Source organism: Streptomyces millisiae, from assembly GCF_031845425.1.
Lineage (GTDB): Bacteria > Actinomycetota > Actinomycetes > Streptomycetales > Streptomycetaceae > Streptomyces > Streptomyces millisiae.
The window spans coordinates 1-43,887 of the sequence record NZ_JAVREM010000055.1 but is presented as its reverse complement, the minus strand read 5'-3'; the positions used below and the strand labels follow the sequence as shown (position 1 = coordinate 43,887).

The 43,887-nt window shown below is 73.3% G+C and carries 46 protein-coding genes and 2 pseudogenes; 28 read left to right on the top strand and 20 right to left on the bottom strand.

From position 1 onward, the window contains the following. From RNC47_RS27880 to RNC47_RS27855, 6 genes and pseudogenes are all read left to right on the top strand, one after another. Window positions 1-124, top strand: a pseudogene (locus tag RNC47_RS27880) (IS481 family transposase); the annotation flags it as partial. 441 nt (window positions 125-565) lie between these two features. After that, window positions 566-1,345: a TetR/AcrR family transcriptional regulator gene (locus RNC47_RS27875; protein WP_311602633.1), complete on the top strand. Its 780-nt coding sequence runs from the start codon at window positions 566-568 to the stop codon at window positions 1,343-1,345. Continuing rightward, window positions 1,311-2,255, top strand: a complete 945-nt coding sequence (locus RNC47_RS27870; RefSeq protein ID WP_311602631.1) for an alpha/beta hydrolase family protein — start codon at window positions 1,311-1,313, stop codon at window positions 2,253-2,255. The genes RNC47_RS27875 and RNC47_RS27870 overlap by 35 nt, the downstream gene beginning before the upstream one ends. A 309-nt stretch (window positions 2,256-2,564) precedes the next feature. Then, window positions 2,565-3,473, top strand: coding sequence for an SDR family NAD(P)-dependent oxidoreductase (locus tag RNC47_RS27865; RefSeq protein WP_311602629.1), 909 nt, complete (start codon window positions 2,565-2,567; stop codon window positions 3,471-3,473). A gap of 123 nt (window positions 3,474-3,596) precedes the next feature. Continuing rightward, window positions 3,597-3,794: pseudogene (locus RNC47_RS27860) on the top strand (IS701 family transposase); the annotation flags it as partial. Window positions 3,795-4,005: 211 nt separating this feature from the next. Further along, window positions 4,006-5,238, top strand: a complete 1,233-nt coding sequence (locus tag RNC47_RS27855) for a DUF418 domain-containing protein (RefSeq protein WP_311602628.1) — start codon at window positions 4,006-4,008, stop codon at window positions 5,236-5,238. Window positions 5,239-5,260: 22 nt separating this feature from the next. On the opposite strand, the gene RNC47_RS27850 is transcribed toward RNC47_RS27855, so the two are convergent. Continuing rightward, a complete protein-coding gene (locus RNC47_RS27850; RefSeq protein ID WP_311602626.1) occupies window positions 5,261-5,677 on the bottom strand; it encodes an ankyrin repeat domain-containing protein in 417 nt (138 codons plus the stop codon). Window positions 5,678-5,755: 78 nt separating this feature from the next. Here RNC47_RS27850 and RNC47_RS27845 point away from each other — a divergent pair, with 78 nt between their 5' ends. Then, window positions 5,756-6,985 (top strand): sensor histidine kinase, encoded by a 1,230-nt coding sequence (locus tag RNC47_RS27845; protein ID WP_311602624.1) that lies wholly within the window; start codon window positions 5,756-5,758, stop codon window positions 6,983-6,985. A gap of 32 nt (window positions 6,986-7,017) precedes the next feature. On the opposite strand, the gene RNC47_RS27840 is transcribed toward RNC47_RS27845, so the two are convergent. Continuing rightward, a complete protein-coding gene (locus tag RNC47_RS27840) occupies window positions 7,018-7,983 on the bottom strand; it encodes a LysR family transcriptional regulator (protein ID WP_311602622.1) in 966 nt (321 codons plus the stop codon). A 94-nt stretch (window positions 7,984-8,077) separates the two neighbouring features. Here RNC47_RS27840 and RNC47_RS27835 point away from each other — a divergent pair, with 94 nt between their 5' ends. Continuing rightward, complete coding sequence (locus tag RNC47_RS27835; protein WP_311602620.1) at window positions 8,078-9,256, top strand: aminotransferase class V-fold PLP-dependent enzyme; 1,179 nt, start codon at window positions 8,078-8,080, stop codon at window positions 9,254-9,256. 24 nt (window positions 9,257-9,280) lie between these two features. Next, complete coding sequence (locus RNC47_RS27830) at window positions 9,281-9,997, top strand: maleylpyruvate isomerase family mycothiol-dependent enzyme (RefSeq protein WP_311602619.1); 717 nt, start codon at window positions 9,281-9,283, stop codon at window positions 9,995-9,997. A 2,121-nt stretch (window positions 9,998-12,118) separates the two neighbouring features. Here the strand turns inward: RNC47_RS27830 and RNC47_RS27825 are convergent. From RNC47_RS27825 to RNC47_RS27815, 3 genes are all read right to left on the bottom strand, one after another. After that, window positions 12,119-14,560: an SCO7613 C-terminal domain-containing membrane protein gene (locus RNC47_RS27825; RefSeq protein ID WP_311602617.1), complete on the bottom strand. Its 2,442-nt coding sequence runs from the start codon at window positions 14,558-14,560 to the stop codon at window positions 12,119-12,121. 86 nt (window positions 14,561-14,646) lie between these two features. Next, window positions 14,647-15,162: a pyridoxamine 5'-phosphate oxidase family protein gene (locus RNC47_RS27820; protein WP_311602615.1), complete on the bottom strand. Its 516-nt coding sequence runs from the start codon at window positions 15,160-15,162 to the stop codon at window positions 14,647-14,649. Then, a complete protein-coding gene (locus RNC47_RS27815) occupies window positions 15,110-16,060 on the bottom strand; it encodes a DMT family transporter (protein ID WP_311602613.1) in 951 nt (316 codons plus the stop codon). Before RNC47_RS27815 ends, RNC47_RS27820 begins: the two co-directional genes overlap by 53 nt. A gap of 108 nt (window positions 16,061-16,168) precedes the next feature. Here RNC47_RS27815 and RNC47_RS27810 point away from each other — a divergent pair, with 108 nt between their 5' ends. Beyond that, complete coding sequence (locus RNC47_RS27810) at window positions 16,169-17,038, top strand: LysR family transcriptional regulator (protein ID WP_311602611.1); 870 nt, start codon at window positions 16,169-16,171, stop codon at window positions 17,036-17,038. Between the two features lie 10 nt (window positions 17,039-17,048). Beyond that, a complete protein-coding gene (locus RNC47_RS27805; RefSeq protein WP_311602609.1) occupies window positions 17,049-17,474 on the top strand; it encodes a P-loop NTPase family protein in 426 nt (141 codons plus the stop codon). Here RNC47_RS27805 and RNC47_RS27800 read toward each other — a convergent pair. After that, window positions 17,458-18,801: a tetratricopeptide repeat protein gene (locus tag RNC47_RS27800; RefSeq protein WP_311602608.1), complete on the bottom strand. Its 1,344-nt coding sequence runs from the start codon at window positions 18,799-18,801 to the stop codon at window positions 17,458-17,460. The genes RNC47_RS27805 and RNC47_RS27800 overlap by 17 nt on opposite strands. A gap of 157 nt (window positions 18,802-18,958) precedes the next feature. Here RNC47_RS27800 and RNC47_RS27795 point away from each other — a divergent pair, with 157 nt between their 5' ends. The 4 genes from RNC47_RS27795 to RNC47_RS27780 all read left to right on the top strand — a co-directional run bounded on the left by RNC47_RS27795 (window position 18,959) and on the right by RNC47_RS27780 (window position 20,803). Next, window positions 18,959-19,147 carry a hypothetical protein gene (locus tag RNC47_RS27795; RefSeq protein ID WP_311602606.1) on the top strand — a complete coding sequence of 63 codons (189 nt, stop codon included), beginning with the start codon at window positions 18,959-18,961 and terminating at the stop codon, window positions 19,145-19,147. Continuing rightward, the gene (locus RNC47_RS27790; protein ID WP_311602604.1) at window positions 19,140-19,340 is read left to right on the top strand and encodes a hypothetical protein; all 201 of its coding nucleotides are present in this window, start codon (window positions 19,140-19,142) and stop codon (window positions 19,338-19,340) included. The genes RNC47_RS27795 and RNC47_RS27790 overlap by 8 nt, the downstream gene beginning before the upstream one ends. Window positions 19,341-19,584: 244 nt before the next feature. Continuing rightward, the gene (locus tag RNC47_RS27785; protein WP_311602602.1) at window positions 19,585-20,055 is read left to right on the top strand and encodes a GNAT family N-acetyltransferase; all 471 of its coding nucleotides are present in this window, start codon (window positions 19,585-19,587) and stop codon (window positions 20,053-20,055) included. Window positions 20,056-20,119: 64 nt separating this feature from the next. Next, window positions 20,120-20,803: a response regulator transcription factor gene (locus tag RNC47_RS27780; protein WP_311602600.1), complete on the top strand. Its 684-nt coding sequence runs from the start codon at window positions 20,120-20,122 to the stop codon at window positions 20,801-20,803. A 13-nt stretch (window positions 20,804-20,816) separates the two neighbouring features. Here RNC47_RS27780 and RNC47_RS27775 read toward each other — a convergent pair whose 3' ends face one another. Both RNC47_RS27775 and RNC47_RS27770 read right to left on the bottom strand, forming a co-directional pair. Continuing rightward, the gene (locus RNC47_RS27775) at window positions 20,817-21,263 is read right to left on the bottom strand and encodes a PIN domain-containing protein (RefSeq protein WP_311602598.1); all 447 of its coding nucleotides are present in this window, start codon (window positions 21,261-21,263) and stop codon (window positions 20,817-20,819) included. Beyond that, window positions 21,260-21,502: a type II toxin-antitoxin system Phd/YefM family antitoxin gene (locus RNC47_RS27770; protein ID WP_311602596.1), complete on the bottom strand. Its 243-nt coding sequence runs from the start codon at window positions 21,500-21,502 to the stop codon at window positions 21,260-21,262. Before RNC47_RS27770 ends, RNC47_RS27775 begins: the two co-directional genes overlap by 4 nt. A gap of 179 nt (window positions 21,503-21,681) precedes the next feature. Here RNC47_RS27770 and RNC47_RS27765 point away from each other — a divergent pair, with 179 nt between their 5' ends. The 4 genes from RNC47_RS27765 to RNC47_RS27750 are packed head-to-tail and all read left to right on the top strand — an operon-like array spanning window position 21,682 to window position 26,101. Beyond that, window positions 21,682-22,923 (top strand): cytochrome ubiquinol oxidase subunit I, encoded by a 1,242-nt coding sequence (locus RNC47_RS27765; RefSeq protein WP_311602594.1) that lies wholly within the window; start codon window positions 21,682-21,684, stop codon window positions 22,921-22,923. A gap of 9 nt (window positions 22,924-22,932) precedes the next feature. Continuing rightward, complete coding sequence (locus RNC47_RS27760) at window positions 22,933-23,709, top strand: cytochrome d ubiquinol oxidase subunit II (protein ID WP_311602593.1); 777 nt, start codon at window positions 22,933-22,935, stop codon at window positions 23,707-23,709. A gap of 1 nt (window position 23,710) precedes the next feature. Further along, complete coding sequence (locus tag RNC47_RS27755) at window positions 23,711-23,911, top strand: DUF5957 family protein (protein ID WP_311602592.1); 201 nt, start codon at window positions 23,711-23,713, stop codon at window positions 23,909-23,911. 24 nt (window positions 23,912-23,935) lie between these two features. Continuing rightward, the gene (locus tag RNC47_RS27750) at window positions 23,936-26,101 is read left to right on the top strand and encodes an MMPL family transporter (RefSeq protein WP_311602590.1); all 2,166 of its coding nucleotides are present in this window, start codon (window positions 23,936-23,938) and stop codon (window positions 26,099-26,101) included. Here RNC47_RS27750 and RNC47_RS27745 read toward each other — a convergent pair. From RNC47_RS27745 to RNC47_RS27735, 3 genes are all read right to left on the bottom strand, one after another. Continuing rightward, a complete protein-coding gene (locus RNC47_RS27745) occupies window positions 26,025-27,134 on the bottom strand; it encodes a phosphotransferase family protein (protein ID WP_311602588.1) in 1,110 nt (369 codons plus the stop codon). The genes RNC47_RS27750 and RNC47_RS27745 overlap by 77 nt on opposite strands. An 87-nt stretch (window positions 27,135-27,221) precedes the next feature. Continuing rightward, the gene (locus RNC47_RS27740; protein ID WP_311602587.1) at window positions 27,222-27,914 is read right to left on the bottom strand and encodes an HAD family hydrolase; all 693 of its coding nucleotides are present in this window, start codon (window positions 27,912-27,914) and stop codon (window positions 27,222-27,224) included. Then, complete coding sequence (locus RNC47_RS27735; protein ID WP_311602585.1) at window positions 27,915-28,781, bottom strand: GntR family transcriptional regulator; 867 nt, start codon at window positions 28,779-28,781, stop codon at window positions 27,915-27,917. A 154-nt stretch (window positions 28,782-28,935) separates the two neighbouring features. Between RNC47_RS27735 and RNC47_RS27730 the strand changes: the two genes are divergently transcribed. Continuing rightward, complete coding sequence (locus tag RNC47_RS27730) at window positions 28,936-29,121, top strand: hypothetical protein (protein WP_311602584.1); 186 nt, start codon at window positions 28,936-28,938, stop codon at window positions 29,119-29,121. 24 nt (window positions 29,122-29,145) lie between these two features. Here RNC47_RS27730 and RNC47_RS27725 read toward each other — a convergent pair whose 3' ends face one another. After that, window positions 29,146-30,396 (bottom strand): GNAT family N-acetyltransferase, encoded by a 1,251-nt coding sequence (locus RNC47_RS27725; protein WP_311602581.1) that lies wholly within the window; start codon window positions 30,394-30,396, stop codon window positions 29,146-29,148. A 369-nt stretch (window positions 30,397-30,765) separates the two neighbouring features. Here RNC47_RS27725 and RNC47_RS27720 point away from each other — a divergent pair, with 369 nt between their 5' ends. The 3 genes from RNC47_RS27720 to ygfZ all read left to right on the top strand — a co-directional run bounded on the left by RNC47_RS27720 (window position 30,766) and on the right by ygfZ (window position 34,959). Further along, window positions 30,766-33,228 carry a TPR repeat region-containing protein gene (locus RNC47_RS27720; protein ID WP_311602579.1) on the top strand — a complete coding sequence of 821 codons (2,463 nt, stop codon included), beginning with the start codon at window positions 30,766-30,768 and terminating at the stop codon, window positions 33,226-33,228. 309 nt (window positions 33,229-33,537) lie between these two features. Next, window positions 33,538-33,963 carry a Fur family transcriptional regulator gene (locus RNC47_RS27715; protein WP_311602577.1) on the top strand — a complete coding sequence of 142 codons (426 nt, stop codon included), beginning with the start codon at window positions 33,538-33,540 and terminating at the stop codon, window positions 33,961-33,963. 21 nt (window positions 33,964-33,984) lie between these two features. Then, window positions 33,985-34,959: a CAF17-like 4Fe-4S cluster assembly/insertion protein YgfZ gene (ygfZ, locus tag RNC47_RS27710; protein ID WP_311602575.1), complete on the top strand. Its 975-nt coding sequence runs from the start codon at window positions 33,985-33,987 to the stop codon at window positions 34,957-34,959. A 3-nt stretch (window positions 34,960-34,962) separates the two neighbouring features. Here ygfZ and dtd read toward each other — a convergent pair whose 3' ends face one another. Beyond that, window positions 34,963-35,388 carry a D-aminoacyl-tRNA deacylase gene (gene dtd, locus RNC47_RS27705; protein ID WP_311602573.1) on the bottom strand — a complete coding sequence of 142 codons (426 nt, stop codon included), beginning with the start codon at window positions 35,386-35,388 and terminating at the stop codon, window positions 34,963-34,965. Window positions 35,389-35,535: 147 nt separating this feature from the next. Between dtd and RNC47_RS27700 the strand changes: the two genes are divergently transcribed. From RNC47_RS27700 to RNC47_RS27690, 3 genes are all read left to right on the top strand, one after another. After that, the gene (locus RNC47_RS27700) at window positions 35,536-36,063 is read left to right on the top strand and encodes an RsiG family protein (RefSeq protein ID WP_394814897.1); all 528 of its coding nucleotides are present in this window, start codon (window positions 35,536-35,538) and stop codon (window positions 36,061-36,063) included. A 47-nt stretch (window positions 36,064-36,110) separates the two neighbouring features. Continuing rightward, a complete protein-coding gene (locus RNC47_RS27695; RefSeq protein ID WP_311602570.1) occupies window positions 36,111-37,016 on the top strand; it encodes an asparaginase in 906 nt (301 codons plus the stop codon). 62 nt (window positions 37,017-37,078) lie between these two features. Continuing rightward, window positions 37,079-37,840 (top strand): SDR family oxidoreductase, encoded by a 762-nt coding sequence (locus tag RNC47_RS27690; RefSeq protein WP_311602567.1) that lies wholly within the window; start codon window positions 37,079-37,081, stop codon window positions 37,838-37,840. A gap of 10 nt (window positions 37,841-37,850) precedes the next feature. Here RNC47_RS27690 and RNC47_RS27685 read toward each other — a convergent pair whose 3' ends face one another. Then, window positions 37,851-38,429, bottom strand: coding sequence for an FABP family protein (locus tag RNC47_RS27685; protein WP_311602564.1), 579 nt, complete (start codon window positions 38,427-38,429; stop codon window positions 37,851-37,853). Between the two features lie 397 nt (window positions 38,430-38,826). Here RNC47_RS27685 and RNC47_RS27680 point away from each other — a divergent pair, with 397 nt between their 5' ends. Next, a complete protein-coding gene (locus tag RNC47_RS27680) occupies window positions 38,827-39,189 on the top strand; it encodes a DsrE family protein (protein ID WP_311602563.1) in 363 nt (120 codons plus the stop codon). Between the two features lie 125 nt (window positions 39,190-39,314). Here RNC47_RS27680 and RNC47_RS27675 read toward each other — a convergent pair whose 3' ends face one another. The 6 genes from RNC47_RS27675 to RNC47_RS27650 all read right to left on the bottom strand — a co-directional run bounded on the left by RNC47_RS27675 (window position 39,315) and on the right by RNC47_RS27650 (window position 42,754). Next, a complete protein-coding gene (locus RNC47_RS27675) occupies window positions 39,315-39,602 on the bottom strand; it encodes a DUF1416 domain-containing protein (RefSeq protein WP_311602561.1) in 288 nt (95 codons plus the stop codon). Between the two features lie 39 nt (window positions 39,603-39,641). After that, on the bottom strand, window positions 39,642-40,481 hold the full coding sequence (locus RNC47_RS27670; RefSeq protein WP_311602560.1) for a sulfurtransferase: 840 nt from the start codon (window positions 40,479-40,481) through the stop codon (window positions 39,642-39,644). A 120-nt stretch (window positions 40,482-40,601) separates the two neighbouring features. Then, entirely contained in the window at window positions 40,602-40,703 is a 102-nt protein-coding gene (locus RNC47_RS27665; protein WP_311602559.1) for a putative leader peptide, read from the bottom strand. Between the two features lie 108 nt (window positions 40,704-40,811). Next, a complete protein-coding gene (locus tag RNC47_RS27660) occupies window positions 40,812-41,495 on the bottom strand; it encodes an LmeA family phospholipid-binding protein (RefSeq protein ID WP_311602558.1) in 684 nt (227 codons plus the stop codon). Window positions 41,496-41,678: 183 nt separating this feature from the next. Beyond that, entirely contained in the window at window positions 41,679-42,464 is a 786-nt protein-coding gene (locus RNC47_RS27655) for a hypothetical protein (RefSeq protein ID WP_394814898.1), read from the bottom strand. A 23-nt stretch (window positions 42,465-42,487) separates the two neighbouring features. After that, window positions 42,488-42,754, bottom strand: a complete 267-nt coding sequence (locus RNC47_RS27650; protein ID WP_311602556.1) for a MoaD/ThiS family protein — start codon at window positions 42,752-42,754, stop codon at window positions 42,488-42,490. A gap of 301 nt (window positions 42,755-43,055) precedes the next feature. On the opposite strand from RNC47_RS27650, the gene RNC47_RS27645 reads away from it, so the two are divergent. Next, window positions 43,056-43,799, top strand: coding sequence for a winged helix-turn-helix transcriptional regulator (locus RNC47_RS27645; protein WP_311602554.1), 744 nt, complete (start codon window positions 43,056-43,058; stop codon window positions 43,797-43,799). Window positions 43,800-43,887 lie beyond the last annotated feature (88 nt).

Sequence of the window (43,887 nt, the reverse complement as noted above, 5' to 3'; positions counted from 1 at the left end):
CAGCAACAGCGAACGAACCGCCGCCCTCAACGACTACCTCCACACCTACAACTACCATCGCTGCCACACCGCACTCGAAGGCCAACCCCCGATCACCCGCGTTAACAACGCCGCGAGTCAATACACCCAGGCCCGAGCCGATCCAGAACCCGGGTGGCGGGCCCGCCTCGGCGTAGTAGCGGGTCAGCGGTGTGCTGAGACTCCGGTCGCCGTCGCCCGCGGCGACCGACTTCAACAGGTACTTGTAGCCATCGCCGGCCGACATCACACGCATCGAAACCGTCACAGTCGCGCCCCTTCCTCTGGCGCCAGGTAGGCGTGAGCACGACCGGCCAACGTCGCTCCATCACGCCGCCCTCGGGCGGCGTCGGCCTCGTCTGAAAGACGTGTGATGGCTCCGTGGTCGAGGGTCGGACGCTCGGTCGAGGGCGACGGACGGACCTGATGGAGCGGTCCACGGCTGGTTCGGTCGGAGACATTGATCGGGAGCAGGACATCACCAGCATGATCTTCTAGAATAGCAGTGATACCCATAACAGTTCAAGTTAGTGTATCGTCGCTACCCATGAACACGAACGAGTCGTCGGAAGCGATCGAGGGCGATGTCCCCACCAGGCTGATGCGTGCCGCGGAGCGCCTGCTGGCCTCGTCCGTCGACGGTCGAATCTCCACGCGTGAGATCTGCGCGGGTGCGCAGGTGACGGCCCCGACGCTCTACCACCACTTCAAGGACAAGGACGCCCTACTGGACGCGGTGGTACTCGAAGGGTTCAGCGCGTATCTGGACCGGAAGCGTGCCGTGCAGTGGAGTGGCGATGTGTTCGAAGATTTCCGAGCGGGTTGGGACATGCACGTGTCCTTCGGCTGCGAGCATCCTGCCCACTACCGGTTGATGTTCGGGAATCCCCAGGTCGATCGCATCGCTCCCGCGGCGTTGGTCGCGCAGGACGAAGTCGCCCGCCAGGTCGCCGAGTGGGCGGCCAAAGGTCATCTGAAAGTCCCCGTCGACGCGGCGACGCAGACGATGTCCACCGCCGCGGTCGGCGTGACGCTGCAGCTGATCGCCGCGCGGGCCGACAACACCCACCCGATCTCGACGAACGTGCGAGACACCGTCGCCGAGGCACTGTTTCACCCCGTGAGCAACGACGACGCACTCGCGACAGGTGTCATCCGCCCGGCCCGACAGCTCCTGGACGCCCTGCAACACGGTCCGACCGGTCCGTTGCGCCCGGCCGAGGTCGCGCTGCTGCGCGAATGGCTCGTGTCCCTCGCAGACCAGTCCAGACAGCAGAACGAAGGGGAAGCGCATGACCGATGCAGCCGAACACACCCTCACGCATGACGCGGTGACGGAGACGATCAAGGCTTTGGCCGCAGGATACGGAAACATCCTGCGGTCACCGCTGCTGAAGAACCCCGGCGACTACGACCTCGACTACGAGAACATCACGTTTCCCTCCACGGACGGCACGCCACTGGAGGCCTGGTGGATCCCCCGGGCAGGGTCCCACAAGCTCATCATCGCCAATCACCCGCTGTGGTTCAGCCGTTACGGGTTCCCCGGCCACCTCGAACCGTGGACGTCGATCGGCGGCGCGACCGGCAACGACTTCGAGGTGGACTACGTGCCCGACTACCGCATCCTGCACGACGCCGGCTACAACGTCCTGACCTACGACTTCCGCAACCTCGGACACAGCGGCAGCGCCAACTCCGGCGGAGGGAGCGGAGGTCGCTTCGAGGCCCGCGACGTCCTCGGCTCCCTGCACTTCGCGCGCGCCGACGACCGCACCAGCGGAATGACCATCGGTCTGTTCAGCCGCTGCCAGGGCATGAACGCCACGATGTTCGCGATGCAGGAGCATCCCGACGAGTTCGCCGACGTCCGCTGCGTCCTCGCGCCCCAGCCGCTGTCGGTCGGCGTCACCATGAAGCGGAGCCTCGAAATGCTTGGCTCCCCTGAGCGCATCGACGAACTCGAGCGAGAGATCCAGCTTCAGGTCGGATTCACCTTCGCGGAGATGACGCCCGTCACCTGGGCCAAGGCGGTCCGGACACCCACTTATCTCTATCAGGTGAGGGACGATCTGATGACCGATCCCAGTGATGTACAAGCCATGTACGACAACATCCCCATCGGGGACAAGGAACTGCACTGGATCGAGGGCACGACCGCCCGCTGGGACGGTTACCTCGACTTCCAGCGCAACCCGCAGCCGAAGCTCGACTTCCTCGCGCGCCATATGGCATGACGACTTCCGACAGCGGGATCGCGTCCAGCGCTTCACATCGGTGGCAACGCACACGACATCTCCCACCGCGGTAGGTGGGAAGGTGCGAGCTGATCACCACACGGCGATAGCGCGCACCCGTCTCCACGACCATGCGCGACACCGTCGCCTCAGCACTTCTTCACCCTTCCCGGCCGGCACAACAAGCTCCAAGACGCGGCGCCGAACGGCGCACTGGAGCCCTCAAGTCCGGCCGAGGTCGCGTTGCTGCGCGAATGGCTCACGTCCCTCACAGATCGATCCACATGACAAGACGTTGAGGAGAAGCACATGACCGAGAATGCCCAAGGCGCGGAATCACGAACACTCAAGGGCAAGCAGGCGATCGTCACCGGAGCGACGCGCGGCATCGGGGAGGCCATCGTCCGTCGGCTCACCGCCCAAGGGATGAGCGTGGTCATGATCGGCCGCAGCGACACGACACTACGACAGGCCGCCGACCGGATACGTGCGGCGGTCCCAGGGGCTGAACTGCGCCTGGAGAGCGCGGACCTGTCGCTGATCCGGGATGTCCGCTCACTGGCCGACCGACTCGCCGACAGCACGTCTCCCAGCGTGGTGATCAACAACGCTGCGGTCACAGCCGACACCGGCACGCGCACCGACGAAGGCGTCCAGCTCACCTTAGCCACCAACCACCTGGCGCCGTACGTGCTGATGCGCACCCTCGCCGAGTCGGTCAAGGCTCCAGCCAGGTTCGTCGTGGTCGGCGCAAGCCCCACCGTGCTGAGGTCCTACCCCGTGGATCTCGACGACCTCCACGCGCAGGAGGCCCGGGCGCTCAGTCGCTTCGCCAGCTTTCGACCCTTCGCCGCCTACGCACGCACCAAGAACATGAACACCATGTTCGTTTACAGCCTGGCACGTCGGCTGGCGGATAGCGGGATCACCATCAACGGGGCCCACCCCGGGATCATCGCCCAGACCGGTCTGTCCCGCGACGCGCGCGGACTTGAAAAGGCGCTGGCCAGGATGGTGAACCTCAACCCCTTCAGAAAGTCGCCCGACCAAGGGGCCGACAACCCCGTGTGGGTGGCGACCGACCCCAGCCTCGACGGCGTGAACGGACGCTTCTTCGTGGACCGTAAGGACGTCACCACCCCCGACCACACGCTTTCCTTCGAACGGTGCGAGGCCCTCTGGGAGCGCAGCGCGGAACTGGTCGGCATGGAGCCCTAGTACTCCAGTCGCAGTTCGCTATTTGCGCTGGTCGGCAGGGTGTTTCTGAGTGTACTCACGTGATGGCCCGTCAGGTTGGCGCGGGTTCGTGACCTCGGGTGCGGCGGCGCCGTTGTGCTGGTCATGCACGATGATGTGCGCCCTGATGTCTGGTCGGCGGAGCTGGAAGAGGTGCTCGTCCGGGTAGGGCACCGGTTCGGGCGGGTGGACCTGTGACGGCGGATGCGGGCCTACGTGCGTGGCTTGCCGGGGCCGGTAGCTCGAAAGAACGGCTGGCAGCTGGCCGAGTACGCGGGCCACAGCACTCCGTCCGGGTTGCAGCGCGGGGTGCCTGGGCGGCGCTGCCGACCGGCCGGCGAGCACGCCGCCGTGCCACCCGCGGCGGTTGACCGCGCGGCTGCGCGCCGTTGGCGCGGCCCTCGACCGTCAACCTTCGGCCGACAACAGCCCCGCCGCGCGGCGACTTCGGTCGTCGAAGGCCGAGACCCCTGACCGACGCGGCCGCCGCCCCGCCGCTCCTAGCGTCCCGCGCATGGGAAGTCACTCGGTGGCCCGTGGGCCCGTGCGGGCGGCGGAACGGGCGCTGGCGCCCGATCTGGCGCGCGGCGTCATGCTGTTGCTCATCTGCCTCTCCAACACGGGTTTCCACCTGTACGCCGCCCACCACGGCGCGTCCGGCTGGCACCCGGACGAGGGCTCCACGGCGGACCGGGTGACGCAGTTCGTGATGATCACCTGCCTCGACCTGCGGGTGTACCCGCTGTTCGCCTTCCTCTTCGGCTACGGCATGACGCAGCTCTACCTCCGGCAGACGGCCCGCGGCGCCACCCCGCGTGACGCCGTGCGGCTGCTGCGGCGGCGCGGCCTGTGGCTGATCGTGTTCGGCTTCGCGCACGCGGCGTTCCTGATGGCCGGCGACATCACCGGCGCCTACGGGGTGGCGAGCCTGCTGCTCGGCTGGCTGTTCGTCCGCCGCGGCGACCGGACCGTGCTGGTCGGCGCCGCCGTGGCCCTCGCCCTCGTGCTGCTTTCGGCGTGGCCGGCGGTGACGGCCGTCGCGGCCGGCGACCTCGGGCGGCTCGGGGACGCGCCGACCGAGCCCACGACCGTGGTGTACGCCGCCGGCGAGGACGACCCGCTGGCCGCGGCCGGCACCCGGCTGACGACCTGGGCGTTCGTCACGCTGGCCGGCGGCTTCCTCGCGGCGCCGATGTTCCTGGTGATGCTGCTGGGGTTCTGGGCGGCACGCCGACGCGTGTTGGAGGAGCCGGCGCGGCACCTGCGGCTGCTGCGGTGGACGGCGGTCGTCGGCATCACCGTCGGCTGGCTCGGCGGCCTGCCGGCGGCGCTGGCCCACGTCGGCGCCCTGCGGGTCCCGGCGGACGCGGTCTCGGAGGCCGGCGCGCTCCGGCTGATATCCGAGGCCACGGGCCCGTTCGCCGGCCTCGGCTACGTGGCGGTCTTCGCGCTCCTCGCCGGGCGCCCGCGGCGGCCCGGCCGGGCGACGCGGGCCGTGGCCGCGCTCGGCAGCCGCTCGCTCTCCGGCTACCTCGCCCACTCCCTGCTCTTCGCGCCCCTCCTCGCCGCCTGGGGCCTCGGCCTCGGCGCGCACCTGTCGAGCGCGACGATGGCGCTCCTCGCCTGCGCCGTCTGGCTGACCACGGTCCTCGCTGCGGCCCTCCAGGAACGCCACGCCCCCGACCACCCGGGCCCGGCCGAGTCCCTCCTCCGCCGCCGCACCTACGGCCACCGCGCCGCGCCGTAGGCGCGGAGAGGCGGCGCGTCGGCTACCGCGCTCCGAAGAGTTCCAGCAGCTCCGTGCGGCCGAACATGCGGGCCGTGTCGATGGCGGAGGGCTGGCCGGCCGAGGGGTCGGCGCCGGCGTCCAGGAGGGTGCGGACGACGTCGATCTCGCCCTTGAAGACGGCGCCGGCGATCGGGGTCTGGCCGCGGTCGTTGACCCGGGTCGCGTCGGCGCCGCGTTCGAGCAGGGCCCGCACCGTGTCGGCGTGGCCGTGGTACGCGGCGAGCATCAGCAGCGTGTCGCCCCTGTCGTTGCTGAGGTTCGCCGGCACCCCCGCGTCCACGTAGGCGGCGACGGTGTCGGTGTCGCCCTGCCGGGCCAGGTCGAAGACCTTGGCGGCGAGCTGGAGCACCTCGGGGTCGTGCGCGGGCTCGTTGCTCTCCGGTGCGGGGCCGGTCATGGGGACGCCTCCTCGGTCGAAACCGCAGGCGGGAGCGGAACCGCGCTGCTTGCACCAAGCCTACGTACTCTGGCCGGCATGGCCCTCACATTCCCCCGCAGGTCCCCCGGCGCGGCCGAGCCGTGGTTCCGGGTGGACGTGCTCATGGCGTTGCTCGGCGTGGTGCTGCTGGTGGAGACCGGCGCGCTGTTCCTCCGGGACCTGGACCTGGGCCCGCTCGCGCTGGCCGGCGACATCGCGGTGCGCACCGCCTGCTGGGCCGCGTTCGGGGTGCGGCACCGGTGGCCGGTGGCGGTGGCCACCGGCGCCCTGCTGGCCTGCCTCGGCTACTACCCGCTGTCCTCCGCCGACGGCGCGACGCCGATGATCGCCCTGGTCGCCGCCCTGTACACGGTGGCCAGGGCCGGCCAGCTGGCCGCCGCCGTCACGCTGGCCGCGCTCGCCGTGCTGTTCGTCACCTACGGCGAGACGCTGGCGGAGGACGGGGTGCGGCACGTGGACAACGTGGCCCTGCTGATGCTCAGCGGCTGGGTGGTGAGCCTGATCGCGCTGGGGCACGCGATGCGGGTGCGCTCCGCCTACCAGCAGGAGGTCGAGCAGCGGATGCTGGCCGCCGAGCGGGAGCGGGACGGCCGGGCGCGGCAGTCGGCGACCGAGGAGCGGCTGCGGATAGCCCGCGAGCTGCACGACGTGCTGGGCCACAACATCTCGCTGATCAACGTCCAGTCGGCCGCCGCCCTGCACCGCAGCGCCAAACGACCGGGGCAGACGGCCGAGTTGGTGACGGCGCTGGAGTTCGTGCGGGACACCAGCAAGGAGGCGCTGCGCGAACTGCGGGCCACACTCGGGGTGTTGCGGCAGGTCGACGAGGCCGCGCCGACCGAGCCGGCGCCCGCGGGGCTGGAACGGATCGCGGAGCTCGCCGAGCGGGCCTCGGTGGGGGGCCTGCGGGTGCGGGTCACGACGGAGGGCGAGCCGCCGGTGGTGCCGGCGCAGATCTCGCTGGCCGCCTACCGGATCGTCCAGGAGTCGCTGACCAACGTGACCCGGCACGCCGGGGCCAACACGGCCGAGGTGCATCTCGCGTACGGTCCTGGCGAGTTGCGGCTGCGCGTCGAGGACGACGGCGCCGGCGCGTCCGACGCGGGCGCGCTCGGCAGCGGCATCGCGGGGATGGCCGCCCGGGCCCGCGCGCTCGGCGGCGAGCTCACCGCCGCCAACCGCGAGGCGGCTCCCGGCTTCCGCGTCAGCGCGCGGCTGCCGCTGCCAGGCGCCCGACTCGCGGACGGCCGCCCCACCGCCGGCTGATTCGGCCGCGGCGCCCGGTCCGCCCGGCCCGGTCACCGCCCCGCGTCCGGTGCGGGGCGGCGGGTGTCCTGGGCGTCGCAGGGCGGCGACCCGCCCTGCCCCAGGTGCTGGCGCACGGCCGCCCGCGCGGCGTCCGCCGCGGCCGTCAGCGCGGCCAACACGGCCTGGACGAGGGGGTGTTCGGCCGCGCCGGAGCGCACGGTGACCAGCACGTCCCGGTGGTGGTCGGCCGCCAGGTGGCGCAGCGCGACCGGCGGCCGGCGGTCGTACCAGAGCAGGTCCGGCAGGAACGCCGCCGCGTGCCCGGCCGCCACCAGCTCCGCGTGCACCAGCATGTCGGCGCTCTCGAACGCGACGTCCGGCTCGAAGCCGGCCTCCCGGCACACCGCCGTCGTCCACTCCCGCGCCGGCGTGCCCACCGGCTCCATCGCCCACGGCCGCCCGGCGAGCGCCGCGAGCTCCGCCGGTTCCCGGGTGGCGAGACGCATCGGGTCGCGCCACAGCGTCCGGTGCTCGACCTCCGCGGCCCGGGCCTGCGGCCGGCCCGGGAAGACCTCGTCGACGACCAGGTCGCAGTCCCTGGCGAGCAGCGCGGGCAGCGCGGTGTCCGGCTCGGCCTGGGTGAACGTCAGCCGCACGCCCGGGTGGGTCTCGCGCAGCCAGCTCAGGGCGGGCGGCAGCAGCGCCAGCGCGGCCGTCTGGAAGCCGGCGATCCGCAGCGAGCCCGTCACCTCGGCGAGCGAGGCGGCGATGTCGGCCGCCGCCCGGTCGAGACGCCGCAGCACCGCCTCGGTGTGGGCGACCAGGATCTCGGCCTGGGGCGTCAGCCGCACCCGGCGGCCGTGCGGCTCCAGCAGCGGCGCGCCGACCTCCCGCTCCAGCTGGGACAGCTGCTGGGAGACGGCCGACGGGCTGTAGGAGAGGGCGGCGGCGACGGCCGCCAGCGTGCCGCGGTGCCGCAGCTCCCGCAGGATCTCCAGCCGGCGCAGGTTGTACACGGACGCGCCCTCCCCCATTCATCAGTTTCTCTGACGGGTGAGACCCGGAAAGATTCACTTTACTGTCGACAGCGGGGCGGGCAGCGTGGAGGCCATGGACATCGAGGCACTGCGGCAGGCGACCCCCGGCGTCGGGCGCCGGACCCATCTGAACAACGCGGGCGCCGGCCTGCTCTCCACGTGGACGCTGCGGACCATGACGGCGCACCTGGAGCTGGAGGCGGAGATCGGCGGCTACGAGGCCGCCGACCAGGAGCGGGACCGGATCGAGCGGGTGCACGCCGACGTCGCCGAGCTGGTGGGCGGCCGGCCGGCGGAGATCGCCCTGTTCGACAACTCGACGCGCGCCTGGCAGGCCGCCTTCTACTCCCTCGCCCTCTCCTTCCGACCCGGCGACCGGATCCTGACCGGCCGGGCCGAGTACGGCAGCAACGTGCTGGCGTACCTCCAGCTCGCGCGCCGCGCCGGCGTGGAGGTCGTGGTGGTGCCCAACGACGCCAGCGGGCAGCTGGACGTGGCGGCGCTCGCCGCGCTGATGGACGAGCGCGTCCGGCTGGTCGGCCTCAGCCATGTGCCCACCGGCGGCGGCCTGGTCAACCCGGTCGCCGAGGTCGGCCGGATCACCCGGGCCGCCGGCGTGCCGTTCCTGCTGGACGCCACCCAGTCGGTCGGCCAGTTCCCGGTCGACGTCGCCGAGATCGGCTGCGACCTGCTCACCGGCACCGGCCGCAAGTTCCTGCGCGGCCCGCGCGGCACGGGCTTCCTGTGGGTGCGCCCCGAGACGATGGAGCGCCTCGAACCCTTCGTCGTCGAGATCGCCTCCGCCACCTGGGACGGCGGCCGCGGCTTCACCTGGCACGAGGGCGCCGCCCGCTTCGAGACCTGGGAGAAGAACTACGCCGCCGTCCTCGGCCTCGGCTCGGCCGTGCGGCAGGCCCTCGACCTCGGCCTCGACGCCATCGGCGAGCGCGCGCTGGCGCTCGGCGCCACGCTCCGCGATCGGCTGGCCGAACTGCCGGGCGTCAGCGTGCACGACCAGGGCGAGCGCCGCTGCGCCATCGTCACGGCCAGGGTCGACGGCGTGCCGACGGCCGAGGTGGCCGCCGCCCTCGCCGCACGGGGCGTCAACGTCACCACCACGCACCCGGAGCAGACCCAGTTCGACACCGAGGACCGGGGCGTGCACCCGCTGGTGCGGCTCTCCCCGCACTACTACAACACCGAGGCCGAACTCGACCTGGCCGTCGAGACGATCGCCGCCCTGCGGCGGTAGCGGCGTGCTCCAGGCTGAAGACCCATGCGACGCCCTCCTCTCACCGCGGTGCGCGAAGGCCACCGCGCCCTGGAAACGCTCGTCGTCGGACTCACCGACGCGCAGGTCCGGGCGCCGTCCCCGTTGCCCGGCTGGTCGCGCGGCCACGTGCTCGCGCACCTCACCGACAACGCGCGGATGTTCGCCCGCCTCGCCGAGCACGCGCTGCGCGGCGAACTCGTTCCGACCTACGACGGCGGCACGGCCGAGCGTGACGCGATCATCGAGGCCACGGCCGGCCGCTCCGCCGCCGAGCACCGGACCGAACTCGCCCGCCAGACCGTCGAGTTGGAGACGGTGTGGGACCGTTTCCGCGAGGCGGACTGGGCCCGCCCCGTCACCTTCCGCAACGGCTCCATCGGCACCACGGTCCTCGCCCGCTGGCGCGAGACCTGGATCCACGCCGTCGACCTGGACCTCGGCCTGCGGCCCGACGACTGGCCCGAGGAGTTGGCCGCGCACGCCGTCGACTTCCTGCTCGGCCGGCTGCCGGCGGGCACCCGGCTCCGCGCCGACGACATGCCGCGCGAGTGGTCAGTCGGGGACGACGACCCGACCACGCTGGTCAGCGGGCGGGTGCGCGACCTGGCGGCCTGGCTGGCCGGGCGCACCCCCACCGTCCCGCCCACGGCGGCGCGTGGCCTGCCCGCCCTCGGCCCCTGGCCGCCCCACCCCACGCCGACGCCCCGCGCCAGCCGGTGAGCCGGGCGCGACGGCCACCCGCCAGCCGGAGTTGTAGGTGTCGGGCACCTCGGCCACCGTCCAGTCGCGCGCCCGGCGCGGCGGCTCCTCGTCCCTGAGCACCAGCGCGTCCGGCGTCTCGCCACGGTCCGCCGTGCGGCAGCCGAGCGCGTGCGCGACCGGGATGGCCTGCCCGCCGCCGAGCACGCACGGCGGCCCCACGCCCTGCCCGCGCAGTACCGCCGCGACGCGCGCGAAGTCCGCGCGGGCCTGGCGCTGCACGCCGGCGTGCGCGCGCAGCGCGGCGAACTGCGGCGCGAGGTGCGCCAGCACGAGTACGCCGACGGTGGCGGTCCGCCACGGCAACCGGGCGGCCACGGCCCGGGCGCCCACCACGACGGGGATCGCGAGCAGCGCGTAGGCGGGCAGCAGGAAGCGGGTGGCCGCGTAGTCGATGAGGAAGAGGTAGGTGAAGGAGAGCGAACCGGCGGTGACCACCGCGAGCCACAGCGCCGGCAGCCGCCGGCGGGCGTAGAGCCCGGCGGCGGTGAGCGGCGGCAGCACCAGCCACCAGGCCACCAGCGGCCACGCCACGGGATCCCCCTCGCACGGCCGACACAACAACGGCCCGTCGAGCGCGGCGGCGTGCGCCGGCAACGAGAACGTCAACCCCGCCCCGCCCTGGATCTCACTCGCCTCCCGCAACCGCTCCCACACCCCACCGAACCGCGCCTCCGCCTCCACCACCCACGGCCCCACACCGGCCACGAGCCCCCCGACGACGGCGAGGACGCTGACCGCGCCGGGCTTCGCCACCACGGCCTTATGCCTGCGGCGCGGCGGCGCTGGCGGGGTGTCTTCGGTGCCGTCCGGCGTGGTCGCCACACGGACGCTGCCGGCGTCAGCACGGCCGTCCGTGGTCACCCGCCTGCGGCGCGACCACGCGCCGCCCCACCCAGCGCGAACGCGGGCCACGAGGCCACGGCCCCGGCGGTTCGCTGCCTCGGGGCGGGGGTCTGTGGTGGCTGCGGCTTCGCCGGTGGGCGGTGCGGCCACCGGGTCCGTCGGGGGCGGGCCGGCCTCGGCCGAGCCGCTGCTGCGGGTTGGCTCGTCCGCCCGGGCCGCGAGGCCGCGGTCTCGGCTGCTTGCCGTGTTGGGGTGGGGGTTTGTGGTGGCCGTGGCTTCGCCGGTGGGCGGTGCGGCCGCCGGGTTCGTCGGGGGTGGGTTGCCGTCGTTCCGGTCTCGGCCGTTCGCTGGCGCCGCCGGGTGTGGGCCGGCCACGGCCCAGCTCCTGCCGCTGGCTCGGCCCTGCGCTGGCGCCGCCTCCAGGTCGGCCGGGTGTGGGCCGGCGTCGGCCCAGCCGCTGCGGCGGGTTGGCTCGTCCGCCGGGGCCGCCGCGCAGCGGCCCCGCAGGCGGGCCGCCAGGCGGCTCCGAACGCCGGCCGCCAGGCTCGCCGTGCGGCCCACCGGCCGGGTAGATGCCACGCGGGCCGCCAGGCCCGCGGTGGCTGGCCAGAGAAGCAGCGGCACGGCGAGCCAGACCGCGTCAGCGGCCCGCATCAGGCCCGCGGCCGTCACCGCCGCCGCCACCGCCGGCCAGTGGCCGTGGGCGAAGGCGCCCACCGCGCCGACCGCCGCCATCGCCACGTAGTGGTTCGGCATCGCCGAGCCGCCGTAGAACAGTGCGAACCACAGCGTGCCGTACGCCGCCGCCGCGACCGGCACCACCGCGCGCCGATCGGGGAAGAACGCGAGCCACGGCCGGTACCCCAGGTAGAGCGCGAGACCGGCCGCCGCCGCGAGCCAGCAGCGGAGCGCGACCACCGAGTCCGTGACCGCCGCCACCGGCGCCACCAGCAGCGGCACGCCGCGCGAGCGCGGCGCGCTGAACGGCGCGGTCGGCCCGAAGGACGGCCACTGGCTGACGTACACGATCTCGTCCCAGCCGAGCGCCAGCGTCGGCGGCACCAGCAGCACGGACAGCGCCGCGAAGCCGGCCGCCGCCGTGGCCAGCGGCCACCGGACGGGTGCCGGTTTCGCCCCGGTATGCGTGGTCGTCGTCATGGCACGCGCATATCACGGCCGGGCGTCACCGTCCCCGTAGGGCAGGCGCGCGGTCGGCCACCCGGGCGACGGCCCGTGTCAACCGAGCCGCTGCCAGGCGGTCCTGAGCGAGCGGGCGTCACGCAGTCGCCGTTCGTAGGTGGCGCCCACCGCCAGCAGCAGCGTCCCGGCCAGCGCCAGCGGCACCCAGCGCGGCACCACACCGGCCACCTGGACCACGTAGGGCGCCAGTTCGCGGCCGGCGACCAGCGCCAGCGTGCTGCCGCCCAGCAGCAGCGGCGCCCGGAGCCGCCACCGCGCGCCCGCCAGCGTCACCGCCAGCGCCCAGCCGCCGAGCAGCAGCGACCTGACCCAGCCCGGGTCGTCCGCCAGCGCCCACAGGCTGGGCAGCAGCGAGGCCCCGAGACCGAACCCGTACGCCCGCCACGACGGGATCCCCGGGTCGCCGAGCCGGCGCGACGCCCCCACGCCGAGGAACGCCACCGCCACCGGCGCGGTGTACGCCTCGGGGACCGTCACCTCCCAGGCCGCCAGCCGCACCCAGACCGACAGCACCAGCAGCCCGGCCGCCGCGTACGCGGCCGGCCGCCGGTCGGCGCGCAACGCCACCCCCGCCGCGCCGACCGCGCAGCCCGCCAGCACCGCCGACAGCGTGCCGCGGCTCGCCGCCGCGCTGACCAGCGCCCATCCGGCGACCGCGTACCCGGCGCACTCCACGGCCAGGGACACCGGCGCCGGGCGCAGCCGGGCCGCCAGCGGCACGGCGGCCAGCGCGACGGCGAGCAGGACGAACGCGGCCGTCGTCACGGGCGCGCCGAGCGCCACGGGCAGCGCCCGCGCCAGCCCGCCGACGCACAGCAGCGCCGCGCCGCCGGCCACCGCCCGGTGTGCCGGCGGCGCCGCGCGCCAGGCCGCGGCCGCGAACGCCGCGCCCAGCACCGCGAGCACCGCCGGCGTCGCCGGCCGCTCGGCCAGCGCCCAGCACCCGGTGGTCGCCGCCAGCACCACGCCCACCCCGCCCGGGCCCGGCGCCGCGGTCACCGACGCGACCGCGAGCAGCGCGACCACCAGCGCGGTCAGCGCCGCCAGGGCCACCGGGTACGGCAGCCCGGAGGCCAGCACCCACGCGAACCCCGCCGCACCGGCCACCGCCCAGGCCGTCGCGTCGAGCGGACTCCGCCACCGGTCCGCGTCCGGCAGTCGGCGCGCCACCACGGCACTGAACGCCGCCAGGGTGAGCGCCGCCGCCGTGGCCGCTCCGCCGGACCACGCGAGGTCGGGGCCCAGCGCCTCCCGCGCCGGGCCGCCCGGCACTCCCGTCCAGACGCGCGCCGCCCATCCGGCCGGTGCCAGCACCGCCTCCGTCACGGCCGGCCGACACCACAGCAGCGCGCCGAGGTGCACCAACCCGGCCGCGCCGGCCGAGCCGAGCGCCGCCTCGCGTCCCCACCCGGCCAGCACCACGGACAGCGCCAACGCCCCCGCCGCACAGCCGAGATACCCCACCGCCTGCCACTCCGCCGACGGCAGCGCCAGCCGCACCAGGCCCCCGACCGCCGCGAGCAGCGCCAGCGTCGCCCCGGCCCAGCAGGAGACCCTGGCCGCGGTGCCGAACCCGGCGCCCCGGTGCCCGGCCAAGCCCAGCCCAGCGGCCCCGGCCAGCAGCGGCGCCGCCGTCTCCAGCGCCCCGCCGACACCGGTCGCCTCGACCGACAGCGCGGCCGCGAGCAGCAGCGCCGGCACCGCCCCGAGCAGCCCGCCGACCGCCGCCGCCCGCCGCACCGCGGCCGTCCCCCGGGGGGACAGCACCAGCGGCAGGTCGGCCACGGCGGCGACCAACAGCGCCCACACATAGCCGAGCGGCCCGGCGTCCAGCGCCAAGGCGGCCAGCAGCGGCACCGGCTGGGCGAGACCGACCGCGGTCGGCGGCACCGCGCGCAGCCCGGGCAGCAGCCGCCCGTAACCCGCCCAAAGACCGGCCAGGGCCGCCACCGCCGCAGTGGCGAACCCGGCGCCGTCCACTCCCGGCAGCACCACCCGGTGCAGCGCGTAGGCGTCGAGCGCCAGCAGCACCAGGCCGACCCCGGCGACCACCTCGGCGGTCACCGTCAGGGCGCGCCGCAGCAGTACCACCGGCAGCGCGAGGACGGCCAGCGTCGACAGGCCGAGCACCGCGCTCCGGGCGCCGAGCCCGAGCCGGCCCCAACTCAGCAGCGTGAAGGCGACGGCGGCCACCGCCAGCAGCCCGCCGCCGAGCAGCAGCAGCACGGTGCGCGCGGCCGGCCGCGAGGTCTCAGCGCCGGCCCTGGCGGGCGGTCGCGGCGCGGGCCCCCAGGGGTGGTGACCGGCGAGCAGCGCCGCCCGCTCGCCGAGCAGGGCGAAGACCCGGGCGTGGAGCGCCGCCACCTCCGCGTCGATCGCCCGCACCCGCGCGGCGACGGCGCAGTGCGGGCAGCCGGCCTCCCCCACGGGCCGGCCGCAGCCGGGGCAGCCGGCGGCGGGCGACATGTCGTGTTCCATACCGGCACACTCCCGTGGCACGGCCAGGGCCGACATCCGCCGGGATACTCAACCCCCCGTGAGTACCCGGCCGGCCCGCGCGGCGGTCAGCCGTCCCGCCGCCAGAACTGCCGCGGCGCGTAACCCTCGCGCCGCAGCCAGTGCTCCGTGTATACGATGCGCTCCGCCTCGACCACCACCAGCGGGCCGGCCGGCGGCTCGCCCAACGGGCGGGAACGCTCGACGTGGTCCGACTGCCAGCGGTACGCCGGCCAGTAGTGCTCGAACTCCGCGTCCTCCGCAGTCAACACCCGTGCCCGGCCGAAGAGTTGCGCGCCACGGCTGCTGGCCTGCCCGACCAGCGGCGCGAACACGCCGACCGACACCCGCGGGTCGGCCGCGATGTTCCGCATCTTCGGCGAGGTGGCCACGGCCGTGAACAACAGCGCGAGGTCCAGGTGGAAGTACCGCACCGGCGTGGCCAGCGGCCCGTCCTGGCCGGTTGTGGCCACGACGCACATGTTCTGCGACGACAGGAGGTTGAGGACGCGCTCCTCAAGACGCGCGCGGTCAAGCCTCCGGTCGGGAGCCGGGCCGGCCAGCCAGGGGTTGGTCACGGGCATGGCCCACCTTCTCACGGGCCGCGCCGCCCGTCCGGGCCAGGGAGACCCCGGCCAGCACCAGCAGCGCGCCGGCCGCCGTCCGCCAGCCCAGCGGCTCCGACAGCAGCGCGACGCCGAGCAGCGTGGACCACAGCGGGGTCAGGTAGGTGACGGTCGACGCCACCGTGGGCCCGGCCTCGCGGATGACGCGCAGGTTCAGGATGTACGCGACGCCGGTGCCCAGCGCGCCGAGGGTGACGAGCGCGGCGGCCGCCCGCCAGCCCGGCCAGCCGGGGGCGCCGCCGAGCAGCGGCGCGGCCAGCGTCAACTGGGCGGTCGCACAGCTGAGTTGCGCGGTGGAGAGGGCGGCGGCCGAGTCCGGCAGGTCGGCGAAGAAGCGGCGGGTGTAGGCGAAGCCGGCGCCGTAGCAGAGGGTCGAGCCGAGGCAGGCGGCGGCGCCGCCCAGCGCCACGTCGCCGACGCCCCCGCCCAGCATCACCAGCACCCCGCAGAAGCCGGCGGCGAGGCCGGCCAGCCGGCCCGGCGTCAGCCGTTCCCCCGGCACCAGCGCCAGCGCGAACAGCAGCGTGGACAGCGGCGTCGCCGCGTTGACCATCCCGGCCAGCACCGAGCTGACCCGCGTCTCGCCGTAGGCGAGCAGCGCGAACGGCACCGAGTTCAGCAGCAGCGCCACCACCAGCGCGTGCCCCCAGGCGGCGGGGGAGCGCGGGAACGCCTCACGCCGCGCCACCGTGATGGCGGCGAGCGCCAACGCCCCGAACAGGCACCGCCACAGCGCCACCCACACCGGCGCCACGTCCGCGTCCACCGCGACCTTGATCAGCGCGAAGCTCGACCCCCAGATCAGCGACAGGGCAAGGAAGGCCGGCAGCCACCGGGCCTGTTCATGGCGCTCCATGCCGGCGATTCTGGACACGCGCCGGCACGCGTCGCCAACAAGCGGCGCGCGGCCCCCATGAGCGGCGCTCATGGGCCACCGTTGCGGAGTGCGCGGACGCCGCGAATCATGAGCGTGGTGAACGTCGGCATCACCCACCTGCGGGCCTTCCTCGCCGTCCTCGACCACGGCGGCTTCGGCAGCGCGGCCGACGAGCTGGGCGTCAGCCAGTCGGCCGTCTCCCACTCCGTCGCCACCCTGGAACGCGCCCTGGGCGTTCCCGTGCTGGTGCGGGACCCCGGCCGGCCCCGGCCCACGCCGTTCGGCGAGCGGATCCTCGCCCCGGCCCGGCAGGCCGTCGACGCGCACGCCACCGTCTGCGAGCTGGCCGCCGTGGCGCGCAGCGAGCCGGCCGGGACGGTACGGCTCGCCGCGACGCTGTCGGCCTGCCTCGGCGTGGTCCCGGAGCTGCTCGCCGGCTGGAAGGAGGCGTTCCCCGGCGTGCGGGTCGAGGTGCTGGAGGGAGAGGACGACGAGGTGGGGGAGTGGCTGCGCGACGGAGTCGTGGAACTCGCCGTCCTCGTCGGCCAGCAACCGCCCCCCGGCGTCCCCCTGGCGACCGACACCTTCCAGGCCCTGCTGCGCCGCGACCACCCGCTGGCCGGCGAGCCGGTGATCGACCCGGTCGACCTGGCGGACGACCCGTTCATCCTGTCCACCGGCGGCTGCCAGCCGTACATCGAGCACGCCTACCGCCTGGCCGGCGCCCGGTTCCAGTGGGCGCACGGGGTGCGGGACATGGGCACGCTGCTCGCCATGGTGCGCGGCGGCGTCGGCGTCTCCGTGGTGCCGGGGCTGCTGGCGACGCTGCTCGACCACCAGCTGACCATGGTGCCGCTGACCCGCACCGTCTCCCGCCACCTCTCCCTGACGGGCCCGTCCGACCGCCCCTGGCACCCACTGGCCGAACGCCTCACCGACTGGTGCCGCGAGCGGTAACGTGCGGCGGATGGAGGCGGGTTCGACGGCCACCCGGCTGATCGTGCTGCGCGAGCGCGACGTCCCCGGCGGCGCGAACATCGGCCTCATCGACACGGTGGCCCGCTACGCGCTCGACCACGGCTACCACGTCGTGGTCGAGGGGATCCTGTACGCCTCGCACTACGGACCCATGCTCGCCGCGCTGGCGCGCGACCACCGGGGGCGTACCTGCCACTACTACCTCGACGTGCCGTTCGCCGAGACCCTCCGCCGGCACGCCACGAAGGCGGAGGCGGGGCGGTTCGGCGAGACGGAGCTGCGGGACTGGTACCGGCCGCTCGACGTCCTGCCGGACGAGGTGGAGACGATCATCCCCGCGTCCAGCACCCTGGACGCCACGGTCGAGCGGATCCTCCGGGAAGCCGGCCTGGCGCCGGCTACGGACGCAGGCTAGGCGCGACCGCGCGAGCCCGCTCGTGGAGGGCACGTGCCGTGCGGTTCCCGAGGTGCGGGCGGAGGCGCACGAGCATGGTGTTCATGTGCTCGTCGAGCCGGCCGGACTTGACGGTGGCGTAGTGGTCAAGGACCTGGTGCCAGTTGGCGCTGGCCGCTTCGAGGTGGCCGAGCTCCAACTGCTGCTCGGCCATCATGGCGGTGAACCGTAGACCGCCCCGCTTGCTGTCGTTGTCGCTGCTGCGCAGCCGGAAGTGGCGTTGCAGTGCGTCAATGCTTCCCCTGGTGTCGCCGAGCACGTGCCGCACCCTCGACTCGTGATAGGCCAGCGTGGCGGGGGAGTAGCCGCCGAAGGTGCCCGTCGGGCTCTCCGCCTTCTCCAGCGCCGATTCGGCTTCGTGGAGGAAGCCATAGGCACTCCGCCGGTCACCGCTCAGTGCGTGGGCGTGGGCCTGTTGCCCGGCGAGGAAGGCGCGCATACGCGGTGCGGCGCTCGGCACTGAGGCCGCCGCAGCGTCGGCCAGTCGCACAGCGGGGGCGCCATGCCCCAGGTCGGCGGCCTGCACGGACATGCCGCGCAGGATGTGGCAGTACGTGGCGTGGTCGTCGCTGGCTCCGGCCAACTCCAGGCCCTTGACGTAGTAGCTCTGGGCCAGGCCGTGCAGCCCCTCGTCGACCGCCATCCAGCCGGTCAGGTAGCTGAGGAAAGAAGCGGCCCGCATCATCTCCTTCCGCACGCTGTCCGACGCCGGCGCCCGTAGGTAGGGGGCGACGGTGTTCACGAGAAAGGCGGCGGCCATGGGCCGAGCGTGTCGACCGCCGAACTCGTCGTCGATAGCCGACAGTCGCTCGGTCATGGTGACAACCGTCTCGATCTCGGACATGCCGACCCGCCGGACCTGCCCGTTTCGAACGCCCTCCATCCGGCCCACCACATCAGGCCAGTTGGGAACGGTGAGCGCCACCGAGAAGAGGCTCGCGCCGAGTACGCCGCGCCGGGACGGGTCCATGTCCTGCCTCCCGAGATCGATCAGCCCTTCCACGGTACTCGGACTGACGTTCGTTGGGAGAGTGGCGGTTGGAAAACCTGCCTCGCCATGAGAAATCGGCCGACCGAGCCGGCGGCACAACGCTTCGAGAATGACCGGCCGGACCTGTGCCTTCGGCATATGCCCCTTGAGCCACTGATAGATGGACGGCTCCCGGTATTTCAACGGGGTGCCCTGTTCCGTGCCCACACGGTTAATCGCCTGGGCGAACTGCCGCAACGTCCAACCGGATTCCCGGTACAGGCGTTCGAGGTCGCGGTTCGGCTCCGGCTTGGCCATCGGCTTCAACTCCTCCGGAGGTTAAAGCTCTTCAGCACTGACGTGCCGTTTCACGCTACCGGAACCGGCTTCCTGCCGATTGGCTTTGGTGAAAGGAACCCCCGCGACCGAATGCCGTCGGCCCGGGGGCGTGGACCACCTGAGAGGCCAAGCAGTCATGAGCAAGGTTAGCGACAATCACCCGAACGTGGGGGCGCTGGTCTGTGACGAAACCAGAAAGAGGATCGGCGTCTTCATGGGAATGGCCGGGCCCTTCGCCATGCTCCGACCCGTCGGCGGCGGAAAGGAGTGGGAGGTGATGCCGGAGGACGTCCGCGAGATGACCGGGGACCACGACCATGCCTGACCGGCCGGAGCTCTCCCCCTTTCCGCGTCCGGCGGACGTTGCGCAACTGTGCTCCGCCGCGCGCCTACACGCCGTCGAATGCCTGCCGTGCGCCCAGGAGCGGCCGTGCGAGATGGAGCTGCGGCTGTCCCGGGCGCTGACGGCGGCGCTCGACACCGCGCACGTCGCGCCGGCCCCCCTCGCCGGTGAGTGATCCCAGCCGTTCGCTTGGAAAGACCAAGCACGCGCTTCCGGGAGGGTGCCGCCGCCCGCTGTCGGCCGGCGGCGGCATCGGCGTCTCCGTGGCGCCGGGACTGCTGGCGAGACTGCTCGACCGCCAGCCGACGATCGTCCCGCTCACCCGCACCGGCCGACCGCCCCTGTTACCCGCTGGCCGAGCGCCTCACCGACTGGTGCCGGCATTTATCAATGGCCGGCGGCCCGCCATACTCGGGCGGATGACACCTGACGTGGTGGAGGTGCGCCCGGTGACGGACGCGGACCGGGAGGGCGTCATGGCGCTGGCGCCCCGGCTCGCGGAAGGCGTCGCGGCCTGGCGGGACCGGTCGGCGGCGATCGCGGCCGCCGGGAGCTGGCTGGCCGACTCGCTGGCCCGGGCCGCCGAAGGGCGGGCCGGAGTCTTTGTCGCGGTGCGCGGCGGCACGGTCGTCGGGGTGGTGTCGGTCTCCGAACAGCGCCACTTCACGGGCGCGGTCGACGGGTACGTCGGCGAACTCGCCGTCGCCGCGCACGCGTCCCGGCAGGGCGTGGGGCGGCTCCTGATGGCGGCGGCGGAGCGGTGGGCCCGCGACCGTGGCCTGCGCCACCTGACGCTCCAGACGGGCGCGGCCAACGCCACCGCGCTCCGCTTCTACGAGGCGCTGGGGTATCGACCGGAGGAGATCCGCCTGACGCGGGCGCTGGACTGATCCCGGTTCACACCGACCCGGCCGGGGCGACGGCTCGGCCAGCGCCGCGTCTACGCTGGCCGGCATGAGCGCAGCGCACCGCATCCGCGTCCTGCTCGCCGACGACCAGCGGCTCGTCCGGGCCGGGTTCAGGTCGATCCTGGAGGACGAGGAGGACATCGAGGTCGTCGGCGAGGCGGCCACCGGGACGGAGGCCGTCGCGCTGGCGCGCCAGACGCGGCCGGACGTGGTGTTGATGGACATCCGGATGCCGGAGATGGACGGGCTCGCGGCCACCGAGGCGATCGTCGCGGACGAGCGGCTGGCGGACGTCCGGGTCGTCATCCTCACGACCTTCGACGTGGACGACTACGTGTACGGCGCGCTGCGCGCCGGGGCGTCCGGGTTCCTGGTGAAGGACACCGAGCCGATGGAACTGCTGCACGGCATCCGGGTCTGCGCGCGCGGCGACGCGCTGATCGCGCCGGCGATCACCCGCCGGCTGATCGCGGAGTTCGCCAGCCGCAAGGCGCGGCAGCCGGAGCCGAGCCCCCGGCTCAACGCGCTGACCGAGCGGGAGCGCGAGGTGATGGGCCTGGTGGGCGCCGGCCTCACCAACGACGAGATCGCGCGGCGGCTGGTCCTCAGCCCGGCGACCGCCAAGACGCACGTCAGCCGGATCATGACCAAGCTGGACGTCCGCGACCGGGCCCAACTCGTGATCCTCGCCTACGAGTCGGGGATGATCACGCCGGGCTGGCTCAGCTAGGCAGCGGGGACGGTCACAGATCCTCGGGGAGGAGACGAAAGGACGGGTGGCCGGTCAGGGGGCGGATCATGCGGAAGTGCCGGTCGGCGGTGAACACGGTGTCGGTGCGGTAGGCGGCGGCCAGGGCGACGTTCATCGCGTCGGCCAGACCGATGCCTTTGCCGCCGTCGGCGTCCGCGTACCCCTCGGCGACGGCGATCGCCGCACTCAGGTGCCCGCCGACGGCCGGCACCTCGAAGCGACGGGTGGCCGTGTTGCGTTCGATGAACCGCGCCGCCGTCAGGGCCTTGCGACTTCCCGCCCGTGCCGTGATCAGATAGTCCAGCTCGGCCAGGACCAGGGGCGAGATGACCAGGTGGCTGACTGCCCCCAGGGCCTTTCTGTGTTCTTGGTGGCCTGTGAGGCTGGAGTCCAGCAGGCGGTACAAGGCGTTGGTGTCGGCGATGGCGACCAGACTCACGAGCCCATCCTCCTGAGCACGTCCTCGATCTCGTCATCGGTGAGGTCGGGCAGGCCGAGATCGGGCAGCTCTATGTCGCCCATGGGGTCCGTCGGGTACGGGGGGACATCGTGCTCGGTGATCGGCACGACCCGGGCGACGGGGGTGCCGTTCTTGGTGACGGTGACAGTCTCACCGCGCGCGGCGGCGGCGAGGATCTGTGAGGACTTCTGGTTGAACTCGCGTGCGGTGGCCTCCATGTCCTACATGTTACTACCAGGCTCGTGGCGCGCGCGACACGGAGCGTCGCCGCGGCGTCACGTTCGCCTTCTACCACCCCGGTGGTACGCCGCCACACGTGGCCGCAACCGTCGTGGTACGGCCGGTGTCAGCCGGTGGGGGACGCGGGGGGTGTGACCGCACCGCGACCGTGTGAGGCGTGGACGCGGAGACCCTCGACCTGGCCCGGTGGCAGTTCGCCCTGACCGCCGGCGGGCACTTCCTTCTCGTGGCGCTGACCCTCGGGTTGGCGACCATCCTGGCGGTGCTGCAGACGTGGGCGACGGTGCGCGGCGGCGGTGGGACGGCCGAGCGTCTGGTCAGGTACTGGGGGCGGCTCTACGTCATCAACTACGGCGTCGGCATCGTCACCGGCATCCTCATGGAGTTCCAGCTCGGCATGGCCTGGGCCGGGCTCGGGCACTACGCGGGGGACGCGTTCGGGTCCTCGCTGGCGCTGGAGACGGTGCTGGCGTTCTTCGTCGAGTCGACGTTCCTCGCGCTGTGGCTGCTCGGCTGGGACCGGTTCAACCGCTGGGTGCACCTGGCGACGCTGTGGGTGGTCACGCTCACCGCCTATCTCTCCGCCTACTGGATCCTCGTCGCCAACGGCTTCCTCAACCACCCGCGCGGGCACAGAGAGACGGCCGACGGGCGGCTCGAACTGGCCGACCCGGTCGCGCTGCTGGCCAACCCCAACACGCTGCTCGCGTTCGGGCACGTCACGGCCGGGGCGCTGCTCACGGCGGCCGTGTTCATGGCGGGGGTGAGCGCCTTCCACCTGGTGAAGAACCGCGAGGAGCCGGACGGCTTCTTCCGGCGTTCGCTGCGCGTCGGCGTCTTCACCGCGCTGCCGGCGCTGTTCGTCACCGTCACCTTCGGCGGCGTGCAGCTGGCCGCGATCCGTGAGTGGCAGCCGGGCAAGGCGGCCACGCTCGACCACGACACCGCCGAACTCGCCCGCGTGCAGGCCGAGATGGTGGCCCGCTTCGGCCCCGGGGACTACCTGCCGGACGCCGCGCTGACCAGGGGCGCGGGGCTGACGATGCTGCTCGCGTTCGCGCTGCTGACGCTGCCGCTGCTGGCCAGCGGGCTGCTGGCGCTGTGGCCGTGGGCGGTGCGGCGGCTGCGGGTCTGGCACCTGACGCTGATGGCGCTGGTGCCGCTGCCCTACGTGGCGATGATCGCCGGCTGGGTGTTCCGGGAGGCCGGCCGGCAGCCCTGGGTGGTGTACGGGCTGCTGCGCACCGAGGACGCCGTCTCCCAGGTCTCCGCGACCCAGATGCGGCTGTCGCTCGCCGTCTTCGGGCCGCTGTTCTTCGTGCTGATCGCCGTCAACTGGTGGCTGCTGCTGCGCGCCGCCGGGCGCGGCCCGCACCGCACCGACCTCCGCGTGGGGTGAGGAGAGACCGTGGAAACGCTTGCCGCGCTGCTGCTCGCGGCCTTCGTGGCCGGCTACTTCGTGCTGGCGGGGGCCGACGTCGGCCTGGGGATGCTGCTGCCGCTGCTCGGCCGGGGCCGGGCCGAGCGGGGCTCGGTGCTGGCCGCCGGGATCGGGCCGCTGTTCTTCGCCAACGAGGTGTGGCTGGTCGCCGCGGCCGGCGTGTTCGCGGGCTGCTTCCCCGCCCTGGAGGGGGAGTTGTTCGGCCGTCTGCTGCCGGTGCTGGTGCCGCTGCTCGCCGGCTGGCTGCTGCGGGACGCCGGACTCTGGTGGCGGCGGGTCTCGGCCGCGCCCGTCCTCGACGGCCTGGTGGTGGCGGGGAGTTGGCTGCTGGCCGGGTCCTGGGGCTGGCTGCTCGCCTCGCTGCTGGTGGGCGGGGAGCGGCCGGGGCCCGCGCCGGTCGTGACCGGGGCGCTGACGGCGGCCGTCGTCGCGCTGCTCTTCCTCGCCCACGGGCTGAGCCTCTCCACCCGCCGGCTGGTCGGCGAACCGCTGCGGCGCGCCCGGCAGTTGACCGGCGGCCGGACCGACGGCGCGACCCGGCTGCTCACCTCGGTCGTGATGGCGGCCCTGCCGGTGCTGGCCGGCGCCCGCCTGCCGCTGACCGAGCACGCGGCCGGCGACACCACCCTCCTGTTCCAACTCCCGCTGCTGTGCGCCGCGTTGCCGCTGCTGCTGGCGGCCCAGTGGTGGCTTCGGCGCACCGCGAGCACCACGCCGCACCACAACCACCCGAGGGGGACCTGAGATGCGCACTCCGCTCGCCGCCCTGGCCGGAGCCGTCGGCGGCTTCCTGGCCGGCGAACTGCTGGCCGCCGCCGTCGGCATCACCATCCACGTCGTCGCCGACGCGGAGGTGCCGCTCGCCGTGCGTCTGACGCCCTTCTACCTCGCCGCCGGCGGCCTGTTCGTCGGCCCCCTGATCGTCCGCCGCGCCAAGCGGCGCTGACCCACCGTCTCAAGGAGCACGCACATGAGTACCGCCCCGCCCCAAGCCCCGGAGAACGCCGGCGTGTTCGCCCGCGTGGCCGGCTTCGCCCAGCGCCGCCGCTGGCTCGCCCTGGCCCTGTGGGTCCTGGTGCTGGTCGGCGTCTGGGCCGGCGCCTCGGCCGCCGGCGACGACTACCGCGAGGACTACTCGCTGCCCGGCACCGAGTCGCAGCGCGCCGGCGAACTGCTGGCCGCGCACGGCTCGGCGCAGGCCGGCGACAGCCTCAGCATCGTGCTGCACGCCCCGGACGGGCTGCGCGGCGACGCGGCCGTCGAGCGGCGGGTCGACGAGATGCTGGCCGAGGTCGCCGAACTGCCGCGGGTCGCCCAGGTGGTGAGCCCCTACGACGACGCCACCGCCGTCTCGGAGGACGGCACGGTCGGCTACGCCACGGTCGTGCTGGACGTGCCGTCGGAGCGGATGGAGCTCGCCGAGACGGAGGCGATCCTGGACGCCGCCCGCACCGCCCAGGGCGAGGGGCTCCAGGTGGAGCTCGGCGGCGACGCGGCCAGGCAGCTGACCGAGGAGAGCGGCGGCGCCGCCGAGGGCATGGGCATCCTGGCCGCGCTGGTGATCTGCGTCTTCCTCTTCGGCACGGTCATCGCGGCCGGACTCCCGGTGATCACCGCCCTGTTCGCGGTCGGCTCGGCGCTCGGCCTGGTGGTGCTCGCCTCGCACGTGTTCACCGTCGCCGACTACACGCCCTACGTGATGATGCTGGTCGGCCTCGGCGTCGGCATCGACTACGCGCTGCTGATCTTCGCCCGCTACCGGGGCGAGCTGATCGCCGGCGCCACCCCCGAGCGCGCCACCACCACCGCGCTGGACGCCGCGGGACGCACCGTGTTCTTCGCCGGCTGCACCGTGATCGTCGCCCTGCTCGGTCTGGTGGCGCTCGGCCTCGGCTCGCTCCAGGGCATCGCACTGGCCGTGGCGCTGACCGTGCTGATGACGATGCTGGCCGCGCTCTGCCTGCTGCCGGCGCTGCTCGGGATCTTCGGGAAGCGCTTCGCCCGCCAGTTCCCGGCCAAGGCTGCGAAGCGCGCGGCGCGGGGCGGGGCCGCCGAGGGCCGGGCGTGGCGGCGGCTCGGCGAGTTCACGCAGCGCCGGCCGGTCGCGGTGCTGCTGCTCGCGGTGGTGGCGCTGGGCGCGCTGGCCGCGCCCGCGCTCGGCCTGCGGCTCGGCTTCGCGGACGCCGGCAACGACCCGGAGGCCAACACCAGTCGCAAGGCGTACGACCTGCTGGCCGAGGGCTTCGGGCCGGGCTTCAACGGGCCGCTCGTGGTGATCGCCGACGGCGGCCGCGAGGGGGCCGAGCGGGCGGCGGCCGCCGCCGTCGAGACCCTGCGGGGCACCGCCGGCATAGCCCAGGCCGTGGGCCCGATCCCCACCGAGGACGGCGCGGTGGCCACCGTGATCGCCTTCCCCGACTCGGCGCCGCAGGACGAGGCGACCGCCGAGCTCGTCACCGAACTGCGGGACGACGTGCTGCCCGGGCTCGCCGAGCGCACCGGCGCCGAGTACCTGGTGGGCGGCGCCACGGCGGCCGTCGACGACTACGCGGCCAAGGTCGCCGAGCGGATGCCGCTGTTCGTCGCCATCGTGGTCGGGGTGTCGGTGGTCCTGCTGATGGCGGTGTTCCGTTCGCTGCTGATCCCGCTCAAGGCGGCGCTGCTCAACCTGATCAGCATCGGCGCCGCGCTGGGCGCGATGACCCTGGTGTTCCAGGAGGGCCTGTTCGGCATCGCGGAGCCCGGTCCCGTCGAGGCGTTCCTGCCGGTGATGATCTTCGCCATCGCCTTCGGCCTGTCCATGGACTACGAGATCTTCCTGGTCTCCCGGATCCACGAGGAGTGGGTGCGCACCGGCGACCACGCGCGGGCCGTGCGCGAGGGCCTGGCGCACACCGGCTCGGTGATCACGGCGGCCGGCGCCATCATGATCGTGGTGTTCGGCTCCTTCCTGCTGAGCGCCGACCGGATGCTCCAGCAGATGGGCTTCGGCATGGCGGTGGCGATCTTCGTGGACGCGGTGGTGATCCGCTGCCTGATGGTGCCGGCGGCCATGCGGCTCATGGGCCGCCGGGCCTGGTGGCTGCCGTCGTGGCTTGGTCGGCTGTTGCCACACTTGGCGGTGGAGGGGCGTTGACGTACCAGGCGGCGTAGGCGGCCTCGATCGACCTGGGGCTCGGCACCCGGCCGAGCCCCAGCATGCGCGAGGCCTTTCTCATCACGCCGTGCACCACCTCGACCGTGTGGGGCAGTTGCTCGGCCAGCTGCGCGGGCGGGGTGGCCTGCACCAGGTACGCCTGCCGGATGACGTCGGTGAACACGGACTGCACCCGCTTGTACGCCAGGTAGCGCGGCAGGTCGCGGGCGAGCCCGGCCGCGCTGCCCGGCAGGGCGGCGTCCATGGTCCTGGCCCAGCGCAGCAGCAGCGCGTGCTCCTGCCCCGGCGGGTAGCGCATCAGATGCAGGTGGGTGGCCAGGTCGTAGAGCGGGTCGCCGATGAGCGCCAGCTCCCAGTCGATGGTCCACAGCATGCCGTCCGACTCCGCCACGATCAGGTTGTCGCGGTGCAGGTCGCCGTGGAGCAGGCAGAACGGCCGGTCGCTCAGCTTCGCCGCCTCGCGGGCCAGCGGCCCGGTGGCGGAGAGGACGGTGGGGCCGATGCGCAGCGCCGTGAAGAGGTCCCGCATCAGCGGGCGGTGGACGGCGTAGACCCTTCGTCGGGTGAAGCGGATCAGGGTCTGGAGGAACTGTCGGCTGCTGCGCGGTCGTAACACCGGCGGGCAGCGGTGGACGAGGGCGAAGGCGCTTGGCCGAATCGTGGCCAGTTTGCCGAACAGGTCGACGATCTGGCCTAGTTCGGATCCGGTCAGTGCCGTTCCTGGTGGGCGGATGGCGGACAGCGGCTGGCCCTCGATGTAGCCGTGGACCCGGAGTTCGTCGTCGGCGCCCACCAATCGGTAGACCGGGGCGATGCGTCGCATGCCGAGGAGGGCGAGCTCGATGAGCACGTCCTCCTCGTTGGCGAAGCAGCGCGGGTCGAATCGGTGTACTCCGGGACGAGTCCGGCCCGTCTTGAGGCGGCCGAGCGCCGCGAGTTCGCCTTCCGCCTCCACGACCTGCCAGACACGGTGGTTGCCGCGCAGGGTAGGTCGTGGCAGCGGTTGGCTCATGATGTGCTTCCCCCGGGAGCCGTTGGTACGAGTAGCAGCACGGTACGCCCCGTTCGGTTCGGCTGCCGATGGCTCAAAAAGACCTGTTCAGCCGAAGGACGGGGTGATCAGCGCCGTCAGCACCTGTTCGAGCGAGGTCACCACGTGTTCGGCTTCGGCCGCCTGGAACTCCTCGAAGCCGGCCCGACTGGTGGCGTATCCGAGGAAGGGCACGCCGGCGGCTCGCGCGGCGGCCAGGTCGGCGACGCTGTCCCCGATCATCAGGGCGTCGGCGGGCGCGGTTCTGGTCGACGCCAGGGCGCGCAGCAGGGAGTCCGGGTGCGGCTTGAGCCGGGAGACGTCCCGGGTGCGGCCGTGGACCCGGCCGCCGATGTAACCCGAGAGGTTGTGCTGCGCGAGGTAACGTTCTGCGGCCAGCGGCGAGTTGTTGGTGGCGATGGCCACCTGCCGGCCGCGCGTGGACAGGGCCGCTATCAGGGCCGCGGCGTAGGGAGTTGGCTGGGCCGAGGCGGCGGCGAAGACCTCCTCGTGGGTGAGCGCCGCCTCGAGGCGCTGGACGACTCCGTGGCCCGGGCGCTGCCCGGCGATGCCCCGCAGCACGTGGTGCGGGTCGGGCGAGTCCCGTAAGTCGGCGGTGAGCAGCGCCGACAGGGCCAGTTCGGCCGCGAGGTCCCGCAGCCGTCGGGCGATCGACTCGGCGGACCGGACCGCGAACAGGCGGCACACCGGGCCGTCGAAGTCGAAGAGAACACAGTGAGCGTTACTGATGAGTCCCCTCATCTAACCGAGTGTGAGCGGTTGGGCAAGCGTTGACCAGAGGGACTCGAACCACTGCTGTGACTCTTCAACAAACGCGGTGTCGGAGGAGGACCTGAAAACCTTCGAGCTGAGGCCCAGGACGTCGTAGATCTCCATCTGCTCGTCCTCGTACTCCACGACCCGCGGCACCACCTGGTAGTAGGCGCTCAGCACCTCGGTGTTGTTGAGGAGGTAGAGCTTCTGCACCGGGGTGATCGGCACGGCCCTGATCTCGACGTTCACCTTGGGCACCAGCTGCATCTCGCCGAGCGAGGTCAGCTGGTGGCGCAGCGAGGTGGAGAAGGTGCGGGTGATCTGGCGCAGCCGGGCCAGCGGGCGGCGGTCGGACGGGTCGGAGACCAGCCGCGGGTAGGCGAGCGGCGCGTCCGGGTTGGGCAGCAGCACCCGGATGGAGATCGAGCGGGGCGTCAACTCGCCGGCGGAGATGGCGATCAGGGGCGCGGCGAGCGCCGAGTTGAGGGTCTCGGTGGTGAGGCAGAACGCGTCGATCGAGATGTCCTCGGCGTGGAAGGCCACGGCGATCCGGTCGGCCACCTCGGCGCTGGCCGGACGTGGACTGTCCCGGTTGGGGGCCGACACGACGGCGGGCGCGCCGCGACCCCGGGTGGAGACGTACCCCTCGCGCTCCAGGATGGCCAGCGCCTGGCGCACGGTGGTGCGGTTGGTGCCGAACTCCTCCACCAACGCGCGTTGAGTGGGCAGCCGCTCGTGCTGTCGCAGCTCCCCCTTGCGTATCCGATCACGCAACACCCCCGCCAGGTGGTCGGGAGAGAGCAGGTCACCGGGGTTCTGCGGGGCCTCGCTTGCCGGGGCGATCTCCTGACTCACGCCGAACACCATACAACTTTCGGCCAGATCAGGAAGGTTGGAAAGAGGACGTTTCCAGTAGTCCGCCAACTGGGGAAAACAAGCGTATAGTTGGCGCACAACTTAGACAACTTCCGGGAAGTTCTCCCGAGTTGACGTGATGTGAGGAGGAGTCATGATCGTCTCGACGATCGCCGTGGCTGCCCTCGGCATCGCAGTGGAGCGGGCAGTCGACATCCAGTGGGGTCTGCCGGGCCTGATCGGCCTGCTGATCCTCAGGACAGGGCTGCGCAAGCGCAATTTCACCTGCGCATGCGTGGGCACGACGGTGCTGGTAACGCTGTTCGTGGTCGCGGTCTGACGAGGGTGCGGATCGCGTAGCGAATCAGAAGGTGTCAGGGCACCAAGGGCGTCGGCCCGTGCGGAAGAGCGCGTCCGCACGGTCCGGCGCCCCGTCCGTGTCCGCGTCGACCAGACCGGCGGCGGCCAGCCGCGCGGCCGAGGCGTCGCCGAGGTAAAGGGCCGACAACGCGCCGGTGTCCAGCGTCAGATCGGCGCTCCTGGTGGTCGGCACGCAGCTCGCCCCGGCCTCCGAGACCTCCAGCAGGTAGCGCCCCTCGGACAGCCCCAGGGGGTCGCGGATGTCCAGCACGAGCGCACCACTGGCCGAGTAACGACGTGCGGTGAGCATGGCGGGGACGTCGAGCGGCCGCACCCACAGCAGATCCGCGTGGGAGAGCGTGGCGGCCGCCCGTTGGTTCGGCAGCAGCAGCGGCAGCAGCGCGTCCGGGTCGCCCTCGTCGTTGGTGCGCACCTCGCTCACCCAGTCGATGGAGAGCAGGAACCGCCACAGCGCGCGCTCCGCGGCCGGCGTGGCCGCGAACAACTTCCGCACCTTGGCCACGTTCGCCGGCTGCACGTCCCGCCACGCGTCCTGCACGTCGAAGACCACGAGCCCCTGCGCCTCGCCCGCCGGGTCGCGGAAGAGCACGTAGAACGGCTCCTTCCACGCGTCCGGGCCCCAGCGCACCTCGCCGGTCAGCCGCTCCCAGTACATCGACACGGTGTCGACCGCGCCGGCCCGCCCCCGCCGGAAGCGCTCGTGCACCGCGGGACCCTCCTTGCGCACCTCGGCCCCGTCCACGAACGCCACGGTGCCCTCGGACTCCGGCAGCGTCCACCGCTGGTCGAACCGGGTCAGCGGCTTCTCGACCCGCCACTCCGCGGTGCGCGCCGCGGGTCCGAAGCCGTACCGGCCGTAGATCAGGAACTCGGCGGCGGCCAGCGTGGCCACCACGTCGCCGCGCTCCCTGGCCTCGGTCAGGTCCCTGACCATCATCCGGGTGAGCAGCCCGCGTCGCCGGTGGGTGGCGGTCACCGTGACCCCCGACACCGCGTCGGCCCGCACCACGCCGCCGCCCGGCACGGTCAGCTCCTGGTCGAAGCTGCGGAACGTGGCCACGCAGCGGTCGCCGTCGAAGGCGCCCTGCGCCCGCCCCAGGTCGCTGCGCTCGCGCCGCTCGGCCAACTGCTCGGGGCTCGGCGGCTCGGCGGTCAGAAACCCGGTGTACACCGCCCGGAACCAGGCGTCCTGGTCGGCGGCGCTGTCGGCGATGTCACGGATCTCCACGCTCATGGGGCCGAGGCTACGTGCGGCTGTACGCCTCTGGCCAAGGATTTTCCCCCGGGTGCCCGCCCCCCCGGAGGCCGGGTCACCGGATGTTCACCCGTTGTTGACCGGGAGACACACGCCGAGCTCAGGCCCCCGCGCCCGCCGTGCCGGACGTTGCGGGCACATGACGGGGCCCCGGCGGGCCGGCTCGGCGCGGCCACCGCCCGGCCGGCCCTTCCTAGACTGCCGATCATGCGGATCCCCTCGCGGTACACCTCCTGTCGGCCCCACGGCCCCCGGTGTCTCTGACCGCCCGATCCCGCAGCCCGTAGCCCCCTGATCCACCCCTGAGCCGCCCGGCTCCGCGTCCCGGGCGGCAGCCCTGGAGCCCCCATGCCCGACGTGCAGTTCACCCGCGCCGATGTCGAGAGGGAGGCGGGCGGGAAGCCCTGGACCCGCTCGCGCGAGTTCACCGCCGAGATCAGACCCGAGGACATGGCGGACACCGCCGCCAGCTACGCGCGCGCCGCCGGCGAGGCGCGCTCCGCGTTCGACCTGGCCCGGGAGGCCGGCGAACTGGCCGCGACGGCCGGCGGCCTCGACGGCGCCCCGCTGGTCGACGCCGAGGGCCGGATCGACGCGACCGCCGCCGCGCTGGGCAGCGGCGGCGACGACGTGGACGAGATGGTCGGCTACCTGGTGCGCGCCATGAACACCGCGATCGACACCGAACGCGAGGTGCACGACGCGGTGCACGCGCCGGGCGCCCTGGACGACGTCTACCTGCGCCACGCCGAGGCCGCGCGGGCCGAGTGGCGGGCGTGGCAGGCGACCCGGGCGGCCCGCGTCCCCGCCCCCGCCGGCCTCCTCGGCGCGGCGCCGACCGGCGACCGGCCGCTCCTCGCCCCCGGCGGCTTCCAGCCCACCCCCGACATCGTCGCGCTCGGCATCCGCGACCGGCACCTGCGGGCGGTCGCCGACGCCGCCACCGCCACCCACGAGGACGTCGTCGGGGCCATCGAGGCCTACCGCGGCCGGCTCGCCCAGTACGGCCAGGAGCTCGGCCGACTCGGCTACGACCTCGCCGAAGGACCGCTCGGGCTGTGGACCACCGAGGAGATGGCCGAGTACGCGGGGCGCCGCCTCGCCGAGGAACTCGCCAGGGACGACCCCGACCCGGCCGTCCTCCTCCTCCACACCGAGGGCGTCGGCGCCGTCGTGGCCGGCGTCCACGGCGACCCGGTCGACCCCGGCGCCCCACGCCGGGACCTCACCCCCGCCGAGCGCGCCTACCTCCAGGCGTTCCTCGGCACGCTCGACGCCCACGCGCTCGCCACCCTCGGCGCGCTCCGGGACGACACGGCGGGCCTCGACCCCGGCCGGGCCGGCCACCAGTACGCCAGCGTGCAACGCGTCGCGAACGGCCTCCTCACGCTGCTCGACCCCGCCGTCGGCGGCCTCGACCCGCGCGACCCGGCGGACCGGGCCCGGGTGCCGGAGGGCGTCAGGAGCCTGGTGCTCGGCTACGGCGACCCCACCCTGACCGACGCGCTCGCCGAGGCCGTCACCACCACCACGCGCACCCCGCCGGGCGACGCCTACCGGGAGACCCTGGCGGACGTCAACGGCTTCGGCGACCTGCTGTCCACCGCGACCGTCCCGCCCGGCGACGCCTTCGGCCGGGAACTGGCCCACACCGCCGTCACCCTGCAGGGCGGCACCCAGTACCAGTACGTGGACGGCGGCCACGGCGACCTCGCCAACACCGGCGGCAGCGGCCTGCTCACCGCCGTCGCGCTCAACCACGAGCTGAGCGCGGAGCTGCTGCGCGAGGACGCCTTCCGGGAGAGCCTGCTCGGCGTGCACTGGGAGGACAGCTCAGGAGCCGCGGCGCTGGTCGACAGCGGCGTGACGGTCCCGGCGGGGATCGACCACAACGACCCGGCGGCCCGGCAGTACGTGGCGGCCGCCTACGAGGTCCTCGCGTACGCCGCCGCCCACCCCGACGACATCCTCGGCCGGGGTAACCACACCATCGCCGAGTACGGCCCCATCGACCACTCGGCGCTCCAGGGCGCCGTCGGCGACACCGTGCTCCGGTACCTGAACGTGGTGTCCCAGCTGTCGGGCGACGGCTCGTCCGGCTTCCTGGCCGCCGACGAGCACGGCGTGCCCTACGAGAACCTCTTCGGCCGGGAGTACCGCTACGCCTTCGAGCTCGGCGGGTCGGAACAGCGCACCCTGTTCCGCCTGATGAACGAGGCGGACCCGGCCGTCCGCGACGACTTCCGGCAGGGCGTCGCCGCCTGGCAGGCGGCCACCGCCCACGAGGCGTTCACCGACGACCGCGACGCCCCGGCCGCGCTCCAGTCGGTGGGCCGGGTCGCCGGCTTCCTCGACCACGCGGACCGGGCCGTCGACGACGCCGGCCTGGCGACCAAGCACCGGATCACGGCGATGAACGGCCTCAGCACCGCCTTCTGGGTCGCCGGCGGCCTGGCCAGCGTCTCAGGACCGGTCAGCGCCGGCATCTCGCTGGGCGCCTTCGGCCTGGTCGAGGGCCTGCGCTACACGCTGCCCGACCCGGGCGACGGCGGCGTGAAGGCCGCCCAGTGGGACTCGATCGAACGCGGCGACTGGGAGGCCCGCGCCATCGTCGCCTACGCCGCCCAGGCCGCCGACTACGCCAACCCGGGCCGCGGTGAGACCGCCCGGGACTACCCCCTGCCGGAGCCCAACGGCGCCAACGAGAGCGACGTGATGAACGGGGTGCTGAACCTGGAGGGCAACATCTACCCGGGCTATCGGGGCAACGTCGTCCAGGGCTTCGACCAGGGCTCGCTGCGCGAGGGCTGACCCGGTCCCCGGCTGACGCCGGCAGCCGTCAAGCCCGTTTCCGGTACCGATCCGTTCACGGCTCTGTCCCGGGGCCGCACGTTGATCGTCGCGACGGCCCCGAAGGGCTAGGCTGCGAGCGGGGGCTCTTCCGCGATCGGCGGCGAACTCGGTGCCGAAAACGGCTGCCGCGGACGCGATCGGCCCCCCGGAGGCACTTACGGTGGCTTGACACATGAGGCCGCACGATGAGTACCGCCTCCTCGCACGGACCCCGCCGATTCCCCTCGGGCGGGGTCCGTGCCCTTTCGTCGCCCTACACTGGGTCGCGTGGCGAGCACCGACTGGCAGACCGATCTGCGCAACCGCGGATACCGGCTGACCCCGCAGCGGCAGCTGGTCCTGGAGGCTGTCGACAGGCTCGAGCACTCGACGCCCGAGGACATCCTCACCGAGGTGCGGCGCACCGCGGGCGGGGTCAACATCTCGACCGTCTACCGGACCCTCGAACTCCTCGAGGAGCTCGGCCTCGTCTCCCACACCCACCTCGGCCACGGCGCCCCCACGTACCACCTGGCCGAGCGGCACGACCACATGCACCTCATGTGCCGGGACTGCGAGAAGGTGCTGGAGGCCGACGTGGACGTCGCGGCCCCGTTCGCCGCCCGGCTGCGCGAGCGGTTCGGCTTCGACACCGACATGAAGCACTTCGCCATCTTCGGCCGCTGCGCGGAGTGCCAGGCCCGCGACCGGTGAGCCGGTCGTACGCTTGAGGGCATGTCCTCGTACGCCAGCCCGCTGCTGTCCCTGCCAGGTGCCGTGCCCGCCGAGGGTCCCGACGCGGGGGTGGCCGCGCACTACGGTGATCTGTTCCGCGAGCAGCGCTCGCTCGCCAAGGGGGAGGGGTTCGTCGACCTCTCGCACCGCGACGTGGTCACCGTCGCGGGGCCCGAGCGCCTGAGCTGGCTGCACCTGCTGATCACGCAGCACGTCACCGAACTCCAGCCGGGGCACGCCACCGAGGCGCTGATCCTGTCGGCCAAGGGCCACATCGAGCACGCGCTCTACCTGGTGGACGACGGCGGGACCACCTGGCTGCACACCGAGCCCGGCCAGGCCGCCGCGCTGGTCGCCTACCTGGAGAGCATGAAGTTCTTCTACCGGGTCGAGGTGGCCGACCGCACGGCCGAGTTCGCCGTGGTGTGGCTGCCCGCCGGGTCCATCGTCGAGACGCCGGCCGGGGTGGTGGCGCGGGAGACGCCGCTCGGGCGTGACCTGTTCCTGCCGCGCGCCGAGCTCGCGGCCTTCGCCGAGCGGGTCGGCGCGCCGGCCGGCGCGCTGGCGCTCGAGGCGCTGCGCGTCGAGGCGCACCGGCCGCGGCTCGGCCGGGAGACGGACCACCGCACCATCCCGCACGAACTCGGCTGGCTGGAGACGGCGGTGCACCTGCAGAAGGGCTGCTACCGGGGCCAGGAGACCGTGGCCCGGGTGCAGAACCTGGGCCGGCCGCCCCGCCGCCTGGTCTTCCTCCACCTGGACGGCAGCGAGGTCACCATCCCCGAGCACGGCGACCCGGTGCGGCTGGCGGCGGACGGGCCGGAGGGCCGGCAGCTGGGCTTCGTCACCACCTCGGCCCGCCACCACGAGCTGGGCCCGATCGCGCTCGCCCTGGTGAAGCGGAACGTGCCGGCCGACGCGGAACTCCTGGCCGGCACCACGCCGGCGGCCCAGGAGATCGTCGTCGAACCGTAGCTGTCAGACCTCCAACAGCACGGTGAACGGCCCGTCGTTGGTGAGCGAGACCCGCATCTTCGCGCCGAAGCGGCCGGTGGCCACGGTCGCGCCCAGCGCGCGCAGCTCGCTCACCACCGCGTCCACCAGGGGCTCGGCGACCTCGCCAGGCGCCGCCGCGCTCCAGGTCGGGCGGCGCCCCTTGCGCGCGTCACCGTAGAGGGTGAACTGGGAGATCACCAGCAGCGGCGCCCCCACGTCCGAGCAGGACCGCTCGTCCTCCAGCACGCGCAGCGTCCACAGCTTGCGGGCCAGCCGGCCCGCCGTCTCCCGGGTGTCCGTGTGCGTGGCGCCGACCAGCACGCACAGACCCTCGCCCACGATCTCCCCGACCGTCTCGCCGGCCACCTCGACGGCCGCGCCGGCCACCCGTTGCACCACCGCTCGCATGCCGCTCATCATGCCGGAACGTTCCGCCGTGCGCCGACGCGCTCCGGAGCCATCCGGATGGGTGCCAAAGCGCTGCGCTCGATGGGTACACAGTGACACGATGCGTGGCACGGGGTACGTACCGCGCGCCACCGCACCGAAATGGGGATGAGGGGACAAAACCGCATGATCACACCGGGCGCCCTGTGGCGTGACGTCCAGCCCGATCTGCGGGCACTGCGGCTGGCCGAGCTGCGCGAACTGCGCCGCTCGGCACAGCGCGAGGAGGCGGATCTCAGTTTCGTCAGACGACTGTTGCAGGGGCGGATCGACATCCTGGAGGCGGAGCGCCGCCGCCGGATCGCCCCCGAGGTCGGGCTGCTCGACCAACTGCCGCGCATCCTCGCCGACCCGCCGTCCAGACAGCGCTCCTCGGCCCGCCATGTGACGCTCTCCACGCCCGCCAGCGAGGAGTACCGGCGGCTCGCCGAGGAGATGCTGGGCGAGGTCGAGCTGTCCGACCTGAGCGGCCTCAACGACGAGGTGCTGCACAACGCGCTCGCCAGACTGGCTCGTTGGGAGGCGGAGGTGTCGCGCCGACGGCAGGCGCTGCACCGCACGGCGGACGGCTGCGGGGCCGAGATCGCCCGCAGGTACCGTGAGGGCGAGGCGCAGGTCGACGACCTGCTCTCCTAGCGCCGCCCGCGCCACCGCAGCACCGCACCACCGAGAAAGGCCCGCCCATGCCCTCCGACATAGTCACCGCCCCCGTGCTGGCCGAGGTGGTCCGCTCCGGCTTCGTGGAGGGCAGGCACCGCGGCTCGCTCGTGGTCCTGGCCGCCGACGGCTCGGTCGAGCTGGCGCTGGGCGACGTCACGGGGCCCTGCTTCCCCAGGTCGAGCAACAAGCCGATGCAGGCGGCCGCGGTGCTGCGGGCCGGCGCCGAACTGGCCGGCGAGCGGCTGGCGATCGCCGCCGCCAGCCACGCGGGCGAGGACTTCCACCAGCGCCTGGTGCGGCTGCTGCTCGCCGAGCACGGGCTCGACGAGGAGGCGCTGCACTGCCCGCCCGACGGCCCCGAGCGGACCAGGGTGGCCATGAACTGCTCGGGCAAACACGCCGCCATGCTCGTCGCCTGCGTCACCCGCGGCTGGCCCGTCGCCTCGTACACCGACCCGGAGCACCCGCTCCAGCGGCTGATCGCCGAGACCGTCGAGGCCGCCACCGGCGAACCGGTCGCGCACGTCGCCGTGGACGGCTGCGGGGCGCCGCTGCTCGGCTTCTCGCTGACCGGCCTGGCCCGCGCCTTCCGCGCCTTCGTGCTGGCGGAGCCGGGACGCCCCGAGCGGCGGGTCGCCGACGCGATGCGCGCCCACCCCGAGTACGTGGCCGGCACCGGGCGGCTCGACACGCTGGTGATGCGCGGCCTGCCGGGCGCCCTGTCCAAGGCCGGCGCCGAGGGCGTCCAGGCGCTGGCGCTGCCGGACGGCCGGGCGATCGCGCTCAAGATCGAGGACGGCGCGGCCCGGGCCCGCGGCCCGGTGCTGGCCGCCGCGCTGCGCCGGCTCGGCGTCGACGCGTCACCGGTGCCGGCCGAGCCCATCCTCGGCCGGGGCCAGCCGGTGGGCGAGGTGCGGGCGGTGTTCTGATCCGCGCTCCCCTGGAAGGATGGCCGGCGACCGGAAGTGGCCGGAGTGAAGGGAGCGACCGGATGGATCTGGGCCTGAAGGATCGGGTCTACGTGGTGACCGGCGGCAGCCGTGGCCTCGGCTACGCCACCGCCGAGGCGCTGGTGGCCGACGGCGCCCGGGTGGTGCTCGCCGCCCGCGACAAGGAGGCCGTGGCGGCCGCCGTCGGCCGGCTCGGCGCCGACGCCGCGGTCGGCGAGGCGGCCGACCTGGCCGACGCCACCGCGGCCGAGCGCCTCGTCACGCTGGCGCACGAGCGCTTCGGGCGGCTCGACGGCGCGCTGCTCTCGGTCGGCGGCCCGCCGCCCGGCACGGCGGCCACCGCCACCGACGAGCAGTGGCGGGAGGCGTTCGAGACGGTCTTCCTCGGCGCGGTGCGCGGCGCGCGCACGGTCGCCAGGCGGCTGGCCGAGGGGGACGAGGGCGGCGCGGTCGGCCTGGTGCTCTCCACCTCGGTCCGCTCGCCCATCGCGGGGCTCGGCATCTCCAACGGGCTGCGCCCCGGGCTCGCCATGGTCGCCAAGGACCTGGCCGACGAGTTCGGCCCGCGCGCGGTGCGGGTGTTCGGCCTGCTGCCGGGGCGGATCGCCACCGACCGGATGCGGGACCTGGACGCCGCCTTCGGCCCGGCGGCCAGGGAGCGCGCGGTGGCCGCCATCCCGCTCGGCCGCTACGGCGAGCCCGCCGAGTTCGGCCGGACGGCGGCCTTCCTGCTGTCGCCGGCGGCCGGCTATGTCACCGGGTCGATCATCCCCGTCGACGGCGGCTCGCTGCGCACGCTCTGAGGCCCGCGGTTCAGCGGAAGAAGGCGATGCCGTCGTCCGGGAGGTCCTTGAGGTCGGCGACCCACTCCCGGGGGTCCACCGCCTTCTTCAGCTGCGCCGACATGTACGGGCGCAGCGGGGTGTCGGGCGTGGCCTTCTCGCCCACCCACATCAGGTCGCCGTTGACGTAGCCGTAGAGGCGCTTGCCGCCCGAGTAGGCCGGGGATCCCGGGGTGCGGGCGACGGCGTCCGTGACGAGGTCGATCTGCGGCTTGCCCTCGGCCAGTTCGCCGTACCAGATCTCGGCCACGCCCTGGTCGCGGATCATCACGACCTCGACTTCGCGCTCCCTGATCCGCCAGTAGCCGTGCTCCGACTCCAGGGGACGCAGCCGGTTGCCCTCGTCGTCCAGCTGCCAGGTGTGCGAGACGTACTCGAGGAACTCCCGCCCGTCATGTGCGAAGGTCACCTGCTGGCCGAAGTTGCACGCCTCGGAGTCCGGGCCCTCTTGATTTTCGAAGCCCTCCGCCACTCCGGCGCCCTGCCAGGTGCCGAGCAGGAAGGCGAGGGGGACGAGGGACGGATGGAGGTCACTGGGGATCTCGATCATCGGATCAGCGCTGACCCTGGTAGAGCTTCTTCACGACCAGGCCCGCGAAGGCGGCGGAGCCGACGACGACCAGTGCCATCAGGGTGATGAAGAATGCCTCGAGCACAGGGCCTCCTTGGGCCGGTCGTTACGTTGCAGGGCGAGTCTAGTGGCCCGCTTCGGGTAAGGCTCAGTGAGGGTACGCCGAGCGGGCTCGCCTCTTGCGTGCGCCCTTGACCGTTTTGTGATCACTGCGGATGAACGCGTTTGAGCCTTCGTGCGTCTAAGGGCGTGGAAAGGATGTGATCATGAATTGTCCGAACTGTGGCGGGACCATGCACCAAGGCCCACAGGGAGACTGGGTCTGCGGAATTTGTGGTACGTCACGTTAGTTCCGTAGCCACGTTACGGTGACGACATGGCTGAGAAACTGGTGATCAAGGTGACGGCCGGAGCCGACGCTCCCGAGCGTTGCTCGCAGGCCTTCACGGTGGCCGCGGTGGCCGCCGCCAGCGGGGTGGACGTCTCGCTGTGGCTGACCGGGGAGTCGGCGTGGTTCGCGCTCCCCGGGCGTGCGGCGGAGTTCGAACTGCCGCACGCGGCGCCGTTGCCCGACCTGATCGCCGGTATCCAATCGGGGGGGCGGATCACTCTGTGCACGCAGTGCGCCGCCCGCAGGGGGATCAGGGAGGAGGATGTGCTCGACGGGGTGCGGATCGCCGGCGCTCAGGTCTTCGTGAGCGAGATCATGCCGGACGGCGTACAGGCCCTCGTCTACTGAACCTGCTGCCGGAGCTCTTCGGACTCTTCACGGACAGCGTGGCTGTCCGACCCAACGGGGGGAAACCGCGGAGGCCGCGCCCGAGCCGGGCGCGGCCTCCGTCATGAGCTGGTGCCGTCCGTCGGTCAGACGGCGATGGCGACCTCGACGAGGCCGCCCTGCTGGGCGACCACCGTGCGGTCGGCCGTGGCGCCGGGGACCAGGGCGCGCACCGTCCAGGTGCCCTCCGCCGCGTAGAAGCGGAACTGGCCGGTCGCCGAGGTCGGCACCTCGGCGGTGAACTCACCACCGCTGTCCAGCAGTCGGACGTAGCCCGTCACCGGCTCGCCGTCCCGGGTGACCGAACCCTGGATGGTCGTCTCACCGGCCTTGACCCCGGAGGCGTCAGGGCCGCCCGCCTTCGCTCCGCACATCGCTGTCTCTCCTTCTCGACTTCTGGCCTGTGGTTCCGACTACTTGGCCGGGCCGGTCTCGACCGGCACGCCGACCAGCGAGCCGTACTCGGTCCACGAGCCGTCGTAGTTCTTCACGTTCGGCACGCCGAGCAGCTCGTGCAGCACGAACCAGGTGTGCGCCGAGCGCTCGCCGATCCGGCAGTAGGCGATGGTGTCCTGGCCCAGGTCGACGCCCTCGCCCTGGTACAGCTCCGTCAGCTCCTCCTCGGAGCGGAAGGTGCCGTCGTCGTTGGCCGTCTTGGACCAGGGGATGTTCCTGGCCGACGGGATGTGGCCCGCCACCTGCGACTGCTCCTGCGGCAGGTGCGCCGGGGCCAGCAGCTTGCCGACGAACTCGTCGGGGGAGCGGACGTCGACCAGGTTCTTGGTGCCGATGGCCGCCACCACCTCGTCGCGGAAGGCGCGGATCGAGGTGTCCTGCTCCTTGGCCTTGTACTCGGTGGCCGCCCTGGTCGGGACCTCCTCGACCAACTCGCGGGCGTCGAGCTCCCACTTCTTGCGGCCGCCGTCCAGCAGGCGGACGTCCTCGTGGCCGTACAGCTTGAAGTACCAGTAGGCGTAGGCCGCGAACCAGTTGTTGTTGCCGCCGTAGAGGACGACGGTGTCGTCGTTGGCGATGCCCTTGGCGGAGAGCAGCGCCTCGAAGCCGGCCTGGTCGACGAAGTCGCGCCGGACCGGGTCCTGGAGCTCCTTCTTCCAGTCGATCCGGACGGCGTTCCTGATGTGGTTCTTCTCGTACGCGGAGGTGTCCTCGTCCACCTCAACGAGCACGACCTTCGCGTCGTCGATGTGCTCCTGCACCCAGTCGGCGTCCACCAGGACGTCACTGCGGCTCATGCTGTTCTCCTTCGGCGATCTGCGGAACCTGCGGGGCGGGGCGCCGCGGGGCGCGGTTCGGCACCCGGGCGCGGGAGAGCGCGCAGCGCGCGAGGCGCCGCACGGGGATGAGGTGGGCCGTCAGCCGACGCGGCGACAGAGCATGGCGGCGACGCGGCAGAGGTCGACCGCCCGTCGCTTGGTGAGGCCCCCGACGGGGGTGCCCGCAGCCTGTCGCGTCATGGGGGCGATCGTAACCGGTCGGATGCCGGTTATGTCACCGCCGTTCCGAATGCTGAGACATGGCTGACTGCCATGTGGGACGGTCGGTGTTTCCCGGCTCTCCCGGCTCTAGCCGAGGCTCACGTTCGAGCCGCTGATGGTGATCCGCACCCCGTCCTCGGTCGGCTCCACCGAGTCCAGGCTCACGCCCTCGGGCAGCCCCGTGATGGTCCGCCCGGTGTCCAGCTGCTCCCTTATCGCGGCCTGGACCTGCTCCCCGCCGACGTCCGGGATGTCCGCGTCGTCCACCTGGAGCCGCACCGCCTCGCCGTCGAGCACCAGCTCGCCCGGCACCTCGCCGATGTCCAGCGTCTGCCCGAACGCGGACGCCTGCAGCGTCAGCAGCAGCTGCCCGCCGTCCCCGTAGCCGAACTCGACGCCGAAGCCGCTGTCGCCGGAGGCCAGCAGCTCCCCGTAGGCCCTGGTCATCTCCTCGTAGCTGACCAGGCCCTCGCCGTCGGCCCGCTCGGCCGTGGCGCCGGAGAAGTCGCCGGCTATCTCCACGTCCCGCAGGTCCGCCGAGAGCTCCGAGATCATCAGCGCCTGGCCGTCCACCTCGGCCTCGTAGTCGTCGAGGCCGAGGGTCACGTGGTTCAGGTCGCGGCCGAGCGCCTGGGTGAGGAAGGGGAAACCGTTGATGGTGACGCTCGGCTCGCTGGTGAGCCCGAGACTGCTCCTGGCCTGCGAGGCGACCTCGCTCTGCGCGAACCGGACCGCCACCCGGTCGGCGATGACGGCGAGCACAGCGAGCACGCCCAAGATGATCAGACTTATCCGCAGTGCGCGCATCGGGCCTGCATCCCCCATGGTCCGTCGGTAGGCACCCGGTCATTGGTGCGAAGTGCCGCGAGCGTAACGCGCGCGAACGCGGCGCAGGAGGGTGGGCCGACGCTTGCAGCACGCCCGTTACACGGCCGCCGGTCGGCGGCCGCGCCGTCAGAGCAGGGCCAGCGCGAGCAGGTAGCCGGCCGGGGCCGCGGCCGAGAGCGGCAGCGCGACGCCGGCGGTGAAGTGCACGAACCGGGACGGGAAGTCGTAGCTGGCCACCCGAAGACCGACCAGCGCCGCGACGCCACCGGCCGCCGCGAACGCGATCGCGTCCGGGCCCAGGTCCGTCAGCGGCTCCGCGATCGCCCCCGCGGCGGCGGCCGCGCCGAGCGCCAGCACCGGCCACACGAACGGCACCTTCAGCGCCGCGAACCACGTCGCGGCCGCCACCCCGCACGCCGTCACCGCCACCGCGCTCCCCGAGACCGAGGCGGTGGCCAGATGCCCGGTGGCCACGCCCGTGAGCAGGGTCGCCGCGGCCGTCGCCGTCAACGAGTCGAGCCGCTCGTCGGCCGAGCCACGGTGCCGCAGCTGGAGCACGAGCACCAGCAGGAACCACACCCCGAGCACCGCGATCAGCGCCTCCGGCTGCCGGTCCTCGTCCACCGCGAGCAGCGCCGCGTCGGCCGCCAGGCCGCCGGCGAAGGCCAGCGCGATGCCCTGCCGCGCCGGCCACATCCCGTTCAGCCGGAACCAGCCGGCCGCCGTCAGCGCCTGCAGCACCACGAGCGCCGGCAGCAGGGCCCACCGGCCGAGCGGCGCCGTCGCCGCGAAGAGCGCGGCGAGCGCCACGGTCAGCAGCGCCGGCTGGATCCCCGGGCTGATGATCGGCGACCGTGCCCGGTGCCGGCCGGCGACCGGCTGCGGATCGGCCTCGGGGCGCACGTTCACCATCCCGTTCACGTCGCGGTCCCCCTTCACCTGGCGCCGCCCGCGAAGGGCGGCAGCACCTCGACCGTGCCGCCCTCGGGCAGCGTGACCGTCTCGTGGGTCCGCGAGCCGACCTGCTCCCCGTTCACCAGGAAGGAGCAGCGTGTCAGCACCCGCGCGAACTCGGGCCGGTCGGCGTGCAGCGCCCTGGCCGCCTCCAGCGCCCCGGCGAGCGTGGCGGCCTCGTACGTCTCCTCCGCCGTCCCAGCCGCGGCCTTCGCCGCGGCCCAGTAACGGATCGTGCCGCTCGCCATCCGGCTTCTCCTCGTCTCTTGTCGTCGCTCGTCGTCGCTCGTCGTCTCACGTCGACGGTGTGCGCTGCCGCACCATGATGGCCCGGCGGGCGCACGAGCGGGCGCACGGGTACACGTGCCGGCCCGCGTCGGTGCGGGCAGCAGTGTGATACGCGCCCCTGCGCAACGTGAAATGTTTCGGCTATGCTGCTCGCGAAAGAAGGATCCGGGCACTGACGCCATCCCGGGTCCTTTCGCGTTTTCTGGGCAGAGCCGCTCGAATCGTCCCCGCGCCAGGACAGAGGAAGGAACGCCCCCCGACATGAGTTCGCTGCTTCTCCTTACCAACGCCCTCCAGCCCTCCTCGCAAGTCCTCCCCGCACTCGAGCTGCTGTTGCACAACGTCCGGGTCGCCCCCGCCGAGGGCCCGGCCCTGGTGGACGCCCCCAGCGCCGACGTCATCCTCATCGACGGCCGCAAGGACCTGCCGCAGGTCCGCTCCCTCTGCCAGCTGCTCCGCTCCACGGGCCCCGGCTGCCCGCTGGTGCTGATCGTGACCGAGGGCGGCCTCGCCGCCGTCACGGCCGACTGGGGCGTCGACGACGTGGTCCTCGACACCGCGGGCCCGGCCGAGGTCGAGGCGCGACTGCGGCTCGCCACCGGCCGCCAGCAGCTGTCGAGCGACGACAGCCCGATGGAGATCCGCAACGGCGACCTGTCGGTGGACGAGGCGACGTACAGCGCGAAGCTGAAGGGCCGGGTGCTCGACCTGACCTTCAAGGAGTTCGAGCTGCTGAAGTACCTGGCGCAGCACCCGGGCCGCGTCTTCACGCGGGCGCAGCTGCTGCAGGAGGTCTGGGGCTACGACTACTTCGGCGGCACCCGCACGGTGGACGTCCACGTCCGCCGCCTGCGGGCCAAGCTGGGCCCGGAGCACGAGTCGCTGATCGGCACGGTCCGGAACGTGGGCTACCGGTTCGTGGTCCCGGAGAAGGAGAAGGCGGCGGAGGACGCGGTGACGCGCGAGGCCGAGGCGCTGGTGAAGGAAGCGGCGCGCCGTAGGTAGCCGGTTCTTCCCACCCACCCACCCACCCTTTCGCCGGCCGCGGTGCGGGCACGGCGGCCGGCGAAAGGGTGGGTGGGTGGGTGGGAAG

Coding starts and splice junctions, on each gene's coding strand:
- RNC47_RS27875 (WP_311602633.1), top strand. CDS start 566: ATGAACACGAACGAGTCGTCGGAAGCGATCGAGGGCGATGTCCCCACC.
- RNC47_RS27870 (WP_311602631.1), top strand. CDS start 1,311: ATGACCGATGCAGCCGAACACACCCTCACGCATGACGCGGTGACGGAG.
- RNC47_RS27865 (WP_311602629.1), top strand. CDS start 2,565: ATGACCGAGAATGCCCAAGGCGCGGAATCACGAACACTCAAGGGCAAG.
- RNC47_RS27855 (WP_311602628.1), top strand. CDS start 4,006: ATGGGAAGTCACTCGGTGGCCCGTGGGCCCGTGCGGGCGGCGGAACGG.
- RNC47_RS27850 (WP_311602626.1), bottom strand. CDS start 5,677: ATGACCGGCCCCGCACCGGAGAGCAACGAGCCCGCGCACGACCCCGAG.
- RNC47_RS27845 (WP_311602624.1), top strand. CDS start 5,756: ATGGCCCTCACATTCCCCCGCAGGTCCCCCGGCGCGGCCGAGCCGTGG.
- RNC47_RS27835 (WP_311602620.1), top strand. CDS start 8,078: ATGGACATCGAGGCACTGCGGCAGGCGACCCCCGGCGTCGGGCGCCGG.
- RNC47_RS27830 (WP_311602619.1), top strand. CDS start 9,281: ATGCGACGCCCTCCTCTCACCGCGGTGCGCGAAGGCCACCGCGCCCTG.
- RNC47_RS27825 (WP_311602617.1), bottom strand. CDS start 14,560: ATGGAACACGACATGTCGCCCGCCGCCGGCTGCCCCGGCTGCGGCCGG.
- RNC47_RS27820 (WP_311602615.1), bottom strand. CDS start 15,162: ATGCCCGTGACCAACCCCTGGCTGGCCGGCCCGGCTCCCGACCGGAGG.
- RNC47_RS27815 (WP_311602613.1), bottom strand. CDS start 16,060: ATGGAGCGCCATGAACAGGCCCGGTGGCTGCCGGCCTTCCTTGCCCTG.
- RNC47_RS27810 (WP_311602611.1), top strand. CDS start 16,169: ATGAGCGTGGTGAACGTCGGCATCACCCACCTGCGGGCCTTCCTCGCC.
- RNC47_RS27805 (WP_311602609.1), top strand. CDS start 17,049: ATGGAGGCGGGTTCGACGGCCACCCGGCTGATCGTGCTGCGCGAGCGC.
- RNC47_RS27800 (WP_311602608.1), bottom strand. CDS start 18,801: ATGGCCAAGCCGGAGCCGAACCGCGACCTCGAACGCCTGTACCGGGAA.
- RNC47_RS27795 (WP_311602606.1), top strand. CDS start 18,959: ATGAGCAAGGTTAGCGACAATCACCCGAACGTGGGGGCGCTGGTCTGT.
- RNC47_RS27790 (WP_311602604.1), top strand. CDS start 19,140: ATGCCTGACCGGCCGGAGCTCTCCCCCTTTCCGCGTCCGGCGGACGTT.
- RNC47_RS27785 (WP_311602602.1), top strand. CDS start 19,585: ATGACACCTGACGTGGTGGAGGTGCGCCCGGTGACGGACGCGGACCGG.
- RNC47_RS27780 (WP_311602600.1), top strand. CDS start 20,120: ATGAGCGCAGCGCACCGCATCCGCGTCCTGCTCGCCGACGACCAGCGG.
- RNC47_RS27770 (WP_311602596.1), bottom strand. CDS start 21,502: ATGGAGGCCACCGCACGCGAGTTCAACCAGAAGTCCTCACAGATCCTC.
- RNC47_RS27755 (WP_311602592.1), top strand. CDS start 23,711: ATGCGCACTCCGCTCGCCGCCCTGGCCGGAGCCGTCGGCGGCTTCCTG.
- RNC47_RS27750 (WP_311602590.1), top strand. CDS start 23,936: ATGAGTACCGCCCCGCCCCAAGCCCCGGAGAACGCCGGCGTGTTCGCC.
- RNC47_RS27745 (WP_311602588.1), bottom strand. CDS start 27,134: ATGAGCCAACCGCTGCCACGACCTACCCTGCGCGGCAACCACCGTGTC.
- RNC47_RS27740 (WP_311602587.1), bottom strand. CDS start 27,914: ATGAGGGGACTCATCAGTAACGCTCACTGTGTTCTCTTCGACTTCGAC.
- RNC47_RS27730 (WP_311602584.1), top strand. CDS start 28,936: ATGATCGTCTCGACGATCGCCGTGGCTGCCCTCGGCATCGCAGTGGAG.
- RNC47_RS27725 (WP_311602581.1), bottom strand. CDS start 30,396: ATGAGCGTGGAGATCCGTGACATCGCCGACAGCGCCGCCGACCAGGAC.
- RNC47_RS27720 (WP_311602579.1), top strand. CDS start 30,766: ATGCCCGACGTGCAGTTCACCCGCGCCGATGTCGAGAGGGAGGCGGGC.
- ygfZ (WP_311602575.1), top strand. CDS start 33,985: ATGTCCTCGTACGCCAGCCCGCTGCTGTCCCTGCCAGGTGCCGTGCCC.
- dtd (WP_311602573.1), bottom strand. CDS start 35,388: ATGCGAGCGGTGGTGCAACGGGTGGCCGGCGCGGCCGTCGAGGTGGCC.
- RNC47_RS27700 (WP_394814897.1), top strand. CDS start 35,536: ATGAGGGGACAAAACCGCATGATCACACCGGGCGCCCTGTGGCGTGAC.
- RNC47_RS27695 (WP_311602570.1), top strand. CDS start 36,111: ATGCCCTCCGACATAGTCACCGCCCCCGTGCTGGCCGAGGTGGTCCGC.
- RNC47_RS27690 (WP_311602567.1), top strand. CDS start 37,079: ATGGATCTGGGCCTGAAGGATCGGGTCTACGTGGTGACCGGCGGCAGC.
- RNC47_RS27685 (WP_311602564.1), bottom strand. CDS start 38,429: ATGATCGAGATCCCCAGTGACCTCCATCCGTCCCTCGTCCCCCTCGCC.
- RNC47_RS27680 (WP_311602563.1), top strand. CDS start 38,827: ATGGCTGAGAAACTGGTGATCAAGGTGACGGCCGGAGCCGACGCTCCC.
- RNC47_RS27675 (WP_311602561.1), bottom strand. CDS start 39,602: ATGTGCGGAGCGAAGGCGGGCGGCCCTGACGCCTCCGGGGTCAAGGCC.
- RNC47_RS27670 (WP_311602560.1), bottom strand. CDS start 40,481: ATGAGCCGCAGTGACGTCCTGGTGGACGCCGACTGGGTGCAGGAGCAC.
- RNC47_RS27665 (WP_311602559.1), bottom strand. CDS start 40,703: ATGACGCGACAGGCTGCGGGCACCCCCGTCGGGGGCCTCACCAAGCGA.
- RNC47_RS27655 (WP_394814898.1), bottom strand. CDS start 42,464: ATGGTGAACGTGCGCCCCGAGGCCGATCCGCAGCCGGTCGCCGGCCGG.
- RNC47_RS27650 (WP_311602556.1), bottom strand. CDS start 42,754: ATGGCGAGCGGCACGATCCGTTACTGGGCCGCGGCGAAGGCCGCGGCT.
- RNC47_RS27645 (WP_311602554.1), top strand. CDS start 43,056: ATGAGTTCGCTGCTTCTCCTTACCAACGCCCTCCAGCCCTCCTCGCAA.